Raw genomic sequence first — 56352 nt, 5'->3', positions numbered from 1 at the left:
CAAGCAGGTGACCAAGCTGGCCCTGAACATGGACGACCACGTGTCCTTCGTGCTCGGCGAGGACCTGGTGATCCGCAAGTGGAAATTCCTCGACGGGGCCGTCGACCAGCTCGAGAGCACCGACGCCGACGACATCCGCGCCGAGCTGGACGCCCGCTTCGCCCTGATGAGCGCCGAGTTCCGCCGCCTGTTCGCGATCCTGGAGCCGGCGCTGAAGCTGTCGAAGGCGGAGGGCTGACCGTCAGCGGGCGGCCCGGGCCCGGTTTGCACCCGCCGCGCTCGCGTGTTAAGAGTGAGTTCATTACGATCAACACGGAGGTGAAGCATGCTGGGCAATTTGATGATCGCGGTGATGGCAACGGGCATGGCGGGCGGCCCGTCGTGCGCCAATGATTTCCAGTCGGCCAGGATGATCAGCGTCGACCCGATCGAACTGAGCTCCAACAGCCCCGACGCCGGGATCGGAACGATCGAAGTGCTTGCCAGTATCAATGGGCACGGCAGGATCGACCAGGTGACGACGCTCGACCCTGCGGCTTCCGATCACCTCCAGCGCGCCGTTGAGAAGGCCTCCTCGCGCTGGCAGTTCGAACCGGCCCAGGCGTGTGGCGAGGCGGTTGCGCAGGAAGTGACGTTCGAGTTGCCCGTGCTGGGGACCCGTTTCGAGCACATCGACACCGACCACACCCCGGGGCCGGACCGGTTGCAACATCGCCTGCCCCCGCGGGAAGGCAGCAGGGGCGCGCTCGGAGTCCACTCGTCCTTCTGATTGCACCGCGGTAGATTCGCCCGGACGGCCCGCCAATGCGGGCCGTCCGCATTCCGGGGCGGCGTCCGGCCGCTTATCATGCGTCCATGACGCTCCGCCTCAAGCAGTTCCCCGCTCCACGCCCCCGCCGCGTCGAGCGCGACCTTATCCAGCTTCCGCTTGATGACGGCAACAGCATCGAGATCGAACGCGTGCGCGACCCGCGTGCGCGCCGCATCCGCCTGAGCGTTGGCGACCGCGGCGCCCGGCTCACCCTGCCCGCGCGCGCCAGCCTGGTCTCGGGCCAGCGCTTCGCTCACGAGCACCGCCAGTGGCTGGTCGAACAGCTGGCCAGCTGGAGCGACCCGGGCGTCACCCCGCTGCTGCCGGATCGGACCGCCCTGCTTCCCCTGCGCGGTGAATCGCTCCCCCTGCGCTGGGCGGACGGCCGCTATACCCGCGTCGTCCACGCCGACGACGGCCTGGTCATGCAGCGGCCGGCCAGCGCCGGGCCGGCCGCGCTCGGCCGCGCCCTGCGCGATTTCTACGAAGCCGAGGCCCGCGCCGACCTCGGCCGCTGGCTGCCCGCCTACCTGCCCGGCCTGCCGGCCGCGCCCAGCCGCATCCGCCTGCGGCAGATGTCCTCGCAGTGGGGCTCGCTGGCCCCCAACGGCGCGATGTCGATCGACCTGGCGCTGGTGCTCGGGCGGCCGGATGCATTCGAATACGTGCTGGTGCACGAGCTGTGCCACCTGATCCACGCCAACCACTCGCGGGCGTTCTGGCACGAGGTGGAGTTGCGCTGCCCGGACTGGCGCCGGCACCGCGACTACTTCCGCGGCGAAGGCTCGCGATTGAAGGCGACCCTGCGGACCCTGCTCTCCACCCCGACGCCTTGACGCCTTGACGCCGCGCCGGGCGGCGCAACGGCACCCCTCCTATTGCGGCCAGAACACGCTGCGGAAGTGGTGCACCACGTCCGGCGCGCGGTACGCGTTGCCGACGAAGAGGGTGGTTCCCGGATCAGGCTGGCCAGCGCTGCAGGCAAGCCCCTGCACGCTGGACTCTCCGTACCTGGCCTCCGCGAATGCCTGCCACTGGCCGTTCTCGACCGCCTCGTCGGTCACCGTGCCGTTGCTGTTGCCGGCCCGGTCGCGCTCGACCCGGAAACTGGCCCGGTTGCAGTCCACTTCCAGCTGCCAGATCACGAAGCGGTGCTTGTAGTCCCGCTGCTCGATGACCTGGATGAGTTCGACCCGGCGCATTCCGTCCACCAGCGGGTCGATGTTGCGGCCGATGAACGCAAGCCGCCGCGGCGCCTCGCCCACCGCGCCCACCATGTACCAGCAGCGCAGGTCGGATGAGTTGCACTTGAGCCGGCCCGACAGGATCGGGTCGCCGTCCTGCGCCATGGTGTTGAACGGCAGCGCAACGAACGCCACCAACAGTGCCGCCAGCAGCGCGCGCGCACTGCGCGGCCGCGTACGGATTCCGGTCATTCCTTCTGCCCTCGTCATTCGACCACCGGGCGGTAGTTGGTGGCCGTGCCTTCCCTGACGGTCACGATCTGGCCGGCCATGACGGTGGTGTACTGGGTACCGCGGACCGTCCGGTAGACAGGGTCGATGCTGCCGGTGCCGAACATCGGCGAATACGAAATGGACCGGCGCCCGGTGTCTTCCTGGTGCTCGGTTTCCCGGATCACCGGGAACTCGGCGAACACCAAGTAGCGGCCCGGTTTCAGGCCGCTGAACTCGAAGTTGCCCTGGGTATCGGTGCGCACGCGGCCGGCGTACTTCCACACCTCCGGATTCAGCCGCCGCATGTAGAACGGCTCCAGGATCCCTTCGTTGGCGTCGTACCAGGCCTGCACATAGGGCGTCACCGGCAGCAGGAAGACCCATTCCCGGTCGGCCACCGCGGTCGCGGTCCTGCTGAGCAGGCGGGCCAGCGAGCGGCCCGATTTGGCGGAATAGCCCATTACGCCGCGCAGGCTGCCGTTGCCCATCTCCATCGATGCTTCCATCTGGGCCGGGTCGTACATCGCGCCGATCCGATCCCACTGCGCCTGCAACGCCTGGGCCTGGTCGTCGGCCGCGTGGCGCGATGCGCTTCGCACCTGTGCGTCGGCCTGCTGCGCGGGCACTGTCATTGCCAGCGCGGCGGCGAGCGCGGCCACGCCGAATCCCCGGAGAACACGATCCATCGCAACCCTACTCCCACCCCGCCAGAAGGCGCGATGGTACAACAGCTCCGGTCGGCCATGGCAAGCGGATGAAGCGCGTCAGGCGGAGAGGAAATCGCCGATCGCCGCGGCCACGTCGGCCGGCTGTTCCATGTGCAGGTGGTGGCCGCCCGGGACCACCACCAGTTCGCCGCGCGGCAGCAGCCGGGCGCGGCGGCTGCGCTCGGGCTCGGGCAGGTAGGGCTGCGGCGGATCGGCGTAGATCACCCTGGTGCGGCAGGCGATGCCGGCCACCAGGTCGTCGACCTGCGCGGGCGTCATGCGCACCATCGTGGGCAGGGTCAGGCGCGGATCGCTGCTCCAGCTGAAGCCGCCCTCGACCGGCCTGAGCCCCCGCTCGACCAGCAGCCTGGCGCTGTCCAGGCCCAGCGCGTTGGCCGCCATGCGCGCGCGCACCGCCGGCGCAGGATCGGCGAACACCCGCAGCTGCTTGCCGCGCAGCGCGCGGGTGGCGTGAACCGCCTCGCGCAACCGCTTCGCGGTCTGATCCGGCACTTCGGGCAGCGCGCCGAGCGCCTCGATCGCCACCAGCCGCTCGATCCGCTCCGGGCTCCCGGCCGCGACCAGGCTGGAGATGCCTGCGCCCATCGAATGGCCCAGCAGGCTGAAGGTCTCCCAGCCCAGCGCGTCGGCGATGTCCAGCACCGTGTGCACCGCGCCGGCAAACGAATAGTCCGCGCCCGGGGCCAGGTGGAAGCTCCGGCCGTGGCCGGGGAGATCCGGCGCCACCAGATCCAGGCCCGGCAGGTGCGGGGCCAGGGGCACGAAGCTGGCCGCGTTGTCGAGCCAGCCGTGCAGGGCCAGCACCCGCCGCCCGCCTTCCGCGCCCGCGCGCAGGCCGGCGATGGCGCCGCCGGGAACCTGCAGGGAAAACTCGCGCATCAGCCCCACGCCTCCAGTTCGCGCCGGGCCAGCCCGGCGATCACCCGGGCATGGGCCGGGGAGTCGTTCAGGCACGGGATGTAGCGCAGCGCCTCGCCGCCGTGCTCGCGGAAAATCTCCGCGTTCTGCATCGCGATCTCCTCCAGCGTCTCCAGGCAGTCGGCGGCAAAGCCCGGGCACACCACGTCGATGCGCTTGACCCCGGATTCGGCCAGCGCCTGCACGGTCTTGTCGGTATAGGGCTGCAGCCACTCCTCGCGGCCGAAGCGCGACTGGAACGTCATCACCGCCTCGTCCGCCGGCAGCCCGAGCGCGTCCACGATCGCGTCGGTTCCGGCCCGGCAGTGGCGCTGGTAAGGATCGCCCTGGTCGACCAGCCGCCGGGGGATGCCGTGATAGGAGAACAGCAGCCTGTCGCCCGCGCCGTGCGTTTCGCGCCAGGCGCGGATCGAGTCGGCGACGGCCGCCACCCACTGCGGATCGTCGTGGTAGTCGTGCAGCACCCGCACCGAGTCCCCGCCCACGCGGTTGGCCACGTCCTCGACCGAGGCGGTGGTGGTGGTCGAATACTGCGGGTACAGCGGCACCACCACGATCCGGCGCGCGCCGCTGGACTGCAGGCGCCGGATGGCCGCGGTCAGCGAAGGTTTCTGGTAGCGCATCGCCCAGTCCACCTGCACGCCGGGCATGGCCACGGCCACCGCTTCGGCCAGCCCCTTCGTGTACACCGCCAGCGGCGAGCCGCCGTCCATCCACACCTGTTCATAGAGTTTGGCCACCCGCGGCGAACGGAACGGCAGCACGAACAGGTACAGGATCGGATACCAGAGCCAGCGGGTCAGCGAGACCACGCGCCGGTCGCCGAGGAATTCGGCCAGGTAGCGGCGCACCGCCGCCGGCGTGGGCGCATCCGGGGTGCCCAGGTTGACCAGCAGCACCGCGTCGGCGGGCGCCGATGCGGTGCCGGGCGGCGATGCATCATCACGTTGTCTTTCCATCCGTATAGCATGACAGGCAGCGTCCCCGCCCGTAAGCGCCACGGCGCGACGGTCGGTTCCGCCGATGAAGCTCATTGCCGATTCATGCCGGCGGCCCTAGCCTGAACTCGGGCCGCCCGCCGCGGTCGAAACACCTTCAGCCTGTCTACCCGGAGTTGCATCCATGCCCGTGTCCCAAGCCCGCAAGCGCCCGATGAGGTTCGCGCTCGTGCTCGCCTTCACCGCCACGGCGGCGCTGGCCGTCGCCGCCACGGCCGTCGCCGGCCCGCGCGAGGAAGCGCGCGCGCGCAACGCGGTGCGGGTGCTGACCGAGATCCAGGAGATTCCGGAAAGCGCGATCCCCAACAAGCTGCTCGACGAGGCCCGGGCGATCGTGGTGGTGCCCGACACCGTCAAGGCCGGGCTGGTCATCGGCGGCCGCCGCGGCCACGGCCTGATGTCGGTCAAGACGGCGGACGGCACCTGGTCGGCGCCGGCCTTCCTGCGCCTGACCGGCGGCAGCATCGGCCTGCAGGCCGGGGTGCAGTCGGCCGACGTGGTCATGGTGTTCCGCAACGACCGCAGCCTGGACAGCATCGTCAACGGCAAGCTCACCCTGGGCGCCGACGCCGGGGTGGCCGCCGGGCCGCTGGGCCGCAACGCGTCCACCGCCACCGACGGCCAGCTGCAGGCGGAGATCTGGTCGTGGTCGCGCGCGCGCGGCCTGTTCGCCGGCATCGCCCTGGACGGCGCGGTGCTGAGCATCGACGACGACGCCAACCAGGCCGTGTACGGCCAGGGCACCACGCCGCGCATGATCTTCGAAGGCCGCGCCGCGCAGCAGCCTTCCGACGCCGTGGTCGATTTCCGCGACCGGCTGGAAGAGGCCACCGCCCTGGCGCGCGCCGAGCGTGGCACCGAGGCGCCCGCGGCTCCGGTCACGGCATCTCCCCCCGCCACCGCATCGGCGCCGCCAGCGGTCGACGCGGCGGCAGCAGCCACCCTGCCGCTGCCGGTGCCCGGCACCGAAGGCGAAACCGCGCCGCAACCGGTCCCCGGCACCGAGGGCGAAACGCTGCCGCAGCCGTTCGAACCCGTGGGCGAGGGCGAGATCCGCAGCGAGCCGCTGGGCGACGGTATCTGAACCGGCGCCACCGGCGCATTTGACCCGCAACCGGGGCCGCTGCGGTATCCTGAGCGTCCCGACCACTCCGGAATTTTGCAGCCACGCTATGGGCACTTTCAGCATCTGGCATTGGATCATCGTGCTGGTGGTCGTGCTCCTCGTCTTCGGCACCAAGCGCCTGCGCGGCGCGGGGCGTGACCTGGGCGAGGCCATCAAGGGTTTCAAGAAGGGCATGAACGACGCCGACGACGACAAGCCGGCCGCCCGCATCGAGGACCAGCAGCGCGAAGCCGACCCCCAGCGGGACGCGAAGCAGAACGAAGACGCGCGGCGCTGACGCGGCGGCCGCGGCAGCTGCGCCATGTTCGATATCGGGTTCTCCGAGCTGGTCTTCATCGGGGTCGTGGCACTGATCGTGCTCGGTCCCGAGCGCCTGCCCAAGGCGGCGCGCTTTGCCGGGCTCTGGATGCGTCGCGCGCGGGCCCAGTGGCACTCGGTGCGCAGCGAGTTCGAGCGCGAAATGGCCGCCGACGAGCTCAAGCGCAGCCTGCAGGACGCCAAGGACGCGGTGCGCGAGACCCGGGACTCGCTGCGCGAAACCGGCGAACAGACCCGGCGTGAACTGGATCAGGTGCACGACGCGGTGCGCGACGCCGCCAAGGATGCCGACAGCGCGCTGAAGCCGCCTGCGGCCGCCACGCCTGCCGCGACCGCGGAGCCGGCCGAAGGCTCCGGTGCCGCCGCGCCAGCGGAAGAAGACGGGGGCAGCGATGGCGAACGACGCTGAAAGCGCCGCCGAATCGAGCCTGATCGAGCACCTGGTCGAGCTGCGCACGCGCCTGCTGCGCGCGGTGGCCGGGCTGATGGTGGTGTTCCTGGGCCTGCTGCCGTTCGCCAACCGGCTCTACGGCTGGCTGGCGCAGCCGCTGGTGGAAAAGCTGCCCGAGGGCGCGCACCTGATCGCGGTGGAAGTGGCCTCGCCGTTCTTCGCCCCGCTCAAGCTGGCCTTCTTCGTCGCCCTGGTCGCCACCATGCCGTGGCTGCTCTACCAGCTGTGGGCGTTCGTGGCGCCGGGCCTGTACCGGCGCGAGAAGAAGCTGGCGATGCCGCTGCTGGTGTCGGCGGTGACGCTGTTCTACGCCGGCTGCGCGTTCTCGTTCTACCTGGTGCTGCCGGTGGTGTTCGGCTTCCTCACCGCGGTGACCCCGGAAGGCGTGTCGATGATGACCGACATCCACGCCTACCTGAACTTCGTGATGGTGATCTTCCTGGCGTTCGGGCTGAGCTTCCAGATGCCGGTGGCGCTGGTGATCCTGACCCTGCTGGGCTGGGTGACGCCGGATCAGCTCAAGGAATGGCGCGGCTACGCCATCGTCGGCGTGTTCATCCTGGCCGCGATCGTCACCCCGCCGGACGTGATCTCGCAGCTGATGCTGGCGATCCCGATGATCCTGCTCTACGAGGCCGGCATCCTCGCCTCGCGCATCCTGGTGCCGCGGCGCCAGGCCGGCGACGACGAGGCGGCGGCACCGTAAGGCCGGCCCGCCGGCGCCCTTCTCCTCAGACCTCGATGCCCGACGCGGTGGGCGGCTGCACGTCGCTGCCGGCCCCGCCATCGGCGGCACCGCCGATCAGCTGGCGCCAGGCGAAATACGTCGCGCCCATCAGCACCGGCATCAGCACCGCCATCATCAGCAGCTGGCCCACGATCGAGGCCACCACCTGGCCGGCGGCGATCCCGATGATCATGCCCACGATCTGCGCGCCCAGCGCGATCCCGACCGCCACCAGCATGAACAGCACGATGAACACCAGGAACGCGCCCAGGTTGCCCGTGCAGGCGCGGAAGCTGCGCTTCATCGCCTCCAGCGGACGGGTGCCCTCGAACATCACCTGGGCCGGGAACAGGAAGGTCACGGTGTAGGCGAGCACGCCCACCACCAGCGCGGCCAGCATCCACAGGGCGAACCCGCCGAGCGGGAACGATTCGAACATCGCCGGGTCGGCTGCCTGGCCGCCCTGGCTCTGCTCCACGGCCGTCATCATGTTCTGCAGCGTGGCCGGGCCGACCATCACCACCAGCAGCACGATCACCACCAGGCCGGCCAGGAACTGCGGCAGCAGCTGGGCGACCAGCGCCATCGCCTTGCCCTCGCGGACGCCCTGCAGCAGCTGGCCCGGGCTGGCGTCGCGGCCCTGGTCGACCTCGCGCGCCGCGTACACCATGCCGCCGAACATGATCGGGGTCAGCACCACCAATACCAGCTGGGCCAGCATCGACAGCAGCGGCACCGACACGACCAGCAGCGGCAGCAGCGAGACGATCCCGAACACCAGCCCGACCAGCCCCAGCGCCAGCGGCTTCTTCCTCAGCAGCGCGAAGCCGCCCAGCAACCATTCCGCGCCCGCGCCCGCCTTCACCTTGCCTGCATGGTTCATCAACGTGTTCCGTCAGTCCCTGGAGAGGGCGCCAGTGTACGCGCCAGCCGGGCAAACCGCCGCAGCACCCGGCGCGCGACCGGCGCCGGCCGCACCGCGCGCAGCAGCGCATCCGGATCCTGGCCGACCTCGCGCAGCGCGTCGGCGCGCGCGCGCAGGTAACCGCGCATGTGGGCGGCGCTGAACTCGGGGTGGAACTGCACGCCCCAGGCGCGCTCGCGCCAGCGGAAGGCGTGCAGCGGGTCGTGGCTGGCCCGGGCCAGCGCCACCGCCCCTTCGGGAAGCCGCCGCGCGACCTGCACGTGGGTGGCGTGGGCGGCGAAGCGCTGCGGCAGGCCGGTAAACAGCGGATCCTGCGCCGCGGCCGCGTGCAGCTCCACTTCGACCGTGCCCATGCAGCGGCCTTCCGGGTTGTCGCCGGCCTCGCCGTCCAGGGCGTGCGCCAGCAGCTGGTGGCCGTAGCAGATGCCCAGCAGCGGACACCCCGCGTGCGCGGCTTCGCGCATCCACGCCGCGGTGCGCTCGCTCCAGTCCAGGCGGTCGGTGACCATCGCCGCCGAGCCGCTGATGATCGCCCCGGCAAACGCATCGTGCGCCGGCAGCGGGTCGCCGGACTCCACGTCGGCCACTTCCACCTGGTCGCGCTTCAACCCCGCCGCCACCCGGATCCAGTGGCCGAAGCCGCCGTGGCGGCGCAGCTCCTCCACCGGGCGGCCGGCGGCGATGATCAGCAGGGGGCGGTTGGAAGCGGGCATCGGCGGAAACGGTCGGCGGGGATCAGGAGCACGATACACACCCCGCTCCTACTCCCGGGGCGGAAGGACGGTGATGACCTCTTCGATCGTGGTCAGGCCCTGGGCGACCTTGGCCGCGCCGGCCAGGCGCAGGGTGCGCAGGCCGTCGGCCAGCGCGGCGCGGGAGAATTCGGCCAGCTCCATCTGCGGGCGCACCAGCCTGCGCAGCGCGGGCGTGACCGGCATCAGCTCGTACAGGCCGACCCGGCCCATGTAGCCGGTCTTGCGGCACTCCAGGCAGCCGACCGGGCCCATGGTTTCGCCTTCCGGCACCGCCGCCTCCGGGCCCAACAGCGCCTCCCAGCCGCCCGGCTCCACCGCCTGCGGCTGCTTGCAGTGCGGGCACAGGGTGCGCACCAGGCGCTGGGCCAGCACGCCGGTGAGCGTGGACGCGATGAGGTAGTGCGGCAGGCCCAGGTCGAGCAGGCGGGTGACCGCCGAGGGCGCGTCGTTGGTGTGCAGGGTGGAGAGCACCAGGTGGCCGGTGAGCGAGGCCTGCACCGCCATCTGCGCGGTGTCCAGGTCACGGATCTCGCCGATCATGATGATGTCCGGATCCTGGCGCAGCAGGGTGCGCACGCCCTGGGCGAAGCCGAAGTCGATGCCGGGGTGCACCTGGCTCTGGTTGAGCTCGGGCGCGACCATCTCGATCGGATCCTCCACCGTGCACACGTTCACGTCCGGCGTGGCCAGCGTGCGCAGCGTGGAGTACAGCGTGGTGGTCTTGCCCGAGCCGGTCGGTCCGGTCACCAGCACGATGCCGTGCGGCTGCTGCACCAGGCCGTTCCAGGTCGCCGCCTCACCGGCGTCAAAGCCAAGCTGGGCGATCGGCTTGAACGCGGTGTCCGGGTCGAAGATGCGCATCACGCACTTCTCGCCGAACGCGGTGGGCATGGTCGACAGGCGCATTTCCACCTCGCGCCCGCCCGGCGAGCGGGTCTTGATCCGGCCGTCCTGCGGCCGCCGGCGCTCGGCCAGATCCATGCGCCCGAGTACCTTGATCCGCGAGACCACCGCGGTCATCACCGGCGGCGGCATCTCGAACACCTTGTGCAGCACCCCGTCGATGCGGAAGCGCACCCGGCCGATGTCGCGCCGCGGCTCCAGGTGGATGTCCGAGGCGCGCTGCTCATAGGCGTACTGCAGCAGCCAGTCGACGATGTTGACGATGTGGTGGTCGTCGGCGTTGACGTCGCCCCCGCGGCCCAGCTCCACCAGCTGCTCGAAGCTGGGCGCGTGGCCGCCGCCCTCGCCCTCGCGGGTGTCCTTTGCGCCGCGGATGGAGCGGGTGACGCCGTAGAACTCCATCGTGTAGCGATGCAGATCCAGCGGGCTGGCCACCACCAGGTCGATCTCCCGGCGCAGCATGCGCTGCACGTCGCCCAGCCAGTCCAGGGCCAGCGGCTCGCTGGTGGCCACCACCGCGCGGTCGGGCATCACCTCCAGCGGCAGGATCCGGTGGCGGCGGGCGTAGGCATGCGAGACCAGGTCGGTGACCCCGGCCACGTCCAGCCGGGTCGGGTCGATCCGGCGGTAGGGACGGCCGACTTCACCGGCCAGCCATTCGGTCAGCTGTTCCAGGCCCAGCTCGGTGCCGGGCACGCGCGCGGAGGCCAGCTTGAGGTTGGCCAGCAGCACCAGCGGGTGCACCGCCTCGTTGGCGCGCCCCTGGCGTTCGGAGACCTTCGCCCGCTCGGCGTCGGCGGCCGAGAGCATGCCGTCGGCCAGCAGCGCGTCGACCACCGGGCCGAGCGTGAGCCTGCCCGCGGGCAGGCGCGGGGTGCGGGTGGGGGCGTCGATCGGGCGGGTCTGGTTCAATGCACGCTTCCGCTGCGCCGGGCCGGCCCCGGGCGGGCCGCCGTTATACTAGCGCGCCCCACGATACGAGCCTCGCGGATGAGCGGCCCGACCTTCCAGGACCTGATCCAGCGCCTCAACGCCTACTGGGCGCAGCACGGCTGCGTGCTGATCCAGCCGCTGGATCTGGAAGTGGGCGCGGGCACCTTCCACCCGGCCACCTTCCTGCGCGCGATCGGCCCGGAGCCGTGGAACGCGGCCTACGTGCAGCCCTCGCGCCGGCCCACCGACGGCCGCTACGGCGAGAACCCCAACCGCCTGCAGCGCTACTACCAGTACCAGGTGGTGATGAAGCCCTCGCCCGACAACATCGTCGAGCTGTACTTCGATTCGCTCAAGGCGCTGGGCGTGGATCCGCAGGTGCACGACCTGCGCCTGGTGGAGGACAACTGGGAATCGCCCACGCTGGGCGCCTGGGGCCTGGGCTGGGAGGTCTGGCTCAACGGCATGGAAGTGACCCAGTTCACCTGGTTCCAGCAGGCCGGCGGCATCGAGTGCCGGCCGGTGATGGGCGAGATCACCTACGGCCTGGAGCGCCTGTGCATGTACCTGCAGGGCGTGGACGACGTGTTCGACCTGGTCTGGACGCACGGCCCGGACGGCACGCCGGTGACCTACCGCGACGTCTACCACCAGAACGAGGTGGAGCAGAGCACCTACAACTTCGAGGTCGCCGACGTGCCCGAGCTGCTGCACCGCTTCGACGCCTGCGAGGCCGAGGCGCTCAAGCTGGTCGAACTCGTCCTGCCGCTGCCCGCCTACGAGCAGGTGATGAAGGCCAGCCACAGCTTCAACATGCTCGATGCGCGCCGCGCGATCAGCGTCACCGAGCGCCAGCGCTACATCCTGCGCGTGCGGCGGCTGGCGCAGGGCGTGGCCCAGGCCTACTTCGCCCAGCGCGAGAAGCTCGGCTTTCCCGGCCTGAAGCAGGCCGGCAGGGAGGCCGCGTGATGAACGACACCATGCAGCCGCTGCTGGTTGAACTGGGTACCGAGGAGCTGCCGGTCAAGGCGCTGCCGGGGCTGGCGCAGGCGTTCTTCGACGGCGTGCTGGCGGCGCTGGACAAGCGCGGCATCGCGGTCGAACGCGGCGATGCCAAACCGCTGTACTCCCCGCGCCGGCTCGCGGTGCTGCTGCCGGGCGTGGCCGCGGCGCAGCCGGAGCAGAAGTCCGAGGTGCTGGGGCCCTATCTCAACATCGCCCTGGACGCCGACGGCCAGCCGACGAAGGCGCTGCAGGGCTTCGCCGCCAAGGCCGGCGTGGAATGGAGCGCGCTGGAGCGCACCAGCGACAACCGCGGCGAGCGCTTCGTGCACCGCTCCTCGCGCCCGGGCGCGACGACCATCGGGCTGCTGCCCGAGGTGGTGGCCGAGGCGCTGGACGCCATGCCCATCCCCAAGCCGATGCGCTGGGGCGCCCACGAACACGGCTTCGCCCGGCCGGTGCTGTGGCTGGTGGCGCTGCTGGGCGATGAGGTCGTGGATATCCAGGCGCTGGGCGTGCAGGCCGGCCGCCAGAGCCGCGGCCACCGCTTCATGCACGAAGGCCCGGTGGTGATCGACCGGCCGGGCGACTACGTCATCGCGATGCGCGGGGCCAAGGTGCTGGTGGATCCGGACGAGCGCCGCGCGCGCATCGTCGAGGAAGTCAACGCCGCCGCCGCGCCCCACGGCACCGCCCGCATCGACGCCGGCAACCTGGAAGAGGTGAACTGCCTGGTGGAATGGCCGGTCGCGGTGGCCTGCTCGTTCGAGCCCGCGTTCCTGGCGGTGCCGCCCGAGGCGCTGGTCACCACGATGGAGGCGAACCAGAAGTTCTTCCCGGTGCTGGGCGAAGATGGCCGGCTGCTGGAGCATTTCATCGGCGTGGCCAACATCGCGTCCACCGACGAGCAGCAGGTGCGCCAGGGCTACGAGCGGGTGATCCGCCCGCGCTTCGCCGACGCGCAGTTCTTCTTCACCGAGGACATCCGCCAGGGCCTGGCGTCGATGAACGCGGGGCTGGAGTCGGTGACCTACCAGGCCGCGCTGGGCACCCTGGCCGGCAAGGTGGCGCGGGTGAGCGCGCTGGCCGGATCGATCGCGCCGGCCGCCGGCGCCGACCCCACGCTGGCCGCGCGCGCGGCCGGGCTGTCCAAGGCCGACCTGCAGTCGCGCCTGGTGGGCGAGTTCCCGGAACTGCAGGGCATCGCCGGGCGCTACTACGCGCTGCAGGATCCCTCGCTGGACACGCTTTCCAGCGACGAGCGCACCGCCGTGGCCAACGCCATCGACGAGGCCTACGCGCCGCGCCACGCCGGTGACGACATTGCCCTCTCGCCGCTGGGCAAGGTGCTGGCGATCGCCGAGCGCGCCGACACCCTGGCCGGCGGCTTCGCCGCGGGCCTGAAGCCGACCGGCAACAAGGATCCGTTCGCGCTGCGGCGCAACGCCCTGGGCCTGGCGCGCACGGTGATCGAAAGCGGCCTGGCGCTGGATCTGCGCGAGCTCCTGGCCCACACCCACGCGCTCGCCCTGCAGGCAATGGCGGACACCGCCGAAGCCGCGCTGGCCGCGGCCAGCGGCGAGAAGGACACCGCCCGCGCCCGCAAGCGCCTGGACGAGGCGCTGGCCGCGCGCGATGCCGATCCGGCCGAAGGCGTCGATGCGCTGTACGACTTCATCCTCGACCGCCTCAAGGGCTACTACGCCGACCGCAGCGTGCCGGTGCAGCACTTCAACGCGGTGGCCGCGCTGCGCCCGGCCTCGCTGCATGATTTCCACCGCCGCATCGCCGCCATCGGCACCTTCGCCGCGCTGCCCGAGGCCGAGGCCCTGGCCGCGGCCGACAAGCGCATCCGCAACATCCTGCGCAAGGCCGAAGGCGACGTTCCCGGCGCGGTCGACCCGGCCCTGCTCGCCGAGCCGGCCGAACTGGCGCTGGCCGAAGCGGTGGAAGCCGCGCATGGCGAAACCGCCCCGGCCCTGGCCAGCGGCGACTACGTCGACGTGCTCGCCCGCCTGGCCCGCCTGCGTCCGCAGGTGGACGCGTTCTTCGACGCGGTGATGGTCAATGCGGAAGACCCGGCCGTACGCGGCAACCGCCTGGCCCTGCTGCGGCGGCTGGCGGATCGGCTCGGCAGCGTGGCGGCGATCGAGCACCTGTCCGCCTGATCTGTCCGCTTGACTGCCCTCAGACGGCCGCCATCCGTCGCGGCAGGCGGATGCGGATCATGGTGCCCTCGCCGGGCACGCTGTCGATCAGCAGCTCGCCGCCGGCCCGCATGACCAGGTCGGACGCCACTGACAGGCCCAGCCCGGTGCCCTGGCCGGCGGGCTTGGTGGTGTAGAACGGCTCGCGGCAGCGGGCCACCTCTTCGGCCGTCATCCCGCTCCCGGTGTCGCTGGCGCGGATTTCCACCCACTGCGGATCCTGCGCGGGCAGGCTGATGGTGAAGACGCCACCGTCCGCCATCGCCTCGGCGGCGTTGGACGCCAGGTTGAGCAGCACCAGCTCCAGCTGGCTGGGATCGAAGAACACCTGCTGCTGCACGGACGGCAGTTCGACGCGCAGCTCCACCTCGTCCGGGAATGCGTGGCGCAGCATCGGAGGGCGTGCCCGCGCAGGCGCTGGAATACGGCAGCGAATCGGCGAGGATCACCGAGGAAGGCCAAATGGCCGACCAGGTGCACGAGTCGATGGAACAGATGGCCCGGATCCACTCGGCGCTGGGCAATGCCGCCCAGTCCCGGGAATGGAGCGAGCGGGCGCGCCTGCACCTGGTCGAAGCCAGCCATCGGCGTGGCCCTGGACGAGCACGCGCCACAGCCGGGCGACGCATGGGCCGACCAACTGGGCAGTCTGACCCGGGCGCGCGCGATCGGCGTGCTGGCGGTACTCGCGCTGGCCGCCCCGCGCAGCGTTAAGGATTCCTAGACAAGCGCTTCGGTATCCTGCCGCGATGCTAGGACGCATCAACGCCCCCGCCCTCGCCGCGCTTCTCCTTCTCGTCTCCGGTACGGCGCATGCGGTGCAGGTGGGCGGGATCACGATCCGCGGCCTGGACGGCGAGATGGAAGAGAACGTGCGCGTCTCGCTGTCACTGGCGGACGTGCGCGGCGAGGACATCAGCTTCCGGCGCCTGCGCTACATGCTCGGCGCCGCCGAGGACGAGACCCGCGAGGCGCTGGAGCCGTTCGGCTACTACTCGCCCGAGATCCAGGTCGAACAGTCCCGCGGCAACGGCCAGGTCGAGGTGACCATCACCGTGGATGCCGGCGAGCCGGTGCGGGTGCGCAACGCCGACGTGGCGATCATCGGCGCCGGCAACCGCGACCGCTACCTGGCCCGTGACCTGGGCAACTTCACTCCCTCCCCCGGCGACGTCTTCGACCACCGGCCGTACGAGGCCAGCAAGGCCCTGATCAGCCGCCGCCTGGCCGAGCGCGGCTATTTCGACGCCGACTTCAGCGCGCGCCGGGTCGAGGTCACCCGGGCCGACGAAGCGGCCGACATCGAGCTGGTGTGGAGCAGCGGCGATCGCTACAACATGGGGCCGGTCACCTTTGAACAGGCCCCGCGCGAGATCATCCACCCGCACCTGTTCGACCGGCTGATCTACTGGAACGAGGGCGAGTACTACCACCAGGGCCGCCTGGATCGTCTGCGCACCTCGCTGCAGCGGCTGGACTACTTCAGCGGGATCGAGATCGAGCCGCGACCCGATGAGGCCGACGCCGACCGCCGGGTGCCGGTGGAGGTGCGCCTGACCCCGGCCCCGCGCAAGATCCAGACCGCCGGCCTGAGCTACGGCACCGACAGCGGCGCCGGTTTCCGCCTGGGCGAGGAGCGGCGCTACGTCAACAAGCGCGGGCACAAGGCGCTGGCGCAGCTGGACTACGCGCAAAAGCGCAAGACCCTGACCCTGCAGTACCGCATCCCCGCCTTCGCCTGGCTGGACGGCTGGTACACGGTGAGCCTGCAGGCCGCCGACGAGCAGACCCGCTACGTGGACACGCGCCGGATCGAACTGGTCGGCAGCCGCAGCGGCCAGTACAGCCGCAACCTCAACCTGGTGGCCTCCGCGCACGTGCTGCGCGAGCGCTGGGCGTACGTTGACCAGGACGATCCGGACGCGCCGGCGGAGTACCGCTACGCCACCTTCAGCTATCCCTCGCTGCGCGCCGAGTACGTGGACGTGGACGACCAGCTGTTCCCGCGCCGCGGCATCGGCGGCAGCATCGTGCTGCGCGGCGGGGTGGAGGACGTCGGCTCGGACGCCAGCTTCGCCCAGGTGCACGCGCGCGCCACCTGGTACCAGGGCATCGGCGAGCGCCACCGGCTGATGGTGCGCGGCGAAGCCGGCCACACCTACACCGACGCGCTGGTGGCCATGCCGCCCAGCCTGCGCTTCTACGCCGGCGGCGACCGCAGCATCCGCGGCTACGACTGGCGCGAGGTCGGCCCGCGGATCGGCGATTTCGCCACCGGCGCCAAGCATGTGTTCACCGGCTCGGTGGAGTACGAGCACTACTTCGAGAACGGCTTCGGCTTCGCGGTGTTCGCCGACAGCGGCAGCGCGTTCGACGACAGCCCGGACTGGCGCACCGGCGTGGGCGTGGGCCTGCGCTGGGCGTCGCCGGTGGGCCCGCTGCGGCTGGATATCGCCCGCGGGCTGGACGATCCGGATTCGCCGTTCACCCTGCACCTGGACATCGGCACCGCGTTCTGAGCCATGGCACCCGTCTTCCGCCGCCGGATCGACCCCGACCTGACGCCCGAGCAGCGCGAGGAGCGCATTGCCGAACTGCGCGCGCGCCGCAAGGCGCGGCTGCGCTGGCTGGCGATCCGCTCGGGCATCGCCAGCCTCGTGCTGGCGCTGGTGCTGATGTTCGCCGCGTACTGGCTGCTGATGACCTTCGGCGGGCGCGACTTCCTGCTCTCGCAGATCACCGCGCGGCTGCCGGCGGGGACGACGCTGGAGTGGCGCACGGCAGAAGGGCCCGCCTCCGGCCCGCTGAGCCTGTACGACGTGCGCTTCGTGCAGATGAGCTGCCCGGACGACGGCGACGGCGAGCCGGTGCCCTACGGCCAGTGCGCCGAACACCGGATCCTGGTGTTCACCGCGCAGCGGGTCACCATCGACCCGGCGATCCTGCCGCTGGCCGGACGGCTGCTGCGGCTGGACGTGCTCGAGGTGGAGAACGCGGTGCTTTCGCTGCCGCCTGCGGTCGAGGACGACACGCCGTTCCAGCTGCCCAGCTGGCCGGACGCGCTGCCCGACATCGGGCCGCTGCCGCTGTCGCTGCAGGCCAAGGCGATCCGGGTCGACGACCTGCGGGTGGTGGGCGCCGACGGCCCGCTGGTGCAGGTGCACCAGGTGCGCGGCGGGCTCAATGCCGGCGAAGGCCTGCTGGAGCTGGATCAGGTGCTGGTGGACACCGACCGCGGCCGCTTCAACGTCAACGGCCACTACGCCCCGCGCGACGGCTATGCGATGGACCTGACCGGCGGCGCGGTGATGCCGGCGCCGGCCGGGCGCACCCGCCCCAACTTCGGCGTGGTTGCCCGCGGCGACGCCGCCCACCTGGATCTGGTGGTGACCGGCCACGCGCCCTCCCGGGTGCTGGCGACCCTGGCCCTGCGCGGTGGCGAAGACCCCGACTGGCGGCTGGTGGCGCGCACCGATGCGCTGGACGTCGGCCTGCTGGCCGGCAGCGGCGAGCCGGGCACGCCGCTGGCGTTCGACATCGTCGCCGATGGCAGCGGCGGCAGCGCGGAGCTTGAAGGCACGCTCGCCTACGGTGATTTCGACGCGGTTCTGCTGCCGTCCACGCTGATGCTCGAAGAGCAGGTGCTGAAGCTGGATCCGCTGGCGGTGGAACTGCTGGACGGCCGGGTGACGGTGCGCGGGCGCGCGGATTTCAGCGACAGCGAAGGCCCGGCCCGCGGCCGCTTCTCGGTCGATGCCGACGGCCTGGCGTGGAGCGGCGCCGCAGGCGCGGAAGGAGCGCCGGGGCCGGCGATCATCGCCAGCGCCCGGCTTGGCGTGGCCGGAACCCTTGACGCGTGGGCAGCGATCGGCCGCGCCGACCTGGCCCGCGACGGCCTGGCCGCCGACCTGGAACTGGACGCGCGCGGCAACACCGAGCGCCTGCAGCTGCGCCGCCTGCACGCGGCCACCCCCGGCGGCAGCCTGGAAGCCAGCGGCGCGCTGGCGTGGGCGCCGGCGCTGGGCTGGGAGCTGGACGCGACCCTGGACGGCTTCGATCCCGGCTACTTCGCCCCCGACTTCAGTGGCGCGGTCGACGCTGAACTGGCCAGCCGCGGCAGCACCCGCGATGACGGCGGCCTGGAGGTGGAAGTGGATCTGGCCGACCTGGGCGGCCACCTGCGCGCGCGCGCGCTGGACGGCAGCGGCCGCTTCGCCATGCACGGCCCGGCCGCGGCGACGCCCGGCGTACCGGCACATTACGAGGGCGAGGTGGCGCTCACCGTGGGCGACAGCCGGATCGACGCGACCGCGACCATCGCCCAGGGCCTGGACGTGGACGCCCGCTTCGCCCCGCTGCACCTGTCCGACCTGCTGCCGGGCGCCTCCGGCCGGCTGGAAGGCAGCGCCCGCCTGGAGGGCACCCGCACGGCCCCCGACATCGAGGCCGACCTGGCCGGCAGCGACCTGGCCTGGGGCGGCTACGGCGCCGAGCGCGCGATCATCCGCGGCCGGCTGCCGTGGCGGGGCGCGGCCGGCCAGCTGCAGGTGGGCGCCAGCGGAGTCAACGCCGGGGTCGCGCTGGATTCGGTCAGCGCCCGCGCGAACGGCACCGTGGAGTCGATGCAGGCCGAGGCCAGCGTGCGCGGCGACATCGGCGAGCTCGACCTGGCCGCCGCGCTCGGCCTGCGCCAGCAGCGCCTGCAGGGCACGCTGCAGTCGCTGCGCCTGGCGCCCTCGCGCGGGGCGTCCTGGAACCTGCTTTCGCCGGGCAGCTTCGCCCAGACCGCCAGCGGCTGGCAGGTGTCGCAGTCCTGCTTCGCCAGCACCGTGGGCGGTGCGCTGTGCCTGGAGGCGGACTGGCCGCGCACCGGGCTTTCGGTGAGCGGCACCGGCCTGCCGCTGGCACTGGCCGAGCCGTGGCTGCCCGAGCGCGATGACGGCGGCGCGTGGGCGCTGCGCGGCGAGCTCGACATCGACGGCCAGCTGCGCCCGGCCGGCGGCGCCTTCGCCGGGCATCTGGACGCGCGCTCGGCCGATGGCGGCCTGCGCCTGGGCCGGCGCGCGCGCCGCGACGTGCTCGGTTATTCCGGCCTGGCGCTGGAGGCGCAGTTCAGCCCGCAGGCGATCCAGGCGAGCTTCACAACCGCGCTGGACGAGTCGGGCAGCGTGCGTGCGCAGCTGGAGACCGGCTGGGACGCGTACTCGCCGCTGGCGGGCAGCATCGACGTGGACATCAACGAGCTGGTCTGGCTGGAGCTGTTCTCGCCCGACATCGTCGAGCCGGAGGGCCGGCTGGCCGCGCAGATCACACTGGGCGGCACCCGCGCGGAGCCTGCGCTGGGCGGGCAGGCGCGGCTGAGCGGGTTCACCTCCGAGCTGCCGGCGCTGGGCATCCTGCTCGAGGATGGCGACGTGCGCCTGGACGCGCGCGGCGACGGCACCGCGACCATCGACGGCAGCGTGCGCTCGGGCGAGGGCACGCTGACCATCGACGGCAGCCTGGGCTGGGGCGGCGATGCCAGCGCGCCGCTGGAGCTGCGGATCGGCGGCGAGGAGGTGCTGGTGTCCAACACCCGCGACCTGCACGCAGTCGCCAGCCCCGAGCTGACCGTGCTCTACGCCGCCGGGCGGCCGCTGGAAGTGACCGGCAACGTGTTCGTGCCCGAGGCGCGGATGGATCTGGAGCGGCTCAGCGACGGCGGCGTCGCGCCTTCATCGGACGTGGTGGTGCTGGATCCGGTCGATCCGGACGAAGGCCCGCCGCTGGCGATGCAGCTCGACCTGACCCTGGAGATGGGCGAGGACGTGGTGCTCAACGGCTTCGGCCTGGAAGGCACCCTGGGCGGGCGGCTGCGCGTGCGCCAGTATCCGGGGCGCGACATGCGCGGCACCGGCTCGCTGCAGGTCGGCGGGCGCTACGAGGCCTACGGCCAGGAACTGCGCATCACCCGCGGCAACCTGTCGTGGAGCAACGACATGATCGGCGACCCGGTGCTGGACATCCGCGCCGTGCGCCGGATCGAGGCCGAAGACCTGACCGCGGGCATCGACGTCACCGGCCGCGCCTCGTCGCCGCAGGCCAGCGTGTGGACGGACCCCAGCCGCGACGAGTCCGAGGCGCTGGCCTACCTGGCACTGGGCCGCTCGCTGTCGAGCGTGACCGGCGACGAGGGCCGCGAGCTGGATGCGGCCGCGGCCGCGCTGCAGGCCGGCGGCGGCATCCTGGCCTCGCAGCTGGGCGCCGGGCTGGGCCTGGACGAAGCCGGGGTAAGCCATTCACGCGCGCTGGGCGGCAGCGTGATCGGCGTGGGCAAGCAGCTGTCGCCGCGGCTGTACGTGGGCTTCGGCGTGTCCCTGCTGGGCACCGGCCAGGTGCTGACCCTGCGCTACCTGCTCACGCGCGGATTCGACCTGGAGATCGAATCGAGCACGCTGGAAAACCGCGGCTCGGTCAACTGGCGCCGCGAAACCGACTGACCCCCGCAACGTCGCTGCCCGACCGGGCCGGGTGTCCGGCCGGGTGTAGGAGCGCGCCATGCGCCAGCGGGGGGACGGCGGGGCGGTCAGTTCAGGTCGGCTTCGGCCAGGGCGCGGCCCAGGGACTGGAAGGCCTGCTCGGCGTTGCCGATGTCGCCGAAGTCTTCCGCGCAGGCGACCACGATTGTCGCGCCCTCCTCCACCGATTCGGGATTGATCACCCCCACGTTGCAGGCGCGCTCGATCTGGGTGCCGGTATTCTGGGCGAAATCGGCCCCGCCCAGCCCGGCCTGGATGCGGCGGGTGCCGGTGGTGATGGCGCGCATGTGGCCCAGCAGCAGGTCGGTGCTTTCCGGCGAGAGCAGCTCGCCGGTCACCAGCTGCTCAAGCATCTCGGCGAACATCTCCAGCGGCGCCGAGTTGGCCCCGGTCTCGTAGTAGCGGCCGAACACCGCCTCCAGGCTTTCCGCATCCAGATCCTCGCGCTCGACATCGAGCAGCTCCGCCAGCGCGTCCAGCCGCGCGTCACGGTCACCGGCGTGGCGCAGGCTGACCAGATCCATGTTCGACAGCTCCACCACGCGCGGATGCAGCGCGCCGTAGACCTCGTAGCGCACCTGCAGGATGGTGGTGACCGGGCCGAACCCGCGCCCCAGCCAGTCGCGGATGCGGCGGTTGATGTCGACCTCGCCGATCCTGCGGATCAGCATGTCGGTGGCGGTGCTGTCACTGTGGCGCAGCGACTTCTCCAGCAGGGTGGCGATGGTGAAGCGCTCGCCCGGCGTGCGCTCGAGCATGTCGCCGGCGCCGTCCACGAAATCGGCCTCGCGCAGCTCGATCTCCTCATCCAGCGACAGCCGGCCCGCGTCCACCTGTTCGAGCACCGCGATCGCCACCGGCACCTTGATCGTCGAGGACAGGTACCAGGCATGGTCGTCGCCAAGATCCAGGCTGCCGGCGCCCTCGCCCAGGCGGCGCACGTAGACGCCGAAGCGGCCGGGCATGGCCGCATCGATTTCACCGATGTCGGCTGACAGCGGGTTGAGCCACGCGGGCGCTTCGGCGTCACCGGGGACGTATTCGACGCCCGCATCGGGCGCGGCATCCGGCCCGGCTTCGGCGGACGGCTCCGGCTCGGGGGCGGAAGGCTGGCAGGCGGCCAGCAGCAGGGCGCCGGCGATCATCAGTGCCGGCCAGCGGAATCGGGTGGTTGCAGGCATGTGCGAACGGTCTACGGGCTTGCCAGCTTCAATACCCCGGACGCGGTGACGGCTGCGCCAACATCGCGCAGCGCGCGTTCACCCGCAGCCAGCGACGCGGTGCCGCGCGCGCAGGCCGCGATCACCACCCGTTCCGTGCGTCCGTGCAGCTGCACGCTGGCAATGCCCAGGTCGCAGAAGCGGCGGTGCTGGGTGCCGGTCTTGTGGGCGAAGGTCGCGCCGGCCGGCAGCGTGGCCTTGATCCGGCGCTCGCCGGTACGCACCCGGGTCATCACGTCCATCAGCCAGTCCGTGCCCTCCGGCCCCAGCGCCATGCCTTGCGCCAGGGCCTCCAGCATGCGGCCGTAGTTGCGCAGGCTGGACACGTTGATGTGCTGCGAATAATAAGCGTCGAAGGCGCTGTCCAGATCCGGCAGCAGGAACTCCTCCGGCGTGGTCTGCAGGATCTGCGCCAGCCGCCGCACCCGCGGCATGCCGCTACGCGCGCGCCGCAGCGCCAGCAGCTCCTGCGAATCCAGGTTGGCCGCGCGCACGTGGAAGCCGGCGTACACCAGCCGCCGCACGTCGGCCAGCGAGGTGATCACCAGGCCGCGGTCGGCCAGCAGCGCGTGCGCCACCGCGTTGACCTCGTCCAGCCCGGCAACGCGGATCAGCACGTCGGTGGCGGTGTTGTCGCTGTAGATGAGCATCTGCTCCATCAGCCACTGGATCGACAGCATCGCGCCCACCGGCTGGTGGTTGGTCTGCCCGGCGCCGTCCACGTAGTCGCTGGCCAGCAGCTTCACGTGCGCATCCAGGGCCAGGTGGCCGTCCTCGACCTGGCGCAGCACCGCGATGGCCACCGGCACCTTGATCCCCGAGGCCAGGTACCACGGCTCGTCGGCGCGCCAGGAGAAGCGCTCGTCGCGGCCCAGGTGGTGCACGAACACGCCGACCTCACCGCCCAGGCGGCGCTCGGCCGCGGCCAGGCGCTCGCGCATCGGCGCGGCCCAGGCGGGTTCGTCCTCCGCTGCGGCAGGTGGCGCGGCCGCGGCGGCGTGACCGGCGGCCAGCAGCAAGAGGATCAGCAGCAAGCGGATCGGCTTGAACATGCGGCCCGATGCTATGACCCGCGCGACGACCTGCGCTGAATCGCCTGCAGCAGCCAGATGAACACGGCCGTGGCGGGAATCAGCAGCAGCGCCAGCAGCAGGGCGTATTCGTAGGACACGGTCTGGTAATAGCCCAGCACGTCGCGCAGCAGCACGAAGATCACCACGATGTGGAACGCGAACGCCATCAGCGCGTCGCTGCCGATCAGCGTGAGCGGCCGCAGCCAGCGCGCCAGCAGTTCGCCGCCGGCGATCGCCAGCCCCAGCAGGGCCAGCGCGCCGCCCACGCTGTAGAGCATGAACAGCAGGCCCGGCGGATGCTTGCCGGCGTTGCCGGCGATCTCCCGGATCTGCCCGGTCACGTCGTCGCCGGCCAGCAGCGCGAACGCCGCCAGCGCGACCACCCCGGCACCCGCCAGCCCGCCGGCCAGCGCCATGCGCCGGCCGGGATCGTCGTAGGCGCGCAGCAGCAGGCCGCCGATGAGCAATCCGAGCAGGATCAGCGGCCCGCGCGCCAGCTGGCCCCAGGTGTAGTAGTCCGGATGTTCGACGATCAGCGCCTGCAGCTGCGGCACGCCCCAGAAATCAAAGTTCTCCAGCAGCCACCACCCCGCCAGCGCCATCAGCGCCGGGCTCACCCAGCGCAGCAGCGCCGGCGCGCGCGCCCACAGCGGCAGCAGGAACGGCACCCACAGCAGCGCGATCGCGTAGAAGCCCAGGATCTCCACGAACGAAGGGAAATCCCGGTACAGCAGGGTGTCGACGATGGCGTCGCGCTCGTGGAGTTCGTACATCTCCACCACGGTCAGCAGCTTGTACCAGGGCAGCACCACCAGTCCGCGCCGCAGCAGCCTGTTGCGCCGGCGCGGCCAGTCCTCCTGGCCCACCTTGGGCACGAACGCCACCGCCAGCGCCACCCCGAACACGATCACGAACAGCGACGAGGAGAACTTGGTCAGCGCGTGCACCGGCACCTGCCCCCAGTCGGGGAAGTCGGAGAACGGCAGCAGCGCGTTGGTGCCGTGGCTGAGGATCATCAGCGCCACCGCCAGGCCGCGGGCGAAGTCGATCGCCTCGATCCGGCCGCTGCCCGGCGCCCGCCCCGAAGCATGCGCGGGCGTGGCCGGCTGCTGCTTGGGTTCTTCGCTGGAACTGATGTCGGCACCTCGGGCGCAGGGGTCTGCCCGCAGTGTTCCGGCGGCGCGCCGAAAGCGGTGTGAACGGCCGCCCGCCGCGGCCGCCGGCGGGCGAGGCCGGGCGCCGTCCGCGGCGCGCTTCTGCTACGGTTCCGCGCGCCCCTGCCGCATTAAGGATCCGCCCGATGCCCCGGCCTGCCACCCGCACCAACGCTTCCACCACCACTGTCCCTGCTGCACGCACCGGGCGGCGGCTGCGGCTCCTGCTGGCACTCCTGCTCCTGCTTCCGCTGGCATCCCTGGCGCAGACCCGGCCGCCACCGGAGCTGGAAGGCATCGAGGCCTTCATCGAGCAGGGCATGCGCGACTGGGGCATCCCCGGGCTGGCGGTGAGCGTGGTCAAGGACGACGAGCTGGCGTGGGCGCGCGGCTTCGGCGTGCGCCGGCTCGGCCACCCGGAGCCGGTCGACGCCGACACCCTGTTCAACGTCGCCTCGGTGTCCAAGGCCTTCAACGCCGCCGCGCTGGGGCTGCTGGTGGACGAGGGCCGGATCGGCTGGGACGACCCGGTGGCCAGGCACCTGCCGCAGCTGCAGCTGTACGACCCCTACGTGACCCGGGCGGTCACGGTGCGCGACATGCTCGCCCACCGGGTCGGGCTGGGCCGGCTGACCGGCAACCGCCTGCGCTGGATCTCCGCGCGCGACAGCGCCGAGCAGATCGAACGCCTGCGCCATCTGGAGCCGGAAACCGGCTTCCGCGAGGGCTACGTGTATTCCAACGTGCTGTACATGGTGGCCGGCGAAGTGGTGCCGGCGGTGACCGGCACCGGCTGGGAGCGGTTCGTCGAGCAGCGCCTGTTCGCACCGCTGGGCATGGCCCGCAGCCTGGCCGGCGGCAGCCGCCTGGACGACTCCGGCAACGTGGCCTGGCCGCACCAGGAGATCGACGGCGAAGTGGTGGAAATCGCCCGCCGCAACTTCGACGCGGTGGGCCCGGCGGCCTCGGTGCACACCAGCGCGCGCGAGATCGCGGCCTGGATGCGCCTGCACCTGGGCACGCCCGGCGAGTTCGAGGGCAATACCCTGCTTGCACGCACAACCGTGGAGGAGATGCACAGCGCCCAGAACCCGATCAGCCGGCCCGCGTTCGAGCCGCTCGCCGCCTACGGCCTGGGCTGGCGGCTGGGTAGCCACGGCGGTCACCCGACCTCATCGCACTCGGGCGCGGTGGACGGCATGAACTCCCTGCTGATGCTGGTGCCCGGGGAGAACCTGGGCATCTTCATCACCACCAACACCTTCAACGGCTTCACCACCGCGCTGGCGCGGCAGATCATGGACGCCTACCTGGGCATCGACGGCGGCGAGCACCACGCGGACAGCTGGCAGCGGCATCTGGCGCAGAAGGCGCGGGTGCAGGCCGAGCGCGACGCCATCCACGCCGCGCGCATCACCGGCACCCGTCCCTCGGGGCCACTGGCGGATTTCGAAGGCGGCTTCAACGACGACCTCTACGCCGATGCCCGGGTACGGGTGGAGGACGGGCGGCTGGTGCTGGCCCTGTGGGACGATCCGCTGCAGGTCGCCGACCTGGAGCACTGGCACCACGACACCTTCCGCGCGGTGTGGCGCAACCGGGCCATGCGCGAGGAGTTCGTGTGGTTCACCCGCGGCCGCGACGGCGGCATCGACCGCCTGCACATCGACTGGAACCTGCGCCCGGCGATGCTGCAGGTGGGCGCGTATCCGTCGCCGTACCGGCGGGTGGCGACGTTCCAGCGCGTGGGCGAAGGGGAACCGTGAACAAAAAAAGCCCCGCAGGCAGGGGGGGCCGGCGGGGCTCGGTGGAACGGGACTCGGGGAGAAGTCGTCGTTCCGGATCACTCCAGGGGAAGGGAGAGATCGGCGACAGACATTGCATCTGTCGCGAGCTATATGACCACCGCGCGCATGGATGGTTCGTGAAGATGCGACCCGCGAACCGTGACGGTTCAGCCTCCGTTTACCGAGCCCGGGAACCTGAATGGGAACGCCCGGAAAACCCCTTCGCAATCAACGGCATGACAGCCCTCTATCGGCCTGATTGACCGCCTCAATGGGCCTCGTCCCAGTTGTCGCCGACCCCGCTTTCCACCATCAGCGGCACCTTGAGCGCGGCGGCGCCGGTCATGCGCGGAACCACCTCGGCCAGCAGTTCGTCCACGAACCCCGCCTCGGCCTCGAACACCAGCTCGTCGTGCACCTGCAGGATCATCCGCGCCCGGCCCTCCTGCCCGGCCAGCCAGGCGTCGATGTCGATCATCGCCCGCTTGATGATGTCGGCGGCGGTGCCCTGCATCGGCGCGTTGATCGCGGCGCGCTCGGCGCCGGCGCGCAGGCCCTGGTTGCGGGCGCTGATGTTGTCCAGGTACAGGCGCCGGCCGAACACGGTTTCGACAAAGCCCTGCTCGCGCGCCTGCTCGCGGGTGCGATCCATGTACTCGCGCACGCCCGGGTAGCGGGAGAAGTACAGGCCGATGTAGTCCTGGGCCTCGCCGCGGTCGATGCCCAGGTTGCGGGCCAGGCCCCAGGCGCCCATGCCGTACATCAGGCCGAAGTTGATCGCCTTGGCGGCCCGGCGCTCGTTCGAAGTGACCTCTTCCAGCTTGCGGCCGAACACCTCGGCCGCGGTGGCGGCGTGGATGTCGGCGCCGGCGGCGAACGCGGCGAGCAGGCCCTCGTCGCCCGACAGGTGGGCCATGATCCGCAGCTCGATCTGCGAGTAATCGCAGGCGACCAGCTTGTTGCCCGCGTCGGCGATGAAGGCGCGGCGGATGCGGCGGCCGTCTTCGGTGCGGATCGGGATGTTCTGCAGGTTGGGATCGGAGGAGGCCAGCCGGCCGGTGGCGGCGCCGGCCTGGTGGAAGCTGGTGTGCAGGCGGCCGGTCTCCGGGTTGATCATCTCCGGCAGCTTGTCGGTGTAGGTGCTGCGCAGCTTGGCCAGGCCGCGGTACTCCAGGATCACCCGCGGCAGCTCGTGCTGGTCGGCGATCGCCTCCAGCGCCTCTTCATTGGTGCTGGGCTGGCCCTTGGGGGTCTTCACCAGCGCCGGCAGGCCGAGTTCGTCGAACAGCAGCGCCTGCAGCTGCTTGGGCGAGTCCAGGTTGAAGCTGCGCCCGGCCAGTTCGGTGGCCTTCTGCTGGGCGGCCAGCATGCGCCGCGACAGGTCGGCGCTCTGCCGGCGCAGCTCGTCGCCGTCGATGCGCACGCCGTGGGCCTCGATCCGCGCCAGCACCGGCACCAGCGGCATCTCGATGTCCCGGTAGACCTGTTCCAGCGCCGGCACTTCGGCCAGCTTCGGCGCGAGCAGCCGGTGCAGGCGCAGGGTCACGTCGGCGTCCTCGGCCGCGTAGCCGGTGGCATCGTCGATCGACACCTGCGAGAACGGGATCGCCTTGGCGCCCTTGCCGGCCACCTCGGCGAAGCTGGTGCAGGTGTAGCCCAGGTAGCGCAGGGCCAGCGAGTCCATGTCGTGGCGGGTGGCGGTGGCGTTGTGGACGAAACTCTCGAGCATGGTGTCGTCGGCGTAGCCCTGCACGTCGACGCCGTGGCGGCGCAGCACGTGGATGTCGTACTTGCCGTGGTGGCCGACCTTGCGCCGCTGCGGGTCCTCCAGCAGCGGGCGCAGCAGATCCAGCGCCTGGGCCATGTCCAGCTGCGCGGGCGCGCCGCCGTAGTCGTGACCCAGCGGCAGGTAGGCCGCCCTGCCGGGTTCGGCGGCGAAGCTCATGCCGACCAGGTTGGCGCGCAGCGCGTCCAGGGAGTCGGTTTCGGTGTCGAAGGCGAATTCGTCGGCCTTGCCGAGGATCGCGATCCATTCCTCCAGCCGGGCGCGATCCATGACGGCCTCGTACTCGCCCGGCGCGGCCAGCGCGGGATCCAGTCCGTCCGCGGCGGGTTTGGCCGCCGGCCGCGCGTACCCGGCCTCGGTTCCGCGCACGCTGCCGGGGGTGTCCGCGACCGGGGCCGCCACTTCGGCGGCATCGCCGTCGCCAGGGCCCAGGTCGCGCAGGGCCTGGGTGAAGCCGTAGCGGGTATACAGCGCGCGCAGGGTGTCCACGTCGCCCTCGCGCAGCGGCAGCCCGTCCGGGCCGCGATCCAGCGCCACGTCGGTCTTGATGGTCACCAGCTCGCGGTTGAGCGGCAGCCGATCCAACGCCGCGCGCAGGTTGTCGCCGACCTTGCCCTTGATGCCGTCGGCGTTCTCGATCACCCCGTCCAGCGAGCCGTACTGGTTCAGCCACTTGGCCGCGGTCTTGGGCCCGCACTTCTCCACGCCGGGCACGTTGTCCACGGTGTCGCCCATCAGCGCCAGCAGGTCAATGATGCGATCGGGCGGCACGCCGTACTTCTCCATCACCGCCTCGTCGCTGTCCATGCGGCTGCCGCTCATGGTGTTGACCAGCGAGATGCCCGGGCGCACCAGCTGCACGAAGTCCTTGTCGCTGGTGGATACGGTCACGTCCAGGCCTTGGGCCGCGCCGGCCACCGCCAGGGTGCCGATCACGTCGTCGGCCTCCACCCCGTCCACGCGCAGGATGTCGATGCCCAGCGCCTGGACCACGTCGCACATCGGCTGCACCTGGGCGCGCAGCTCGTCCGGCATCGGCGGGCGGTTGGCCTTGTATTCGGGATACATCTCGTCGCGGAAGGTCTTGCCGGGGGCGTCGACCACGAAGGCGACGTAGTCGGGCTTCTCCTTGAGCGTGGCGCGCAGCATGTTGACCACGCCGAACAGCGCGCCGGTGGGCTCGCCCTGGGCGTTGGTCAGCGGCGGCAGGGCGTGGAAGGCGCGGTAGAGGTAGCTGGAGCCGTCGATCAGCACGAGTCTTTTCATGCGCCTGATTCTACGCCGCGGCCGTGGCGCGGCCGGGCACGGCGCAACCCCGGTCACGGCACGCGCCGGCACCAGCACGCATAATCGGTGGCATCCACGCTCCCGGAGTCCGCCATGAAGGCCCTGCTTCTCGTTCCCCTGCTGCTGCTCGGCGCCTGCGCCACCCAGATGGGCGGCACCGCCGCCGGCATGCCCGAGATCCCGGCCGATGCCACCGAGGCTGTGCGCACCGAGGCCAACGGCGACGTGATCACCGAATACCGCGTGGGCGACCAGGTGCGGGTGGTGAAGGTGCAGCCGTCGCGCGGGCCGGCCTACTACCTGTACAGCCAGGACGGCCGGATCGTGTCCACCCGCGAGGGCGACAACCCGCCGCAGACGTACTTCAAGCTGTTCGACTGGTGATCCGCAGCGGCCGGGCCACGGCCCGGCCGCTCAGCCGGACTTCGTCCCGTGGCCGCCGAAGGCGTCGCGCAGCGCGGCCACCACGCGGTCGCCGAAGCCTTCCCCGTCACGCGAGCGCAGCCGGGCGATCATCGCCTGGGTGATCACCGGGGCGGGCACGTCGAGCTCCAGCGCTTCGGCCACCGTCCAGCGGCCCTCGCCGGAGTCGGCGACGTAGGGTGCGATCGCGGACAGCTTGGGGTCGGCCTCCAGCGCGCCGGCCGTCAGCTCCAGCAGCCACGAGCGGATCACGCTGCCGTCGCTCCAGATCCGCGCGATCTGCGCGGGATCGGGCGCCAGGTCTTCCCGCCGGTGCAGCAGCGCCATGCCTTCGGCGTAGGCCTGCATCAGCCCGTACTCGATGCCGTTGTGGATCATCTTGGCGTAGTGCCCGGCGCCGGCCGGGCCGACGTGGCCCCAGCCGCTGTCGGGCGATGGCGCAAGCGCCTGGAACACCGGCCGCAGCCTTTCGACCACGCCCGTATCACCGCCAATCGTCATGCAGTAGCCGTGTTCCAGCCCGTGCACGCCGCCGCTGGTGCCCACGTCCAGCCACTGGCAGCCGGCCGCGGTGACCTGGCCGGCGCGGCGCTGGCTGTCGCGGTAGCGGCTGTTGCCGCCGTCGACCACCACGTCGCCGGGCTCCAGCAGCGGCAGCAGTTCCTCCAGTACGCCGTCGACGGCGGCGCCGGCCGGCACCATCAGCCAGATCGCGCGCGGCGCGGGGATTGATTCCACCAGCGCGGCCAGGGAGCCGGCCGTACCGATCCCGCGCGCTGAGGCGGCTTCGCGCGCATCCGCCTGGGCGTCGAAGCCGGTGACCGCGTGCCCGGCCTGCAGCAGGCGCGCGGCCATGTTCGCGCCCATCCGTCCCAGCCCCACCATGCCAAGTTCCATGTCGTACTCCCGAACGCATTGGCCTGCAATGCTCGCATCCGGCGGGTTGATGTGCCGTAGCGGGCCTGTCAGCCGGAGGCTGGCGGCAGCAGCCGCGCGCCGCGCAGCCGCGGGCGGCCATCGGACACCTCTGTCCAGACCACGTGGGCGATGCCCTGGTGGAACACCAGCTTCGGGAACCCGGTGCCGCGGCCGCGGCCGGGTAGCGCGGCCAGCTGCATCCGCCCCAGCTCACGCGACAGATCCGGGGTGAAGCGCGCGTACCACAGCGACTGGCCGTCGGCCTCCTCGCGCAGCCAGAGCACGCCGGCCTGCTCCCCGTCCAGGGCCACCGCCACGCGCCCGAGCACCTGTTCCCCCGAGTCGAGCACCAGCGGGGCGCCGAACGCGTCGCCAGCATCGGCGCTGTGCGCCAGGCGCACCTGGGGATCACCGCCGCCCTGCGTATACCAGGCCACGACCGTGTCGTGGCCGTGGCCGGCCGCGGAGGGGCCGTTCACGGGGCAGCCTTCGACCACCCAGTCGTCTGCATGGACACGCCTGGGCGCAGTCCACACGTTGCCTTCCAGGCGCGACACCAGGATGTCGCGCACTTCGTCGGGGCTGCGGCCGCGGTAGAACAGCAGCGGGCCGCGCGAGGTCAGCGCCACGCTGGTCTGGCAGCAGTCGCATACGCGGGTATCGATGACCGATTCGAGCACCAGCCGCTGGGCCGGATCCACCAGTGCGGCGCGCAGTGCCATGGCGCCGTGGGCGGCGTGGCCGTCGTCGTGGGTGTCATGCCCGGCATGTCCGTCACCGGCGGTGCCGCGGCCGTCGAGCCAGGCGATGCCGAGAAGGTCGGTGCCGTGCGGCCACATCGAGACGAAGCCGTGTTCGGTCTGGGTGCGGTCGTCGTGCGGCACCAGCGGTGGCGACCAGTTGGCGCCGTCGCGCGAGCGCGCCAGGGCGATGTCGTAGGCGTAGGGGGCATCGCCGCTCTTTTGCAGCCAGTGGGCCCAGGTCGCGCCATCCAGGGAGGTCGCGATGTGCGGGGTGTCGGCCCAGTTGACGAACATGCGGTTGCCGACGGCGATGGTGGTCGGCGCGCGCGTCCAGCGCTGCTGGCCGGTGTCCCAGCTGCTGTAGCGGAACGCGTGGCGGCGCCCGGGCTGGGAGTCGATCCACGACAGCAGCACCCGGCCGTCGTGCGAGACCGAAAGATCCGGCACGCTGGTGCCGGGCACCGCGCCGGGCAGCGGCCAGTCGAGTACCTGCAGTTCGCCCGGGGCTGCGGCGCGGGATTCGTCGGATCCGCCGCAGCCGGCGAGCAGTCCGGCGGCAAGCACACCCGCGAGCATCATCCTCATCATGTCCCAAGCCTACCGCGTTGGCTCGGGTTCTGCGGGCGGCCAACGCGGGGGCTCGGCTTTGCGGGAAAGGGCAGGTGGTTTGTCAACGGGTTACGTGACACGGCCGTGGCGGCGACAATCGGCGGCCCTGCGGCGGTGGCCGCGCCTGCAAGACCCGCAATGTCCGAGATTTCCCCCGCCCTCGCGGCCCGCATCGCCCAGACCATTGCCGAGGAGATCGGCGCCCGGCGCAGCCAGGTGGAGGCCGCCGTCGGCCTGCTCGACGAGGGCGCGACGGTGCCCTTCATCGCCCGCTACCGCAAGGAGGTCACCGGCGGCCTGGACGACACCCAGCTGCGCGATCTGGAAACCCGCCTGGGCTACCTGCGCGAGCTGGAAGACCGGCGCGCGGCGATCCTGGCCAGCATCGAGGAGCAGGGCAAGCTGGGCGACGCGCTGCGCGCCGACATCGAGGCGGCGGACAGCAAGTCCCGGCTGGAAGACCTGTACCTGCCCTACAAGCCCAAGCGCCGCACCCGCGCCCAGATCGCGCGCGAGGCCGGGCTGGAGCCGCTGGCCGAGGGGCTGCTGGGCGATCCCGCGCGCGTGCCGGAGGACTTCGCGGCCGGCTTCGTGGATGCGGACAAGGGCGTGACCGATGCCAGGGCGGCGCTGGAGGGCGCGCGCGCGATCCTGCTCGAACGCTGGAGCGAGGACGCCGCCCTGGTGGGCGAGCTGCGCGAGTGGCTGTCCCGCGAGGGCGTGATCCGTTCGAAGGTGATCGAGGGCAAGGAAGCCGCCGGCGAGAAGTTCCGCGACTACTTCGACCACGCCGAGCCGCTGGCGAAGATTCCCTCGCACCGGCTGCTGGCGCTGTTCCGCGGCCGCCGCGAGGAGTTCCTCAACCTGGAGCTGGAGCCGGGTGGTGACGCGGAGGCCGGGCACCTGTACGCCGAGGGCCGGATCGCGCTGCACGCCGGCATCCAGGACCGCGGCCGCCCCGCCGACGCCTGGCTGCGCACCGCCTGCCGGCTGGCGTGGAAGGCCAGGCTGCACCTGCACCTGATGCTGGATCTGTTCACCGGGGCCCGCGAGCAGGCCGAGGCCGAGGCGATCGCGGTGTTCGGTGACAACCTCCAGGATCTGCTGCTGGCCGCGCCGGCCGGCCCGAAGGCCGTGCTCGGCCTGGATCCGGGCCTGCGCACCGGGGTGAAGGTGGCGGTGGTGGATGCGACCGGCAAGCTGGTGGCCACCGACACCATCTACCCGCACGAGCCGCGGCGGCAGTGGGACCAGTCGCTGGCGGCGCTGAAGAAGCTGTGCACCGCGCACGGCGTGAACCTGATCGCCATCGGCAACGGCACCGCCAGCCGCGAGACCGACAAGCTGGCCGGCGACCTGCTCAAGCTCGCGCCGGAGCTTGCGATGCAGAAGATCGTGGTCAGCGAGGCCGGCGCGTCGGTGTACTCGGCCTCCGAGCTGGCGGCCAAGGAGTTCCCGGATCTGGACGTGTCGCTGCGCGGGGCGGTCTCGATCGCGCGGCGCCTGCAGGATCCGCTGGCCGAACTGGTGAAGATCGAGCCCAAGGCGATCGGCGTGGGCCAGTACCAGCACGACGTCGACCAGTACAAGCTGGCGCGGGCGCTGGATGCCCGGGTGGAGGACTGCGTGAACGCGGTCGGCGTGTACGTCAACACCGCCTCGGCGCCGCTGCTGGCACGGGTATCCGGGCTGTCGTCGACGGTGGCGGGCAACATCGTGGCCCATCGCGATGCCAACGGGCCGTTCCGGCGGCGCAGGGATCTGCTCAAGGTGCCGCGCCTGGGCGAAAAGACGTTCGAGCAGTGCGCGGGCTTTTTGCGCATTGCCGACGGCGACCAGCCGCTGGACGCCTCGGCCGTGCACCCGGAGGCGTATCCGGTGGTGGAGCGCATCGTCGCCGCGACCGGCAAGCCGATCCGCGCCCTGGTCGGCGACGCCCCGTTCGTGCGCACGCTCAAGGCCCGCGAATTCACCGACGAGCGCTTCGGCGAGCCGACCGTGCGCGACATCCTCGCCGAGCTGGAAAAGCCCGGCCGCGACCCGCGTCCCGAGTTCAAGGCGGCGAAGTTCGCCGACGGGGTGGAGGACATCCGGGATCTGCGCGAGGGCATGGTGCTGGAGGGCGTGGTCAGCAACGTGGCCGCCTTCGGCGCCTTCGTCGACATCGGCGTGCACCAGGACGGCCTGGTGCACATCTCCGCCCTGGCCGACCGCTACGTGAAGGATCCGCGCGAGGTGGTGAAGGCCGGCGACATCGTGAAGGTGAAGGTGCTGGAGGTGGACGTGGCCCGCAAGCGCATCGCCCTCACCCGGCGCCTGGAGGACACGCCCGCGCCGCGCGAGGCGAGGCAGGAGGCGCGCCGCGACGGCGGCGGCGCTGGACGCGACGGGCGCAATCGCGGCGGCGGATCCCGCGGCGGCCGCCCCGCAGGCAACGCGCCCAGGCCCTCGGCGGCGCCGGCCAACAACGCGCTGGCCGAGGCCTTCGCGCGCGCAAAGCGCGGCTGAGCAGGCTCAGGCGGCGGCGACCACCCGGTTCCGCCCCTGGCGCTTGGCTTCATACAGCGCGGCATCGGCCCGCCGCAGCACGGCATCCGGCCCCTCGTCCCCGGCAAGGGCCGCCACGCCGATGCTGACGGTGCAGGTGAGCGGTTCGCCTTCCACTTCCAGCTGCAGCTGCGTGGCCTCGGCGCGGACCTGGCCCAGGCGCGCGACGGCCTGCTCCAGCGCCATGCCCGGCAGCAGGGCCATGAACTCCTCCCCGCCGGACCTGCCCACGAACGTCCCGGGATCCCTGAGCGAAAGCCGCAGCCGCTCCGCGATGCGGGCCAGCACGCGGTCGCCGGCCTGGTGCCCATGGCGGTCGTTGATGGCCTTGAAACGATCCACGTCGATGACCGCCACCGCCAGCGGAGCTTGCCCGGCCCGCGACGAGGCGACCGCCTCCGCCAGCGCCTCGTCGCAGGCCCGCCGGTTGGGCAGGCCGGTCAGCGGATCGTGGCTGGCCTGGTGGGCCAGTTGCTTCATCAGCAGCTCGCGCTCGTGCGAGGCGGCCTCGAGCTCGCTGTTCTTCTCGCGCAGCTCGGCCGTGCGCAGCGCCACCTGCGTCTCCAGCTGCCGCTGGCGACGCCGCTGGTGGCGCCCGAGCCACTGGTGCAGCATCAGGAACAGTGCCAGCAGCCCCAGGGCGGCCAGCATCACCACCCACCGGCCCGACCACCAGTGCGAGGCGACCTTGAATCCGGTTTCGGCGCTGTCCGCGGGCCGCGACCAGTCCCCCGGCGCGCGCACCACCTGGAGCTCGAAGCGCAGCCGTCCAGCCGGAAGGTTGGTATAGGTCACCTCCCCGGCGTCGTCCGCCTCGATCCAGTCCGCGTCGAAGCCGTGCATCCGGTAGCGGTAGCGCAGGCCGTTCGGGTTGCGCATGCTGATGCCGGTGAAGCGGATCACCACGCGGGCCCCGGCGGGCACGGTATGCGCGCCCGCCTCGGCCACGCTGCCGGCGCCGTCCACCAGCACCTCGTCGATCAGCAGCGCCACCCCCGCCCTGTGGGCCTCCATCACCCGGTCCGGGTCGAACACCGCCAGCCCCGCGGCGGTGGGCACCCACAGCTCGCCGTTGTCCATGCGCCAGCCGGCGGACATGCTGCCGCCGTTGGCCTGGCGGCTGGGCATGCCGTCGTCGCGCGCAAACGCCTGCATGTCCAGGCGGGTCGTCCGCCCCTGGTCGATGGCGTGGAAGGACGCACGCGGGATCCGGATCACGCCCTCGTTGCCGCTGATCCACAGGTTGTCATGGGCATCGGCGAGGATCCGGAACACGGCGCTGCCACTGAGCCCCTGCTCGCGGCCGTACAGGCGGAAGGCGCCATCGCGATAGCGCAGCAGGCCGCGGTCGCTGGCCATCCACAGGCTTCCGTCCGCATCGGCGTGGAAATCCAGCACCGAACGGGCCGGGAAGTCCACCTCCGGCTCCAGCACCACCAGCCGGCCATCGGCTTCCCGCCGCGCCAGGCCGCCCAGCAGCCCGATCCACAGCCGGCCCTCGTCGTCGTGCAGCAGCGCGCGCACCGGCACGCGCGGCAGGCCGGGCAGCGGCTCCGGATCCAGCCGCCCTTCGCGCCACGCCATCAGCGCGCGCTCGGCACCGATCCACAGGGTGCCGTCCGGAGCTTCAAGCACGGCCCGCACCTGTTCGGCGGCCAGCGGGCTGCCATCATCGCGATCACCCAGCGCCCGCACCGATGGCCGCGGGCCGGGGGCCACGTGGAGGACGCCACGGTTGTAGGTTCCCGCCCAGACGCCGCCGTCCGACGCGGGCGCCAGCGCGAGCACGGACGAGGCGGCGGGCCAGGTCGGGCCGGGGAAGATCGGCTCGACGGCCTGCCCGACGATCCGGCTCATGCCCCCGGAGTAGCCGACCCAGACCTGGCCGTCGCCGGTCTGCAGCACGCTGCGGACATAGTCGTTGGGCAGGCCCTGCTCCCTGCCGAATCCCCACACGGGCCCGTCGGCCACCCGGAACAGGCCGTGGGTGGTTCCGAACCAGACCAGGCCCTCGCGCCCTTCGAACAGCGCGCCGGTGGCGTAGCCGGCAATGCCGTGGCGCTGGTCGAACTGCTGCCACCCGCCCTGCCGGTAACGCAGCAGGCGGGCCTCGGTGGCGGCCACCCAGATGGTGCCGCGCGAGTCCTGGAGGATGCCTTCCGCGCGGTCGTCGTGCAGCCTTTCCAGGCGGCCATCGCGCAGGCGCCAGACGCCCAGGTCGCCGACGATCCAGACGTCGCCCTCATCCGTGCGCACCAGGCCGCGCACCTCGCCGGGCGGCAGGCCGATGCGCGCGCCCAGCGGCTCGGTCCGCCCCTCGTGCCAGCGGTACAGGCCGCGGCGGTTGCCCGCCCAGAGGCTGCCATCCGGCTGCGCCAGCAGGGCGAGCACCTCATCCCGGATCAGGCTGTCGCCCTGCGGGAACCGCACGCAGGCGCCGTCGGCCTGGCGCCGGTACAGGCCGTCGCGTGCGGCGACCCAGGGCTGGCCATCCACGCCACGCGTGATACGCATGGCATCCATCTCTGGAAACTCCGGGCATGCCGGCTCCGGATCGCCCCGATCCGGAATCCGCATCAGCCCCAGGTGATCGACCGCGACCAGCATGCTGCCGTCTTCCGCCCGCCAGAACAGCCGGGACGCGAGCCGGCGGCCGTCGGGGTGGTCGAGGCGCTCGATCTGGCGGAAGCGGCGGCCGTCGAAGCGCGCGGTGCCTTCCCAGCTGGCCACCCAGATGAAACCGTCGCGATCCTGGCTGATGGCGTGGACCTGGCTGTGCGGCAGGCCATCGTCCGCGCTCCAGCGGCTGATGGTGTGGCGTTCGGGCGGCAGCCCCGGGTCAAGCGCCCACGCCGGTCCGGTGGCAGGCAGCGCCGCCACGAGCAGCACCGCCGCCAGCATGCGCACGCGCCGGCCCGCCGCTGACAGTCGCTCCATGCCTGGCATTTGCGCCAATACGCCCCCCTTGCCCGCGGCGCAGTGTAACAACGACGGACATCAACCAGAGATTTGCAGGCAGGACGGGTGGGCCGCGGCTACCATGGCCGCCCCCGGTCGCATCGCCGGGAACGAAAGGCCTCCGGATCCCGCCATGCCCCCGCCAGAAACCCTGCACCGCCACTTCCGGCTGATCGCCGCCCTCGCCATCGTCCTGAGCGTGTTCACCTGGGCGGTGGACCTGGCCGGTCTGGTCTACAACTGCCCGTTCTGCCGCGCCCAGCGCACGGTGATCGGCCTGCTGGGGCTGCTGATGCTGGTGCCCGACCCACGCCACTGGCTGGTGCGCTGGCTGGCGGCCACCTTCGCGGCATTCGGCCTGGTGGTGGGCATCACCCAGAACTTCTCCCACTGGCGGCGCATCAACGCCGGCGAGTTCCGCCTCGCCGAAGCCTGGTGGGTGGATCCGTTCCTGCTCTCGGGCGCGGCGATCTTCATCATCACCGGCCTGCTGCTGCTCCTGTGGTCGTGGCGCCCGCGCGGCGCACGCGACGGCGCTGGCTGAACGGCCGGCTTTAAACCGCCGCCCCGCGGCCCCATCCTCGGGGACATGCAGAACTCCCCATCCGCCCTGAACCTGCCGCTGGCCGACGACCCGCGGCCGCAGCCGCCGGAGGCGCCGCTGCCCAGCGACTGCTGCGACAGCGGCTGCGACCCCTGCGTGCACGACAGCTACAGCGAAGAGCTGCAGTACTACCGCCAGCAGCTGGCGGCGTGGCTGGAGCGGCACCCCGAGGCGAAGGAATAAGGCCGCTGCCGCGGGCGCTTCAAGCGTCCTCGATCACGCTGTCGTGTCCGGCCAGGCGCAGGATCCGCATCCCGGCGAAGGCCCCGCGCAGCCAATCTGTTCGGGCCGGTAGCCCTGCAGCAGCAAGTCACCGGGCTTCAGGATGTGCTCATGCGGCCTTCCGGCCGCCGCCCGGCTTCGGGGCGCCGCAGAAGATGCCGTAGAGCGTTTCCATCACCGCCCCGGCGGGGCCCGGGGCCAGCGAGTAGTGGATCGTCTGCGCCTCGCGGCGCGTGTCCACCAGGCCCTCCTCGCGCAGCACCGCCAGGTGCTGCGACAGCGCCGACTGGCTCAGGTCCAGCATCTCGTTGAGCTCGCCCACCGAGCGCTCGCCGCCGGCCAGCAGGCACAGCACCTGCAGCCGGCGCTCGTTGGCCAGCGCCTTGAGCAGGCTGGCGGCCTCGCCGGCGTGCTCCTGCATCTGCTCCAGATCGAAATCGGCCGTTTTCGGCGCCTTGCGCATGTTCATTCCACCTGTATTGCCCGGGACTTCACCGCCGCCGGGGGCAGCGACGCCTGCAACAATATCAGTTGACTCTAATATAAGCTAGTGCTAATTTAGCTCTGCCGGAACAACCGGCAAACCCATCCACTGGAGACCGGACATGAACCTCGACCGCGCCATCTTCGCCTTTGCCGGCGTGATGATCCTGGCCAGCCTTGCGCTGGGCCACTTCGTTTCGCCCTGGTGGCTGCTGCTGACCGCCTTCGTCGGCCTGAACCTGCTGCAGTCGGCATTCACCGGCTTCTGCCCGGCGGCGAAGGTCTTCGCCAGGCTGGGCGTGCCCAGCGGCTGCGCGTTCAAGTAAGGGGCCGGCGATGACCCTCGGCTCCGCCCGCCCCGTTCGCCTGCTCGCGCCGCTGCTGCTGGCCGCGGCGCTGGCCGCCTGCTCCGGCGGCGATGAGGTCCGCGAACCGGCCGCGATCGACGGCCTGGACACCCTGGTGGTGCCCGCCGCCGACGCCGCCGGCGGCCGCGCCTGGGACGGCGTGGTCGAGGCGGTGCGCCAGGCCACGCTGACCGCGCAGACCAGCGGCCGCGTGGCCGAGGTGCGACGCGACGTGGGCGACCGCGTGGACGAGGGCGAGCTGCTGGTGCGCCTGAGCGCGGTGGAGCAGCAGGCCGGCGTGGACGCGGCGCGCGCGGGCCTGCGCGCGGCGGAGGCCGCGGCCAGCGAGGCGGAAGGCAACCATCGCCGCTACCTTGAGCTGTCGCAGGCGCAGTACGTATCGAAGTCCCAGCTCGAGCAGATGCGGGCGATGCGCGATTCGGCCGTGGCCGCGCGCGACGCCGCCCGCGCCCAGCTGGCCAACGTCGGCCAGCAGGCGGCCTATACCGCGGTGCGCGCGCCCTACGCCGGCATCGTGTCCGCGCGCGCGGTGGAGCCGGGCGAGAGCGTGGGCGTGGGCCAGCCGCTGATGACGGTGTTCGCGCCCGGCGCGCTGCGGGTGGAGGTCAGCCTTCCGCAGTCGGACGCGGACGCCATCCGCGCCGCCCCGGCGGCGACGGTGCACTTCGGCGAAGGCCGCAGCGTCGAAGCGGCGCGGGTGACGGTCTTCCCCGCCGCCGACGCCGCCAGCCACGCGGTGCGCGTGCGCGTGGATTTGCCGGCGCTGGATGAGGCGCCGGCGCCGGGCAGCACCGCCAAGGTCGCGTTCCCGGCGGTTCCGGGCAGCGCCTTCGCCCGCATCCCGGCCTCGGCCGTGGCCGTGCGCGGCGAGGTCAGCGCCGCCTACGTGCTTGCCGACGGCCGCCTGTCGCTGCGCCAGCTGCGCCTGGGCGGGCGCTCGGGCGACGGGATCGACGTGATCGCCGGCCTGCAGCCGGGCGAGACCATCGCCGCCGACCCGGTGGCGGCGCGCCAGGCCCTGGTCGCCGCGCGCGGGGGCGACTGACGTGACCGGCTCCGGCAGCTCCCGCAGGGGCATTTCCGGGCGCCTGGCCGCGACCTTCCAGGCCAACCCGCTGACCCCGATCCTGGCCCTGCTCGGCCTGCTGCTGGGCGTGGTCGCGGTGATGATCACGCCGCAGGAGGAAGAGCCGCAGATCGACGTGACCATGGCCAACGTGATCGTGCCCTTCCCGGGCGCGGACGCGCGCCAGGTGGAGCAGATGGTCGCGTATCCGCTGGAGCAGGTGCTCTCGGAGATCGAGGACGTCAGGCACACGTACTCGATCAGCCGCCCGGGCATGGTGGTGGCCACGGTCGAATTCGAGGTCGGCGTGCCGCGCCAGCCGGCGCTGGTACGGCTGTACGACAAGGTGTTCTCGCACCAGGACTGGATGCCGCAGGGCCTGGGCGTGGGCCAACCGATCATCAAGCCCAAGGGCATCGACGACGTGCCGGTGATGGCGCTGACCCTGTGGACGGACGACCCCGGGCGCGGCGGGCGCGAGCTGGCCGAAGTCGCGCATACGCTGGAAACCGAGCTCAAGCGCATTCCCGGCACCCGCGACGTGTTCACCATCGGCGCGCCCGAACGCGCGGTGATGGTGACCCTGGATCCGGCGCGGCTGGCCAGCCACGGCCTGACCGTGAACGACCTGGCCGGGGCGCTGCAGGCCGCCAACCTCGCCCGCCAGGCCGGCGAACGGGTCGGCATGGACGGCGTGGTGCAGGTGACCTCGGGCAGTTTCCTGGCCAGCCGCGAGGACGTGGCCGGGCTGGTGCTCGGCGTGGCCGGCGGCCAGCCGGTGCGGCTGGAAGACGTTGCCAGCGTGCGCGACGCCGCCGATACGCCGTCCAGCTACGTCTGGCACGGCGCGCCGGCCGGGCGCGCGGGCCCGGCCGACGGCGTGGCCCCCGCGGTGACCCTGGCCATCGCCAAGAAGCCGGGCAGCAACGCGTCGGACATCACCCGCGGCGTGCTGGAGCGCGTGGAATCGCTGCGCGGACAGGTCATTCCCGAAGGCGTGCAGGTCACCGTCACCCGCGACTACGGCCTGACCGCCAGCGACAAGGCGAACACCCTGATCAGCAAGCTGTTCTTCGCCACCGGCTCGGTGGTGCTGCTGGTGCTGTTCGCGCTCGGCCGGCGCGAGGCGGTGGTGATCGGCAGCGCCGTGGTGCTGACCCTGGCCACGACCCTGTTCGCCTCCTGGGCGATGGGCTTCACCCTCAACCGGGTGTCGCTGTTCGCGCTGATCTTCGCCATCGGCATCCTGGTCGACGACGCCATCGTGGTGGTGGAGAACATCCACCGCCACATGAGCCTGGGCGCGAAGTCCCTGCGCGAGGCGATCCCGCCGGCGGTCGACGAGGTCGGCGGCCCGACCATCCTGGCCACCTTCACCGTGATCGCGGCGCTGATGCCGATGGCCTTCGTCAGCGGGCTGATGGGCCCGTACATGCGCCCGATCCCGGTCAACGCCTCGGTCGGCATGCTGCTCTCGCTGATCATCGCGCTGGTGGTCACGCCGTGGCTGTCGCTGAAGCTGCTCAGGCGGCACGGCGGTGATGCCGCGCATGATGCCAACGACGCGGATGCGGCCCACGGCCACGCCGCCGGCAGCATGGCCGCGCGCCTGCACCGGCTGTTCGAACGGCTGATGACGCCGTTCCTGGATCCCGAACGCGGCGGGCGCAGGCGCGGCCTGCTGTTCGCATCGATGGGCGGGCTGGTGGTGCTGGCCGCGAGCCTGGCGGTGTTCCAGCTGGTGGTGCTGAAGATGCTGCCGTTCGACAACAAGTCCGAGCTGGAGGTGGTGGTGGACCTGCCCGAGGGCCGCACGCTGGAGGACACCGCGGCCCTGCTGACCGAGCTGTCGACCGTGCTCGCGCGCGTGCCCGAGGTGCGCGACTGGCAGGCCTATGCCGGCACCGCCGCGCCGATCAACTTCAACGGCCTGGTGCGCCAGTACGACCTGCGCGCCGGCGCCAACGTGGGCGACCTGCAGGTGAACCTGGTCGACCGCCGCGAGCGCGACCGCAAGAGCCACGACATCGCGGTCGCCCTGCGCCCGGACCTGGCCGAAGTCGGCGCGCGCCACGGCGCGTCGGTCAAGGTGGTGGAGGTGCCGCCCGGCCCGCCGGTGCTCTCGCCGATCGTGGCCGAGGTCTACGGCCCCGACTACGCGCGCCAGCGCGAGGTCGGCCTGGCGCTGGAGCAGCGCTTCCTGGCCACCGGCGGCATCGTCGACGTCGACACCAGCGTGGAGGCTGATGCCGCGCGCGAGGTGCTGGCCATCGACCGCGAGCGCGCCGCGCGCCTGGGCGTATCGCAGGCCGACATTGCCGACACCATCGCCGCCGGGCTGTCCGGCCACGACGCCACCCATCTGATCGACGACGGCTCGAAGTACCCGCGCCCGGTGCGCCTGCGCCTGCCGGTGGCCGACCAGGCTTCGCTCGACGGGGTGCTGTCGCTGCGCGTGCGCGGCGGCGAGGGCCAGCTGGTGCCGCTGTCGGAACTGGTGCGGATGGAGCCCGCGCGCTGGGACGGCGCCATCCACCACAAGGACCTGCTGCCGGTGGTGTACGTGATGGGGGACGAGAGCAGCGACATCGACAGCCCGCTGTACGGCATGTTCGACCTGGTCGGGCAGGTGGCCGGCAACGACGTGGCCGGCCAGCGGCTCTCGCAGCACTACATCGCCCAGCCGGCCGACACCGCCGGGTTCGCGATCAAGTGGGACGGCGAGTGGCAGATCACCTACGAGACCTTCCGCGACATGGGCATCGCCTACGCCGCCGGCCTGGTGCTGATCTACCTGCTGGTGGTGGCCTACTTCCGCAGCTACGCGCTGCCGCTGGTGATCATGGCGCCGATCCCGCTGACCGTGATCGGGGTGATGCCGGGCCACGCGCTGCTGGGCATGCAGTTCACCGCCACCAGCATGATCGGCATGATCGCGCTGGCCGGGATCATCGTGCGCAACTCGATCCTGCTGGTGGACTTCATCAACCATGAAATGGCGCGCGGGCGCACCCCGGCCCAGGCGGTCATCGACGCCTGCGCGGTGCGCGCCCAGCCGATCGCGCTGACCGCGCTGGCGGCCATGGCCGGCGCCTTCTTCATCCTCGACGACCCGATCTTCAACGGCCTGGCGATCTCGCTGATCTTCGGCATCCTGGTCTCCACCGTGCTGACCCTGGTCGTCATCCCGCTGCTCTACTACACGCTGATCCGGCGCAACCCGCCGCAACCGGAGGTCACCACGCCATGAACACACGCCCCATCATCCTGGCCGCTTCGTGCGCGCTCGCGTTGTCGCTGCTCACCGCCTGCGGGCAGGAGTCCGCACAGGTGGCCGCACCCGCCGACCCGCCCGTGGAAACCGCCGCCCCGCCGGCGGCGCCCGCCGATGACACCGACCTGGCGCGCGCGCAGGCCGCCGCAAAGTCCTTCAGCGGCCAGCTCCAGCAGCGCCTGCAGGGCGCCATGAAGGAGAACGGCCCGGTGGCCGCGATTGACGTCTGCTACACCGACGCGCCGGTGATTGCCGAAGCGGTGATGGCCGAACACGGCGTCCGGCTGGGCCGCGTCGCCGTCCCCGGCCGCAACCGCAACAGCGCGCACGCCGCCGGTGGCTGGCAGCTGGAAACGCTGCAGGCGTTCCAGGGCGCGGTTGATGGCGGCGCCGACGCCGGCGACCAGGTTGTGGTATTTCGCGACGAATTGCCCGACGACGTGGCCCTGCGGATGATGCGCGGCATCGCCACCCAGGAAGGCTGCCTGGCCTGCCACGGCGGCGCGGTGGAGCCCGACGTGCGCGCGGCGATCGCCGCCCGCTACCCTGACGACGGCGCCACCGGCTTTGCGGTCGGCGACCTGCGCGGCGCGCTGTGGGTCGAAGTGCCGGCGGGGCTGGAGTGAGGCGGGCATGAAGCGGATCGTCATCCTCGGCAGCGGCTTCGCCGCGCTTTCAACCGTGCGCGGGCTGCGCGCAGCCGGCGTGCCCAACCCGGTCACGGTGGTCTCGCCGCGCCGGGAGCTGGTGTACCTGCCGAGCCTGATCTGGCTGCCGTCGGGCCAGCGCAGCGGCGACGACCTGCGGATGCCGCTGGCCGGCTTCTTCGCCCGCCACGACGTGCACTGGCACCAGGGCAGCGTGCAGCAGGTGCTGGACGGCGGCCGGCGCGTGGTCACCGATACCGGCGAGCTGGGGAACGACGTCCTGGTGATCGCCACCGGCGGGCGCTACCTGCGCCGGCTGCCCGGCATCGAGCACGCGATCATCCCCTGCGAAGGGATCGCCGCGGCCGAGTCGATCCGCGACCGGCTGGCGGCGATGGACGGCGGCACGATCGCGGTCGGCTTCGCCACCAACCCCAAGGAGCCGGGCGCGGTGCGCGGCGGGCCGATGTTCGAGTTCCTGTTCGGCATCGACACCCTGCTGCGCCGGCAGCGGCGGCGCGAGCGTTTCCAACTGGTGTTCTTCAATCCCTCCGAACAGCCCGGCCAGCGCCTCGGCCCCGACGCGGTGGCCAAGATGCTGGCGCGCATGCGCGCGCTCGGCATCGAAACGCACCTGGGCCACAAACCGCTGCGATTCGAGCCCGGCCGGGTGGAAACCGAAGGCGGCGGCTTCGACGCCGACCTGATCCTGTTCATGCCCGGCCTCACCGGCCCGGCGTGGCTGGAGGGCAGCGACCTGCCGCTGTCGGAAGGCGGCTTCATCGCCGCCGAAGCGACCTGCCGGGTGCGGGGCATGGAGCGGGTCTACGTGGCCGGCGACGCCGGCAGCTACCCCGGCCCGGACTGGATGGCCAAGCAGGCCCACCAGGCCGACCTGCAGGCCGGCGCGGTGGCGAAGAACATCGCCGCCGAACTGCGCGGCGCGCCCGCCAGCCACGGCTTCAAGGCCGAGCTGGCCTGCATCGTCGACACCCTCGACGCCGGCATGCTGGTCTACCGCAGCGAAAAGCGGAACCTGGCCCTGCCGCGCACCCGCGCCTTCCACTGGCTCAAGCGGCGCTTCGAGGCGCGCTACCTGAAGGCGTACCGCTGAACGGATGAATCGCCCGGACTGCTGCCGGTTGCGGCAGGGCGGCGAATAATATAACGTCCGTTAGAACATTCGCAGCCGGAACCCGGCCATGAAGCTCAGGATCACCACCGTCGGCAACTCCGCCGGCATCATCCTGCCCAAGGAACTGCTCGCCCGCCTGCGCCTGCAGAAGGGCGACGAGCTGTACGCGCTGGAGACGCCCGACGGCATCCGGCTGACCGCGTACGACCCGGCGCTGGCCGAACAGATGGAAGTCGCCGAGAAGATCATGCGCGAAGATCGCGCCGTGTTGCGCAAGCTCGCGCAATAGGCCACCGCCATGATCAGGTGGATTGAAAAGCCGTTCGCCCTGGCCATCCACGATCGCCAGCTTGCCGAGCATGGCGGCAGCGCCGGCGTGCGCGACGAGAGCCTGCCCGACTCCGCCCTCGCCCGGCCGCAACAGCTGCATGCCTACGGCGAACCGCCACCCGACGTGGCCGACCTGACCGCAAGCCTTGCCTACGGCCTCGCACGCAACCACCCGTTCGTGGACGGCAACAACCGCACTGCCCATGTCTGCTATCGCGCCTTCCTTGCGCTCAACGGCCTGACCGTGGCCGCGAGCGATGAAGACAAGTACGCGACTATGGTCGCCCTGGCCGACGGCAGCCTGCCCGAAGCCGATTTCGCCGCCTGGCTGCGCGAACGCATCCGGCGCGAACCGGGCGCCGACGTGCACGAGCCGCAGGCGAAGTACGCGCACCCGGGCTGAGCACGCACCCGCCCCACCGGACGCGTCTGGCTGAACCGGTGTATGCAGGGGACAATCAGGCGCATGAGCGCGACCGCCCCACCCGCCGCGATCCGGCCGGATCTGAGGAAGTACGCCTGGCTGGCGATCGCCACCGCGGTGGTGACGGTGCTGCTCAAGGGTGCCGCGTGGGCCATCACCGGATCGGTGGGCCTGCTCTCGGACGCCGCGGAGTCGATCGTCAACCTGGTAGCGGCGATCGTCGCCCTGGTCTCGCTGACCATCGCCGCCAAGCCCGCCGACGACAACCACCACTTCGGGCACAGCAAGGCGGAATACTTCTCCGCGGCGCTGGAAGGGATCCTGGTCTTCGTCGCGGCAGCCTCGATCATCTACCTGGGCGTCGAGCGCCTGCTCAACCCGCGGCCGCTGGAGTCGCTGGGCATCGGCCTGGCCGTTTCGATGGTGGCCGCGGTGCTCAACGGCGTCGTCGGGCGGATCCTGATCGGCGTCGGCAAGCGGCACCGCTCCATCACCCTGCGCGCCGACGGCCAGCACCTGATGACCGACCTCTACACCTCGGTCGGCGTGGTGGTGGGCCTGGCGCTGGTCTGGCTCACCGGCTGGAACTGGATGGATCCGGTGATCGCGATCCTGGTCGGGGTGAACATCCTGGTCACCGGCTACCGGCTCATGTCCGAATCGACCGCGGGGCTGATGGACGCGTCCCTGTCCCCGGAGGACAACGCCAGGATCCAGGCCATCCTCGATGCCCACACCGAGACCGGCCGGATCGAGTTCCACGCCGTGCGCACCCGCGAGTCCGGGTCGCGCCAGTTCATGGAGATGCACATGCTGGTGCCCGGCGACTGGACGGTGCAGCGCGGCCATGACGCCATGGAAGACCTGGTCGAGAAGATCGTGGCCCAGTTCCCGGCGATGAGCGTCACCGGGCACCTGGAGCCGATCGCCGACCCCCGCAGCTACGAGGACATCGCCCTGTAGCCGGCAGGCGGCGACCGCGGCGTTATCCGGATCTCGCGCCGCTCACCATTCCAGCACCACGTTGACCGCCGCGCTGCGGCCCGAGCGGGTGTAGAAGCCGACGCTGTCGTCGTCCACGCCCACGCCGCGCACCCCGGCCCAGTCCCAGTAGCGCCGGTCGGCCAGGTTCAGCAGGCCGGCGTTGATCCGCACGCCCTGCCACGGCTCGAACCAGGCGTACAGGTCGAAGCGCACGTAGCCGGGCGGCGCGAACAGCTCGCCGCTTTCATGGTCGATGCGGTCGTGATCCTTGCCCTGGACCGCCACCGCCGCGCCCTCCACGCCCCAGTTCGCGCCCACCGGCTCCCAGCGCAGGCCGGCGGTGGCGCGCGGCGGGTCGATGGTGTTGAGCGGCTGGTCGCGGCGGGTGTCGTCGCCGCGCGACCAGGCGAACGCGCCGCGCAGCGACCAGTCGTCCGCCACCCGCCACAGCAGGTCGCCCTCGACGCCGCGGATCCGGGCCCGGTCGCGGTTCACCGACTGGAACACCAGCCACCGGGTGGCCGGGTCGATGCCCAGGTTGGCGCGCGACTCGATCAGGTCGGTGTAGCGGTTTTCATAGGCCGACACGCTGGCGCGCAGGTGCTCGCCCACGTGGCGCCAGCCGATCTCCAGGCCCTCGCTGCGCTCGGGGCGGAGATCCGGATTGGCCCGCACCTCGTAGCCGTAGAACGGCAGCGCCAGGCCGATGTTGACGTCGCCGAACGGCGGCGCGCGGAAGCCGCGGGCGTACTGGGCGAACAGGCTGTGGCCACCGCCCAGCGACCAGCGCAGCGACAGCCGCGGGGTGATCTGGCGCTCGTCCACGTCCACCGGGTCGCTGTCCGGGAAGTCTTCGATATAGATCGCATCCGGATCCGGGCGCAGCCGGTACCACTCCGCGCGCACCCCGGGAATCACCGCAAAGCGCTCGCCGAAGGTGATCTCGTCCTGCCAGAACAGCGCCAGGCTGTCGGCGTCCGAGCTCGGGAAGTCGCGCACCGGCATGTCCTCGCCCAGGATCAGGGTGTTGGTCGCGCCGGTGTCCAGGTTGGTCTCGATGCCGTCGCGCAGGCCCTCGTAGCGCTGCAGCGCCAGGTCCAGGCCGAACACGTGCCAGTGCTGCCCCCAGCGGCCCTCGTGGCGCGACTGCCCGACCACGCCCAGCCCGAGCGCGCGCGCGTCGTACTCGAAGCGGCGCCAGCGCAGCGACTCGAACGGCGTCGCCGCATCCGGCAGCCGGTACTGGTCGGTGTCCTGGCGCACGTCGGTCTGCTGGAAGTACAGCTGCGCCTCCAGCGCGTCCAGCCAGCCGGCCGCCGGCGCCCACTCGCCCGACAGGCTGGCGCGCAGCCGCCGCTGCCGGTCGTCGCCGTCGAGCCGGTAGGTGGTGGCATAGCGCTCGCTGTCGCCGAAGCGCATCGAATTGACCTCGGTCTGCCGCGACTCGTTGGCGGCATCCAAGGCCAGCGTGTAGCGCCCGTCGGCGCCGGCGTCGTGAACCACCTTGGCCAGCACGCTCTCGCGCGCGAAGTCGACCGGGTTCGGCCCGTCCTCCGCGCGCCAGGCGCGGTTGCCGGCCTCGTGGCCGCTGCGCCGCGCCGCGGTCGCCATCGCCTGCCAGCCCGGCGCCAGCTCGCCGGCCCAGCCGGCGCCCAGCAGGTGGCTGTCGTCCAGGCCGTCGAATCCGGCGCGCAGGTTGAAGTGATGGTCGCCGCCGGTGCGGGCCAGCAGATCCTCCGGGTCGAAGGTGCGGAAGGCCACCACGCCCGCCAGCGCGTCCGAACCGTACAGGGTCGAGGCCGGCCCGCGCTGGATCTCGACCCGCTCGATCGCCTCCAGGTCCACCAGGTCGCGCCCGGCCGAGGCGAACTGGCCGATGGCGTAGTCGTCGGCCAGCGGGATCCCGTCCACCAGGATCCGCACCCGGTTGCCTTCCAGGCCACGGATCGAGAAGCCGCCGGTGCCGAAGCGGTTGCGGTCGCTGGTGACCGAGACCCCCGGCACGTAGCGCACCAGGCTGTCCGGGTCGCGCACCAGGTAGCGATCCAGCTCGGCCCGCTCCACCTGGGCCACGCTGGCCACCACCTGGCTCAGCGGCTCGGCGGCGCGGCTGGCCACCACCACCACGCTGTCCAGCGTCCGGATGTGCGGCTCGTCCGCCCCTTCCTGGTCGGTGGCAAGGGCGGGGGCTGCCGCGACGGCCGCAGTCAGCAGCAACAGGCGCAAACGTCCCGGGGTCTGGTTCGACATGGACTTTCCGCAAGGGGGAGGGGAAGGCGGATGGAACTACAGGGGCGAGCGGGCCTGCGCGTCATTGGCCGCGCCCCGGGCACCGGATCGCCATGATGCCTGCAGGATCAACTGCCCTGAATTGATCTGAATCAACGTGGGGCCGCGCGCAAAGGCGCAATCTCCGACACAGCATGGTGTGCATTCCATTCCTGAACCTCGTAACCACGACAGGTAGCCGTCCATGAAAAGACCATTGCTTGCCCTTGCGATCCCACTGCTTGCCGCCGGCGGGGCCTGGTACTCGCTCTCACCGGCCGCCGCCCAGGATGCCGGCACCGACGGCAAGGCCGCCTACGAGGCCAACTGCGCCGCCTGCCACCAGCCCGACGGCCGCGGCCTGACCGGCGCGTTCCCGCCGCTGGCCGGATCCGACTGGCTGCACGGCAAGACCCCCGCCGACGTGGTGGCCACGGTGCTGGAGGGGCTGGAAGGCGAGATCGTGGTCAACGGCGTCACCTACAACAGCCTGATGCCGGCGCAGAGCCACATCGGCGACGCCGACATCGCCGCCATCGCCACCTACGTCATGAACTCGTGGGGCAACCCGGGCGGCAGCATCAGCGAGGCGGAGGTCGCTGCCCAGCGCGCCGCGGCGCAGGTTTCCACCGACCCCGCCCAGGGCGAGACGCACCCGGGCACCAGCCAGGCCCAGGCCGCCTACGAGGGCGCGCCCACCAGCATGAGCGGCGCCGACGTCACCCAGATCCGCACCGCCGGCGCGCCGGACATGACCGAGGCCGAGTTCACCCAGGCCAGCGAGATCTTCTTCCAGCGCTGCGCCGGCTGCCACGGCGTGCTGCGCAAGGGCGCCACCGGCAAGCCGCTCACGCCGGATGTGACCCAGCCGCGCGGCACCGAATACCTGAAGGCGCTGATCAACTTCGGCTCCCCCGGCGGCATGCCCAACTTCGGCACCGGCGGCGAGCTGAGCGCCGACCAGATCGACCTGATGGCGCGGTTCCTGCAGCACACCCCGCCCAATCCGCCCGAGTGGGGCATGGAGGAGATGATCGCCAGCTGGGAGGTGATCGTCCCGGTCGAGGATCGTCCCACCCGGCAGATGAACGACTGGGATCTGGACAACATCTTCTCGGTCACCCTGCGCGACTCCGGCGAGATCGCCCTGATCGACGGCGACAGCAAGCAGATCATCAACATCATCACCACCGGCTACGCGGTGCACATCTCGCGCGCCTCGCACTCGGGCCGCTACGTCTACACCATCGGCCGCGACGGCAAGATCGACCTGATCGACCTGTGGCTGCCGGTGCCCGACCGCGTGGCCGAGATCAAGATCGGCCTGGAGGCGCGCTCGGTGGAAACCTCCAAGTTCAAGGGCTACGAAGACCAGCTCGCCGTGGCCGGCGCCTACTGGCCGCCGCAGTACGTGATCATGGACGGGCCGACGCTGGAGCCGCGGAAGATCGTCTCCACCCGCGGCATGACCGTGGACACGCAGGAGTACCACCCCGAGCCGCGCGTGGCCGCGATCGTGGCCAGCCACGAGCACCCGGAGTTCATCATCAACGTCAAGGAGACCGGCCGCATCCTGCTGGTCGACTACTCCAACCTGGACTCGCTCAAGACCATCACCCTGGACGCCGCCCGCTACCTGCACGACGGCGGCTGGGACTCGACCAAGCGCTACTTCCTGACCGCGGCCAACAACAGCGACAAGATCGCGGTGGTCGATTCACGCGACCAGGAGCTCACCGCGCTGATCGACGTGGAGAAGATCCCGCACCCGGGCCGCGGCGCCAACTTCGTGCACCCGACCTTCGGGCCGGTGTGGGCGACCTCGGCGCTGGGCAACGAGGACATCACCCTGATCGCCACCGACCCGGTCAACCATCCGCAATACGCGTGGAAGGCGGTGGAGGTGCTCAAGGGCCAGGGCGGCGGCTCGCTGTTCGTCAAGACCCACCCGGAGTCGACCAACCTGTGGGTCGACACCACCCTCAACCCCGAGGCCGGCCCGAGCCAGTCGATCGCGGTGTTCGACATCAACAACCTGGACGCCGGCTACGAAGTGCTGCCGATCGCCGAATGGGCCAACCTGGGCGAAGGCCCCAAGCGCGTCGTGCAGCCGGAGTACAACAAGGCCGGCAACGAGGTGTGGTTCTCGGTCTGGAACGGCCAGGATCAGCGCTCGGCGATCGTGGTGGTGGACGACAAGACCCGCGAGCTCAAGGCGGTGCTTGACGACCCGCGCCTGATCACGCCGACCGGCAAGTTCAACGTGTACAACACCATGAACGACATCTACTGATCACCGGCGGGGAGAAGTGGACGGGGCGGGAGCCGGTGCTCCCGCCCCGTTTTTTTTCGCGCGCCTGCGCCGTTGAGACTTATGTTGCACCGCAATACAATCGCTGGTTCCGCCTTCGCCCGCGCCCGATGACTCCAGCCTGGACTCCGGCCTGCGCGCCCTACCGGAGCCTCCATGTCCGTCATCTATCCGCCGCTGCGCGAGCAGTGGTTCGGCAACGTCCGCGGCGACGTGCTCTCCGGCGTGCTGGTCGCGCTGGCGCTGATCCCCGAAGCCATCGCCTTCTCCATCATTGCCGGCGTCGATCCGCGGGTGGGCCTGTACGCCTCGTTCTGCATCGCGGTGGTGACCGCGATCGCCGGCGGCCGGCCGGGCATGATCTCCGCCGCCACCGGCGCGATGGCCCTGGTGATGGTCGACCTGGTGCGCGACCACGGCCTGGAATACCTGCTGGCCGCGACCATCCTGGCCGGGGTGCTGCAGATCATCGCCGGCGCGCTCAGGCTCAACACACTGATGCGCTTCGTCTCGCGTTCGGTGGTGGTGGGCTTCGTCAACGCGCTGGCGATCCTGATCTTCCTGGCCCAGCTGCCGGAGCTGATCGGCATGCCGTGGACGGTGTGGGCGGTGTGCGCCGCGGGCCTGGCGATCATCTACCTGCTGCCGCTGCTCACCCGCGCCGTGCCTTCTGCGCTGGTGGCGATCCTGGTGCTCACCGGCGCCAGCATCTGGATGGGCCTGGACATCCGCACCGTCGGCGATATGGGCGAGCTGCCCGACGCGCTGCCGACGTTCCTGCTGCCGGACATCCCCTGGAACCTGGACACCCTGCGCATCATCCTGCCGGTCTCGGCCACCCTGGCCGTGGTCGGCCTGCTCGAATCGCTGATGACCGCGCAGATCGTGGAGGACATGACCGACACCCCCACCGACCGCCGCCGCGAATGCGCCGGCCAGGGCGCGGCCAACATCGTCGCCGGCTTCTTCGGCGGCATGGCTGGTTGCGCGATGATCGGCCAGTCGGTGATCAACGTGTCTTCCGGCGGCCGCGGCCGGCTGTCGTGCCTGATCGCCGGCGTGGTGCTGTTGCTGCTGGTGGTCTATGCCTCCGAATGGGTCTCGCTGATCCCGATGGCGGCGCTGGTGGCGGTGATGATCATGGTCAGCATCGGCACCTTCCACTGGAAGAGCTTCCGCGAGTTCCGGACGCACCCCAAGACCGCCAACCTGATCATGCTGGGCACGGTGATCGTCACCGTCGCCACCGGCGACCTGGCGATGGGCGTGCTCACCGGCGTGCTGCTCACCGCGCTGTCCTTCACCCGCCGGGTCAGCGCCATGCTCCAGGTCGAGCACGAGGACGCCGCGGATGGCACGCGCACCTACCGGGTGAAAGGCCAGGTGTTTTTCGCCTGCGCGGTGCAGTTCGCCAACAGCTTCGACTACGTGCACGCACCGCGCCGGGTGGTGATCGACCTCACCGACGCGCACTTCTGGGACACCACCGCGGTCGCGGCGCTGGATCGGGTGGTGCTGAAGCTGCGCCGGCACGGCGCACAGGTGGAAGTGATCGGACTGAACCGGGCCAGCCAGTCGCTGGTGGACCGGCTCGCCACGCACGGGGAACAGGCCGCCGGCTGAAGCGGAAAGCTCTGTCCACCGCATGCCCACGCGTGACCGGGCATGCTGGTGCTCCCCACGTCACATCGACCAGGAGAACACCATGACCGATCCCAAACGCACCGTGATCATCGGCGGCCACGGCAAGGTGGCGCTGCTGGCGGCGCCGAAGCTGAAGGCGGCCGGCCACGCCGTGGACTCGATCATCCGCAACCCCGGCCACGCCGACGACGTGCGCGCCGCGGGCGGCAACCCCGTGGTGCTGGACATCGAGTCGGCGGACGTCGACGCGCTTGCATCGGCCTTCAAGGGCGCCCAGGCCGTGGTGTTTTCCGCCGGTGCCGGCGGCGGCGACCCGCAGCGCACCCGCGCCGTGGACTACGACGCCGCCACCCGCGCCATGCAGGCGGCCGGGCAGGCCGGCGTGAAGCGCTTCGTCATGGTCTCCTACGCCGCCGCAGATACCGACGTGGATCGGCTGGATCCCTCCGATTCGTTCTACCCCTACGCCAAGGCCAAGCACGACGCCGACGCCAAGCTGCGCGAGAGCGCCTTGGACTACACCATCCTCGGCCCCGGCCTGCTGACCCTGGAGCCGGCCACCGGCAGGATCCAGCGCACCGAAACCGCCGGCGACGACTGGCCGGACGACAGGCGGGTCACCTCCCGCGACAACGTGGCCGAGGTGATCGCCCACGTCATCAACACCGGTGCCGCCAGCCGGCAGACGGTGAATTTCTATGATGGCGACATGCCGATCGCCGAGGCGGTGGGCGGGCAGTGATATCCGCCCTGCGGGCGCGCAACAACCTCCTGAACAAGCTTGAGAGTAGCGGGAAAGGCTGTTTTCCGTACTGCAAATAAACGGCTGCGCGTGGAGAAATCGACACGCCCCTTTTCAATTCCCAAACAGGGAATGCTTGTTCCCAAACAAGGAATGTTGTGGGGGCTCTGGAGCCTGGGCATCGCCTGGGCGCTGCTCAACCACTTCAACCATTCCAGGCGCCGCCGGCACGCATCCTGACCGCGGGCCGGACGGCGACGCGGCGGGTCTCAGGCGGCTGTGCTGCGCCGGCCGCGCTCCAGATGCACCAGCAGCAGTGACACCGCAGCCGGGGTCATTCCGGGGATGCGCCGGGCCTGGCCGATGGTGCCGGGGCGCACGCGTTCGAGCTTCTGCTGCACCTCGGCGGACAGGCCGCGCACGGCGGCGTAGTCGAAGCCTTCCGGGATGGGGGTGGACTCGTGGCGCTGCTGGCGGGCGATGTCGTCGCGCTGGCGCTGCAGGTAGCCGGCGTATTTGGTTTCGATCTCGACCTGCTCGGCCACGTCGTCGGCCACCGGTGCGTCGGCGGCGAATGCCGGCAGCGACACCAGCTTCGCGTAGTCCAGCTCCGGCCGGCGCAGCAGATCCAGCGCGCTGTTCTCGCGGGTCAGCTCGATGCCCAGGGCCTCCACCACCTCGCGGCCGGCGGCGTTGTTGGGCGAGGCCCACAGCCCGCCCAGCCGCTGCGTCTCGCGCTCGATGGCCTCGCGCCTGGCCTCGAAGCGCGCCCAGCGCGCGTCGTCCACCAGTCCCAGCTCCCGGCCGATCGCGGTCAGGCGCAGGTCGGCGTTGTCCTCGCGCAGCTGCAGCCGGTATTCGGCGCGGCTGGTGAACATGCGGTAGGGCTCGGTGGTGCCGTGGGTGATCAGGTCGTCGACCAGCACGCCGATGTAGGCCTGGTCGCGGCGCGGGCTCCACGACTCCAGCCCGCGCACCTGGCGGGCGGCGTTGACGCCGGCCAGCAGGCCCTGCGCGGCGGCCTCCTCGTAGCCGGTGGTGCCGTTGATCTGGCCGGCAAAGAACAGGCCGCTGACGGCCTTGGTCTCCAGCGAAGCCTTCAGCCCGCGCGGGTCGAAGTAGTCGTACTCGATCGCGTAGCCGGGCCGGGTGATGTGCGCGTGCTCGAAGCCGGTGACGCTGCGCACCAGCTCCAGCTGCACGTCGAACGGCAGCGAGGTGGAGATGCCGTTGGGATAGATCTCGGCGACATCCAGCCCCTCGGGCTCGACGAAGATCTGGTGGCTGGCCTTCTCGGCAAAACGCACCACCTTGTCCTCGATCGACGGGCAGTAGCGCGGGCCGACGCCCTCGATCTGCCCTGAATACAGCGGCGAGCGGTGCAGCGCGGCGCGGATGATCTCGTGGGTGCGTTCGGTGGTATGCGTGATCCAGCAGTCGACCTGGCGCGGATGGTCGTCGCGGCTGCCCATGAAGGAGAACACCGGACGCGGATCGTCACCCGGCTGCACGTCCATGCGCGAATAGTCCAGGGTGCGGCCGTCGATGCGCGGCGGGGTGCCGGTCTTGAGCCGATCCACCGCGAACGGGCGCTCGCGCAGGCGCGCAGCCAGGGTATTGGCGGGCGGATCGCCGGCACGGCCGGCCGAATACTGCGCCTCGCCCACGTGCACCCGCCCGGCAAGGAAGGTGCCCACCGTCAGCACCACCGCGGGCGCGCTGAAGCGCTGGCCACCCTGGGTGATCACGCCGCGCACCGCGTCGCCTTCGATCACCAGGTCGTCCACGCCGGCCTGGAAGATGGTCAGCCCGGGCTGGTTCTCCACCGCCCGGCGGATGAAGGCGCGGTACAGCGAACGGTCGGCCTGGCAGCGGGTGGCGCGCACGGCCGCGCCCTTGGACGCGTTCAGGCGCCGCCACTGGATGCCGGCCGCGTCGGCGGCCTTCGCCATCACCCCGCCAAGCGCGTCGATCTCCCTGACCAGGTGGCCCTTGCCGATCCCGCCGATGGCCGGGTTGCAGCTCATCGCGCCGATGGTCTCGATGCTGTGGGTGAGCAGCAGCGTGCGCGCACCGGCGCGCGCGGCCGCCAGCGCGGCGTCGGTGCCGGCATGGCCACCGCCCACCACGATCACGTCATAACGGAAGAAATCGGTTGCACCCATGGCCGCAATTATCGCCTGTCCCGCGATGCGGGCCCGGGCGTTCAGGAGAAGGACTGGTTGGCACGCATCCTGCGTTCGCTTCTGGTGCACCCGGCGAGGCAAGCGCCACAAGGGGGGCGCGGCTGGACTGGAACAGGGCTGGCCATGCGCGACCCGGGGAAGCGAAGGGGCCGGATGTCGGGGGACATCCGGCCCCGTTTTTTTGCGTTCGGCCTTGCCGCGGCCTGATTAGGCGCCGACACCCGACGAGAGCGGAACAGGGGGGATCCGGAAGTCCCCCGTCGGGCGTCGACATTGATCGTTGCCCCGCGCTGCGTCGTGTTTGGACGCTGGCGGTCACACAGGGCTAGCTTGCGCCCTCAAAACGCCCGGCGCAAGCCCCTCAGGGCTCGATGCTGCGACC

At 71.4% G+C, this 56352-nt stretch carries 46 protein-coding genes (2 of these 46 cut by a window edge); 27 read left to right on the top strand and 19 right to left on the bottom strand.

The features are described from left to right. The 3 genes from ACOZ90_RS03740 to ACOZ90_RS03730 all read left to right on the top strand — a co-directional run. Nucleotides 1-238, top strand: partial view of a recombination-associated protein RdgC gene (locus ACOZ90_RS03740; RefSeq protein WP_422892289.1) — the 3' end only. It extends 668 nt beyond the left edge of the window; 238 of the gene's 906 nt are visible here — the last part of the coding sequence; the start codon falls outside the window, past its left edge; the stop codon is at nt 236-238. An 87-nt stretch (nt 239-325) separates the two neighbouring features. Further along, nucleotides 326-769, top strand: coding sequence for a TonB family protein (locus ACOZ90_RS03735; RefSeq protein WP_422892288.1), 444 nt, complete (start codon nt 326-328; stop codon nt 767-769). An 86-nt stretch (nt 770-855) separates the two neighbouring features. Next, entirely contained in the window at nt 856-1647 is a 792-nt protein-coding gene (locus ACOZ90_RS03730) for a M48 family metallopeptidase (protein WP_422892287.1), read from the top strand. A gap of 39 nt (nt 1648-1686) precedes the next feature. Here ACOZ90_RS03730 and ACOZ90_RS03725 read toward each other — a convergent pair whose 3' ends face one another. The 4 genes from ACOZ90_RS03725 to hemH all read right to left on the bottom strand — a co-directional run bounded on the left by ACOZ90_RS03725 (nt 1687) and on the right by hemH (nt 4873). Continuing rightward, a complete protein-coding gene (locus ACOZ90_RS03725; protein ID WP_422892286.1) occupies nt 1687-2247 on the bottom strand; it encodes a hypothetical protein in 561 nt (186 codons plus the stop codon). A 14-nt stretch (nt 2248-2261) separates the two neighbouring features. Then, entirely contained in the window at nt 2262-2954 is a 693-nt protein-coding gene (locus tag ACOZ90_RS03720; RefSeq protein ID WP_422892285.1) for a carboxypeptidase-like regulatory domain-containing protein, read from the bottom strand. A 78-nt stretch (nt 2955-3032) separates the two neighbouring features. Beyond that, on the bottom strand, nt 3033-3875 hold the full coding sequence (locus ACOZ90_RS03715) for an alpha/beta fold hydrolase (protein WP_422892284.1): 843 nt from the start codon (nt 3873-3875) through the stop codon (nt 3033-3035). Continuing rightward, nucleotides 3875-4873, bottom strand: coding sequence for a ferrochelatase (gene hemH, locus ACOZ90_RS03710; RefSeq protein ID WP_422892283.1), 999 nt, complete (start codon nt 4871-4873; stop codon nt 3875-3877). The genes ACOZ90_RS03715 and hemH overlap by 1 nt, the downstream gene beginning before the upstream one ends. Before the next feature lie 193 nt (nt 4874-5066). Here hemH and ACOZ90_RS03705 point away from each other — a divergent pair, with 193 nt between their 5' ends. From ACOZ90_RS03705 to tatC, 4 genes are all read left to right on the top strand, one after another. After that, a complete protein-coding gene (locus ACOZ90_RS03705; RefSeq protein ID WP_422892282.1) occupies nt 5067-5996 on the top strand; it encodes a lipid-binding SYLF domain-containing protein in 930 nt (309 codons plus the stop codon). Nucleotides 5997-6084: 88 nt separating this feature from the next. Continuing rightward, complete coding sequence (tatA, locus tag ACOZ90_RS03700) at nt 6085-6315, top strand: Sec-independent protein translocase subunit TatA (RefSeq protein ID WP_422892281.1); 231 nt, start codon at nt 6085-6087, stop codon at nt 6313-6315. A 24-nt stretch (nt 6316-6339) separates the two neighbouring features. Next, the gene (tatB, locus tag ACOZ90_RS03695) at nt 6340-6765 is read left to right on the top strand and encodes a Sec-independent protein translocase protein TatB (RefSeq protein ID WP_422892280.1); all 426 of its coding nucleotides are present in this window, start codon (nt 6340-6342) and stop codon (nt 6763-6765) included. Then, the gene (gene tatC / locus ACOZ90_RS03690; RefSeq protein ID WP_422892279.1) at nt 6749-7513 is read left to right on the top strand and encodes a twin-arginine translocase subunit TatC; all 765 of its coding nucleotides are present in this window, start codon (nt 6749-6751) and stop codon (nt 7511-7513) included. Before tatB ends, tatC begins: the two co-directional genes overlap by 17 nt. Nucleotides 7514-7538: 25 nt before the next feature. Here tatC and ACOZ90_RS03685 read toward each other — a convergent pair whose 3' ends face one another. The 3 genes from ACOZ90_RS03685 to ACOZ90_RS03675 are packed head-to-tail and all read right to left on the bottom strand — an operon-like array spanning nt 7539 to nt 11029. Further along, a complete protein-coding gene (locus ACOZ90_RS03685) occupies nt 7539-8417 on the bottom strand; it encodes a BPSS1780 family membrane protein (RefSeq protein WP_422892278.1) in 879 nt (292 codons plus the stop codon). Then, nucleotides 8417-9172, bottom strand: a complete 756-nt coding sequence (locus ACOZ90_RS03680; protein ID WP_422892277.1) for a glutamine amidotransferase — start codon at nt 9170-9172, stop codon at nt 8417-8419. The genes ACOZ90_RS03685 and ACOZ90_RS03680 overlap by 1 nt, the downstream gene beginning before the upstream one ends. A gap of 48 nt (nt 9173-9220) precedes the next feature. Next, nucleotides 9221-11029, bottom strand: a complete 1809-nt coding sequence (locus ACOZ90_RS03675; RefSeq protein WP_422892276.1) for a GspE/PulE family protein — start codon at nt 11027-11029, stop codon at nt 9221-9223. Between the two features lie 78 nt (nt 11030-11107). On the opposite strand from ACOZ90_RS03675, the gene glyQ reads away from it, so the two are divergent. After that, nucleotides 11108-12019 (top strand): glycine--tRNA ligase subunit alpha, encoded by a 912-nt coding sequence (glyQ, locus tag ACOZ90_RS03670; protein ID WP_422892275.1) that lies wholly within the window; start codon nt 11108-11110, stop codon nt 12017-12019. Beyond that, nucleotides 12019-14220, top strand: a complete 2202-nt coding sequence (gene glyS / locus ACOZ90_RS03665; protein ID WP_422892274.1) for a glycine--tRNA ligase subunit beta — start codon at nt 12019-12021, stop codon at nt 14218-14220. Before glyQ ends, glyS begins: the two co-directional genes overlap by 1 nt. Nucleotides 14221-14239: 19 nt before the next feature. Here the strand turns inward: glyS and ACOZ90_RS03660 are convergent, their stop codons facing one another. Beyond that, complete coding sequence (locus ACOZ90_RS03660; RefSeq protein ID WP_422892273.1) at nt 14240-14653, bottom strand: sensor histidine kinase; 414 nt, start codon at nt 14651-14653, stop codon at nt 14240-14242. 355 nt (nt 14654-15008) lie between these two features. Between ACOZ90_RS03660 and ACOZ90_RS03655 the strand changes: the two genes are divergently transcribed. Together ACOZ90_RS03655 and ACOZ90_RS03650 are read left to right on the top strand one after the other, a co-directional pair. Beyond that, a complete protein-coding gene (locus ACOZ90_RS03655; RefSeq protein ID WP_422892272.1) occupies nt 15009-16778 on the top strand; it encodes an autotransporter assembly complex protein TamA in 1770 nt (589 codons plus the stop codon). A gap of 3 nt (nt 16779-16781) precedes the next feature. Next, a complete protein-coding gene (locus tag ACOZ90_RS03650) occupies nt 16782-20738 on the top strand; it encodes a translocation/assembly module TamB domain-containing protein (protein ID WP_422892271.1) in 3957 nt (1318 codons plus the stop codon). An 86-nt stretch (nt 20739-20824) separates the two neighbouring features. Here the strand turns inward: ACOZ90_RS03650 and ACOZ90_RS03645 are convergent, their stop codons facing one another. Genes ACOZ90_RS03645 through ACOZ90_RS03635 form a run of 3 tightly spaced genes read right to left on the bottom strand, consistent with a single transcriptional unit; the run spans nt 20825 to nt 24206 of the window. Further along, the gene (locus ACOZ90_RS03645; RefSeq protein ID WP_422892270.1) at nt 20825-21958 is read right to left on the bottom strand and encodes a serine hydrolase; all 1134 of its coding nucleotides are present in this window, start codon (nt 21956-21958) and stop codon (nt 20825-20827) included. 11 nt (nt 21959-21969) lie between these two features. Further along, nucleotides 21970-23049: a serine hydrolase gene (locus tag ACOZ90_RS03640; protein ID WP_422892269.1), complete on the bottom strand. Its 1080-nt coding sequence runs from the start codon at nt 23047-23049 to the stop codon at nt 21970-21972. Between the two features lie 11 nt (nt 23050-23060). Continuing rightward, nucleotides 23061-24206 (bottom strand): heparan-alpha-glucosaminide N-acetyltransferase domain-containing protein, encoded by a 1146-nt coding sequence (locus ACOZ90_RS03635; protein WP_422892420.1) that lies wholly within the window; start codon nt 24204-24206, stop codon nt 23061-23063. Between the two features lie 164 nt (nt 24207-24370). Between ACOZ90_RS03635 and ACOZ90_RS03630 the strand changes: the two genes are divergently transcribed. Then, nucleotides 24371-25990, top strand: coding sequence for a serine hydrolase (locus ACOZ90_RS03630; RefSeq protein ID WP_422892268.1), 1620 nt, complete (start codon nt 24371-24373; stop codon nt 25988-25990). A 289-nt stretch (nt 25991-26279) separates the two neighbouring features. Here the strand turns inward: ACOZ90_RS03630 and polA are convergent, their stop codons facing one another. After that, nucleotides 26280-29063: a DNA polymerase I gene (gene polA / locus ACOZ90_RS03625; RefSeq protein WP_422892267.1), complete on the bottom strand. Its 2784-nt coding sequence runs from the start codon at nt 29061-29063 to the stop codon at nt 26280-26282. 114 nt (nt 29064-29177) lie between these two features. Between polA and ACOZ90_RS03620 the strand changes: the two genes are divergently transcribed. After that, nucleotides 29178-29468 (top strand): DUF2782 domain-containing protein, encoded by a 291-nt coding sequence (locus ACOZ90_RS03620; RefSeq protein ID WP_422892266.1) that lies wholly within the window; start codon nt 29178-29180, stop codon nt 29466-29468. Nucleotides 29469-29498: 30 nt separating this feature from the next. Here ACOZ90_RS03620 and gnd read toward each other — a convergent pair whose 3' ends face one another. Together gnd and ACOZ90_RS03610 are read right to left on the bottom strand one after the other, a co-directional pair. Then, nucleotides 29499-30404, bottom strand: coding sequence for a phosphogluconate dehydrogenase (NAD(+)-dependent, decarboxylating) (gene gnd, locus ACOZ90_RS03615; protein WP_422892265.1), 906 nt, complete (start codon nt 30402-30404; stop codon nt 29499-29501). Between the two features lie 68 nt (nt 30405-30472). Then, entirely contained in the window at nt 30473-31753 is a 1281-nt protein-coding gene (locus ACOZ90_RS03610) for a hypothetical protein (RefSeq protein WP_422892264.1), read from the bottom strand. Between the two features lie 162 nt (nt 31754-31915). Here ACOZ90_RS03610 and ACOZ90_RS03605 point away from each other — a divergent pair, with 162 nt between their 5' ends. Further along, nucleotides 31916-34285, top strand: a complete 2370-nt coding sequence (locus ACOZ90_RS03605) for a Tex family protein (RefSeq protein ID WP_422892263.1) — start codon at nt 31916-31918, stop codon at nt 34283-34285. A gap of 6 nt (nt 34286-34291) precedes the next feature. Here the strand turns inward: ACOZ90_RS03605 and ACOZ90_RS03600 are convergent, their stop codons facing one another. Then, nucleotides 34292-37261 (bottom strand): ligand-binding sensor domain-containing diguanylate cyclase, encoded by a 2970-nt coding sequence (locus ACOZ90_RS03600; protein ID WP_422892262.1) that lies wholly within the window; start codon nt 37259-37261, stop codon nt 34292-34294. A gap of 154 nt (nt 37262-37415) precedes the next feature. On the opposite strand from ACOZ90_RS03600, the gene ACOZ90_RS03595 reads away from it, so the two are divergent. Together ACOZ90_RS03595 and ACOZ90_RS03590 are read left to right on the top strand one after the other, a co-directional pair. Further along, on the top strand, nt 37416-37826 hold the full coding sequence (locus tag ACOZ90_RS03595; RefSeq protein ID WP_422892261.1) for a disulfide bond formation protein B: 411 nt from the start codon (nt 37416-37418) through the stop codon (nt 37824-37826). 45 nt (nt 37827-37871) lie between these two features. Further along, nucleotides 37872-38069 (top strand): oxidoreductase-like domain-containing protein, encoded by a 198-nt coding sequence (locus tag ACOZ90_RS03590; protein ID WP_422892260.1) that lies wholly within the window; start codon nt 37872-37874, stop codon nt 38067-38069. A 148-nt stretch (nt 38070-38217) separates the two neighbouring features. On the opposite strand, the gene ACOZ90_RS03585 is transcribed toward ACOZ90_RS03590, so the two are convergent. Beyond that, nucleotides 38218-38571: an ArsR/SmtB family transcription factor gene (locus tag ACOZ90_RS03585; RefSeq protein ID WP_422892259.1), complete on the bottom strand. Its 354-nt coding sequence runs from the start codon at nt 38569-38571 to the stop codon at nt 38218-38220. A gap of 142 nt (nt 38572-38713) precedes the next feature. Between ACOZ90_RS03585 and ACOZ90_RS03580 the strand changes: the two genes are divergently transcribed. The 8 genes from ACOZ90_RS03580 to ACOZ90_RS03545 all read left to right on the top strand — a co-directional run bounded on the left by ACOZ90_RS03580 (nt 38714) and on the right by ACOZ90_RS03545 (nt 46798). After that, entirely contained in the window at nt 38714-38917 is a 204-nt protein-coding gene (locus tag ACOZ90_RS03580) for a YgaP family membrane protein (protein ID WP_422892258.1), read from the top strand. Between the two features lie 10 nt (nt 38918-38927). Next, a complete protein-coding gene (locus tag ACOZ90_RS03575) occupies nt 38928-40004 on the top strand; it encodes an efflux RND transporter periplasmic adaptor subunit (RefSeq protein ID WP_422892257.1) in 1077 nt (358 codons plus the stop codon). A gap of 1 nt (nt 40005) precedes the next feature. Continuing rightward, complete coding sequence (locus ACOZ90_RS03570; RefSeq protein ID WP_422892256.1) at nt 40006-43275, top strand: efflux RND transporter permease subunit; 3270 nt, start codon at nt 40006-40008, stop codon at nt 43273-43275. Next, the gene (locus tag ACOZ90_RS03565) at nt 43272-43925 is read left to right on the top strand and encodes a c-type heme family protein (protein WP_422892255.1); all 654 of its coding nucleotides are present in this window, start codon (nt 43272-43274) and stop codon (nt 43923-43925) included. Before ACOZ90_RS03570 ends, ACOZ90_RS03565 begins: the two co-directional genes overlap by 4 nt. A 7-nt stretch (nt 43926-43932) precedes the next feature. Next, entirely contained in the window at nt 43933-45060 is a 1128-nt protein-coding gene (locus ACOZ90_RS03560) for an NAD(P)/FAD-dependent oxidoreductase (RefSeq protein ID WP_422892254.1), read from the top strand. Between the two features lie 88 nt (nt 45061-45148). Next, nucleotides 45149-45370, top strand: a complete 222-nt coding sequence (locus ACOZ90_RS03555) for an AbrB/MazE/SpoVT family DNA-binding domain-containing protein (protein ID WP_422892253.1) — start codon at nt 45149-45151, stop codon at nt 45368-45370. A gap of 9 nt (nt 45371-45379) precedes the next feature. Further along, entirely contained in the window at nt 45380-45814 is a 435-nt protein-coding gene (locus tag ACOZ90_RS03550) for a type II toxin-antitoxin system death-on-curing family toxin (RefSeq protein WP_422892252.1), read from the top strand. Between the two features lie 63 nt (nt 45815-45877). Beyond that, nucleotides 45878-46798, top strand: a complete 921-nt coding sequence (locus ACOZ90_RS03545; RefSeq protein WP_422892251.1) for a cation diffusion facilitator family transporter — start codon at nt 45878-45880, stop codon at nt 46796-46798. Nucleotides 46799-46840: 42 nt separating this feature from the next. On the opposite strand, the gene ACOZ90_RS03540 is transcribed toward ACOZ90_RS03545, so the two are convergent. Continuing rightward, nucleotides 46841-49069 carry a TonB-dependent hemoglobin/transferrin/lactoferrin family receptor gene (locus ACOZ90_RS03540; RefSeq protein WP_422892250.1) on the bottom strand — a complete coding sequence of 743 codons (2229 nt, stop codon included), beginning with the start codon at nt 49067-49069 and terminating at the stop codon, nt 46841-46843. Between the two features lie 223 nt (nt 49070-49292). Here ACOZ90_RS03540 and ACOZ90_RS03535 point away from each other — a divergent pair, with 223 nt between their 5' ends. The 3 genes from ACOZ90_RS03535 (at nt 49293) to ACOZ90_RS03525 (ending at nt 53784) form a co-directional block, all read left to right on the top strand. Beyond that, nucleotides 49293-51380 carry a cytochrome D1 domain-containing protein gene (locus ACOZ90_RS03535; protein WP_422892249.1) on the top strand — a complete coding sequence of 696 codons (2088 nt, stop codon included), beginning with the start codon at nt 49293-49295 and terminating at the stop codon, nt 51378-51380. A gap of 174 nt (nt 51381-51554) precedes the next feature. Continuing rightward, nucleotides 51555-53021, top strand: coding sequence for a SulP family inorganic anion transporter (locus ACOZ90_RS03530; protein ID WP_422892248.1), 1467 nt, complete (start codon nt 51555-51557; stop codon nt 53019-53021). Nucleotides 53022-53103: 82 nt separating this feature from the next. Continuing rightward, a complete protein-coding gene (locus tag ACOZ90_RS03525; protein ID WP_422892247.1) occupies nt 53104-53784 on the top strand; it encodes an SDR family oxidoreductase in 681 nt (226 codons plus the stop codon). Between the two features lie 269 nt (nt 53785-54053). Here ACOZ90_RS03525 and mnmG read toward each other — a convergent pair whose 3' ends face one another. Next, nucleotides 54054-55949, bottom strand: a complete 1896-nt coding sequence (gene mnmG, locus ACOZ90_RS03520) for a tRNA uridine-5-carboxymethylaminomethyl(34) synthesis enzyme MnmG (protein ID WP_422892246.1) — start codon at nt 55947-55949, stop codon at nt 54054-54056. Between the two features lie 382 nt (nt 55950-56331). Continuing rightward, nucleotides 56332-56352: the 3' portion of a hypothetical protein gene (locus ACOZ90_RS03515; protein WP_422892245.1), read on the bottom strand. It continues 657 nt past the right edge of the window; 21 of the gene's 678 nt are visible here — the last part of the coding sequence; its start codon lies off the right edge, out of view; it ends in the stop codon at nt 56332-56334.

The organism is Luteimonas dalianensis, from assembly GCF_049339425.1.
Classification (GTDB): domain Bacteria; phylum Pseudomonadota; class Gammaproteobacteria; order Xanthomonadales; family Xanthomonadaceae; genus Luteimonas; species Luteimonas dalianensis.
This window is presented reverse-complemented; position numbering and strand designations above follow the sequence as displayed.

What these genes read in the sequence shown, in the direction of transcription:
- ACOZ90_RS03735 (WP_422892288.1), top strand. Translation starts at nt 326, where the DNA reads ATGCTGGGCAATTTGATGATCGCGGTGATGGCAACGGGCATGGCGGGC.
- ACOZ90_RS03730 (WP_422892287.1), top strand. Translation starts at nt 856, where the DNA reads ATGACGCTCCGCCTCAAGCAGTTCCCCGCTCCACGCCCCCGCCGCGTC.
- ACOZ90_RS03725 (WP_422892286.1), bottom strand. Translation starts at nt 2,247, where the DNA reads ATGACCGGAATCCGTACGCGGCCGCGCAGTGCGCGCGCGCTGCTGGCG.
- ACOZ90_RS03720 (WP_422892285.1), bottom strand. Translation starts at nt 2,954, where the DNA reads ATGGATCGTGTTCTCCGGGGATTCGGCGTGGCCGCGCTCGCCGCCGCG.
- ACOZ90_RS03715 (WP_422892284.1), bottom strand. Translation starts at nt 3,875, where the DNA reads ATGCGCGAGTTTTCCCTGCAGGTTCCCGGCGGCGCCATCGCCGGCCTG.
- hemH (WP_422892283.1), bottom strand. Translation starts at nt 4,873, where the DNA reads ATGGAAAGACAACGTGATGATGCATCGCCGCCCGGCACCGCATCGGCG.
- ACOZ90_RS03705 (WP_422892282.1), top strand. Translation starts at nt 5,067, where the DNA reads ATGAGGTTCGCGCTCGTGCTCGCCTTCACCGCCACGGCGGCGCTGGCC.
- tatA (WP_422892281.1), top strand. Translation starts at nt 6,085, where the DNA reads ATGGGCACTTTCAGCATCTGGCATTGGATCATCGTGCTGGTGGTCGTG.
- tatB (WP_422892280.1), top strand. Translation starts at nt 6,340, where the DNA reads ATGTTCGATATCGGGTTCTCCGAGCTGGTCTTCATCGGGGTCGTGGCA.
- tatC (WP_422892279.1), top strand. Translation starts at nt 6,749, where the DNA reads ATGGCGAACGACGCTGAAAGCGCCGCCGAATCGAGCCTGATCGAGCAC.
- ACOZ90_RS03685 (WP_422892278.1), bottom strand. Translation starts at nt 8,417, where the DNA reads ATGAACCATGCAGGCAAGGTGAAGGCGGGCGCGGGCGCGGAATGGTTG.
- ACOZ90_RS03680 (WP_422892277.1), bottom strand. Translation starts at nt 9,172, where the DNA reads ATGCCCGCTTCCAACCGCCCCCTGCTGATCATCGCCGCCGGCCGCCCG.
- glyQ (WP_422892275.1), top strand. Translation starts at nt 11,108, where the DNA reads ATGAGCGGCCCGACCTTCCAGGACCTGATCCAGCGCCTCAACGCCTAC.
- glyS (WP_422892274.1), top strand. Translation starts at nt 12,019, where the DNA reads ATGAACGACACCATGCAGCCGCTGCTGGTTGAACTGGGTACCGAGGAG.
- ACOZ90_RS03660 (WP_422892273.1), bottom strand. Translation starts at nt 14,653, where the DNA reads ATGCTGCGCCACGCATTCCCGGACGAGGTGGAGCTGCGCGTCGAACTG.
- ACOZ90_RS03655 (WP_422892272.1), top strand. Translation starts at nt 15,009, where the DNA reads ATGCTAGGACGCATCAACGCCCCCGCCCTCGCCGCGCTTCTCCTTCTC.
- ACOZ90_RS03650 (WP_422892271.1), top strand. Translation starts at nt 16,782, where the DNA reads ATGGCACCCGTCTTCCGCCGCCGGATCGACCCCGACCTGACGCCCGAG.
- ACOZ90_RS03645 (WP_422892270.1), bottom strand. Translation starts at nt 21,958, where the DNA reads ATGCCTGCAACCACCCGATTCCGCTGGCCGGCACTGATGATCGCCGGC.
- ACOZ90_RS03640 (WP_422892269.1), bottom strand. Translation starts at nt 23,049, where the DNA reads ATGTTCAAGCCGATCCGCTTGCTGCTGATCCTCTTGCTGCTGGCCGCC.
- ACOZ90_RS03630 (WP_422892268.1), top strand. Translation starts at nt 24,371, where the DNA reads ATGCCCCGGCCTGCCACCCGCACCAACGCTTCCACCACCACTGTCCCT.
- polA (WP_422892267.1), bottom strand. Translation starts at nt 29,063, where the DNA reads ATGAAAAGACTCGTGCTGATCGACGGCTCCAGCTACCTCTACCGCGCC.
- ACOZ90_RS03620 (WP_422892266.1), top strand. Translation starts at nt 29,178, where the DNA reads ATGAAGGCCCTGCTTCTCGTTCCCCTGCTGCTGCTCGGCGCCTGCGCC.
- gnd (WP_422892265.1), bottom strand. Translation starts at nt 30,404, where the DNA reads ATGGAACTTGGCATGGTGGGGCTGGGACGGATGGGCGCGAACATGGCC.
- ACOZ90_RS03610 (WP_422892264.1), bottom strand. Translation starts at nt 31,753, where the DNA reads ATGAGGATGATGCTCGCGGGTGTGCTTGCCGCCGGACTGCTCGCCGGC.
- ACOZ90_RS03605 (WP_422892263.1), top strand. Translation starts at nt 31,916, where the DNA reads ATGTCCGAGATTTCCCCCGCCCTCGCGGCCCGCATCGCCCAGACCATT.
- ACOZ90_RS03600 (WP_422892262.1), bottom strand. Translation starts at nt 37,261, where the DNA reads ATGGAGCGACTGTCAGCGGCGGGCCGGCGCGTGCGCATGCTGGCGGCG.
- ACOZ90_RS03595 (WP_422892261.1), top strand. Translation starts at nt 37,416, where the DNA reads ATGCCCCCGCCAGAAACCCTGCACCGCCACTTCCGGCTGATCGCCGCC.
- ACOZ90_RS03590 (WP_422892260.1), top strand. Translation starts at nt 37,872, where the DNA reads ATGCAGAACTCCCCATCCGCCCTGAACCTGCCGCTGGCCGACGACCCG.
- ACOZ90_RS03585 (WP_422892259.1), bottom strand. Translation starts at nt 38,571, where the DNA reads ATGCGCAAGGCGCCGAAAACGGCCGATTTCGATCTGGAGCAGATGCAG.
- ACOZ90_RS03580 (WP_422892258.1), top strand. Translation starts at nt 38,714, where the DNA reads ATGAACCTCGACCGCGCCATCTTCGCCTTTGCCGGCGTGATGATCCTG.
- ACOZ90_RS03575 (WP_422892257.1), top strand. Translation starts at nt 38,928, where the DNA reads ATGACCCTCGGCTCCGCCCGCCCCGTTCGCCTGCTCGCGCCGCTGCTG.
- ACOZ90_RS03565 (WP_422892255.1), top strand. Translation starts at nt 43,272, where the DNA reads ATGAACACACGCCCCATCATCCTGGCCGCTTCGTGCGCGCTCGCGTTG.
- ACOZ90_RS03560 (WP_422892254.1), top strand. Translation starts at nt 43,933, where the DNA reads ATGAAGCGGATCGTCATCCTCGGCAGCGGCTTCGCCGCGCTTTCAACC.
- ACOZ90_RS03555 (WP_422892253.1), top strand. Translation starts at nt 45,149, where the DNA reads ATGAAGCTCAGGATCACCACCGTCGGCAACTCCGCCGGCATCATCCTG.
- ACOZ90_RS03550 (WP_422892252.1), top strand. Translation starts at nt 45,380, where the DNA reads ATGATCAGGTGGATTGAAAAGCCGTTCGCCCTGGCCATCCACGATCGC.
- ACOZ90_RS03545 (WP_422892251.1), top strand. Translation starts at nt 45,878, where the DNA reads ATGAGCGCGACCGCCCCACCCGCCGCGATCCGGCCGGATCTGAGGAAG.
- ACOZ90_RS03540 (WP_422892250.1), bottom strand. Translation starts at nt 49,069, where the DNA reads ATGTCGAACCAGACCCCGGGACGTTTGCGCCTGTTGCTGCTGACTGCG.
- ACOZ90_RS03535 (WP_422892249.1), top strand. Translation starts at nt 49,293, where the DNA reads ATGAAAAGACCATTGCTTGCCCTTGCGATCCCACTGCTTGCCGCCGGC.
- ACOZ90_RS03530 (WP_422892248.1), top strand. Translation starts at nt 51,555, where the DNA reads ATGTCCGTCATCTATCCGCCGCTGCGCGAGCAGTGGTTCGGCAACGTC.
- ACOZ90_RS03525 (WP_422892247.1), top strand. Translation starts at nt 53,104, where the DNA reads ATGACCGATCCCAAACGCACCGTGATCATCGGCGGCCACGGCAAGGTG.
- mnmG (WP_422892246.1), bottom strand. Translation starts at nt 55,949, where the DNA reads ATGGGTGCAACCGATTTCTTCCGTTATGACGTGATCGTGGTGGGCGGT.